We start from the raw sequence: 57,351 nt of genomic DNA, 5'->3' as shown, positions 1-57,351 counted from the left end.
CAATGATAATTCGTTTAAAAAATGATAATTCGTAGACACAAAAAATTATGAGGAACTTAGGTTAACAAGTTCCGGATAATTGATTTTATGGGTACTTGAGGGGAGAAACCCTCAAAATTTAGGGAAAATTATAAGTTAACATAATATAAATTATAGGAATTTATATGAATGTATGTTTCAATACCTAGAAGTCTCATAATAGTGAGACGAAACAAAAAAAACATCCCGCCGGCATGCATGAACGCCATGCTCCGCTGCATACGCATGATAGCGAGTAAATTGGGCTGGCTAAAGAAGGTCATGACGAACATTCACTCGCCCGCATTTATTTGTTGACCAGAAGAGTCATGCCGGAAAATCAAGAGCCACCGATTTGGTTTTTGCACCGTCCGTGGTTCGTGCAAGAACAGTATGTGTTCCGCTGCAACTATTTCCTGTATCCGTCCCTTCTTCCGCGTCGCCTGACAGTCAATGGACTCGTCGCTTCTCCGCTGTCACTTCATTCGTTGAAAGCGATGCCAGCGAAAACGATTACGTGATGCCTGAATGTACAGTCAACCAGCGAGCAAAGTTCTCCCCTACCCCCATTCGCTTTGGAACTGGAAAGCATATGGGTATCATGCTGTTTCACGCGCACGACAAATCACCTAAAATAATAAAAACGCGCAGCCTCTTGATTCCCATTCAAGAAGCTGCGCGTTACCCACTGCGCGTCGGCAGCTGCAGGGACCGCATGATCTCATCCTTTCCCTTTTGGTTTAAGCAATATCCGTTTGACGATAGCGGACGCCTTTATACCGAACGCGAACCGGCACGCCTTTTTCTTGTTTATGCTTCACCAAAAGCAGCCGGGCTTTTGAAAAGGCTTCCATCATCCCAGACGCTGGAATAGCCTCTTCCCACACAATCGTTTCCCCTTGGACTGTGTAGAAGGAAAAGACATACTGTTTCATCACCTTCACCTCCCTATGTACTTATTATAATCAAAGACTGTTTTTCCTAAACACAAAAACTGTTACAATTATGTTAACATTTTCTGCGCCGCGTTGCCGCCAAAAAGCGGTTTCCGGAATGCTTCGGAAAGCGCGAGTCAGCGCTGTGGCCGTTCCACTCCCAATAAGAAAACCGGCATCATGATTCAATGCCGGTTTGTTGCTTGTATTGTTTGACGGCCGCTGTATAGTCGGCTTGAATGGCGTCTTTATCCCGTCCGAGCCGCGCGCTTAAAAAGTCGAGCACGGCTGCGTCATGGGCAAGGCCAGCGGCAAACTGCCGCTTCAGCCAACGTTCGCCGGCGGTTTCCTCGGAGAACGTACGGACCTCTCCACCATCGGCGTACACGGTCCACCCTTGGTCCGTTTGACGACTCAACCACCATTGGCCGTGGTGGTTCGTCCAAAACACCCCTTCTTCCTCGTTTTTTTGGTTCCATTGATTTTGTTCCGCATCGCCGTATACCGGCAAAAGCGGAAACGTCTCGACGACGAAAAGCGGAAACGTCGTGTCGTCGATAAGGCAACCGGACGCTTTCGGATGGCCGCCGCCGCCAAACTGCTTAGCGAACTCAGCGACGTTGACATTATCGTGAATGGTGCGGAAGCCGATATGCTTTGTCCCCATATTGACTAAAGCGATCAAGTCAAGATGAGGATAACGCTTGGATAACGCATTGCCCAATTCCGACAAATGGCGTTCGGCAAACACAACGCCGATGCAATAGTTTCCAAGCCAGCGCTGGACGAGCTGCTTTTGTTTTTGTCGAATGTAGCGTTGAATTTTCTTTTCTTCCATATCCAAAAGCAGCTCTTCCGTTTCCGTCAAAGCGAACGGTTCGCCGGAAGCGAGCCGCTCGCTCATCGTCTCCCAAAAGCCGTCAAGCCCTAAAATCGTCAACAAATCATTCAGCCGCTTCGCTTGCGAATTCCCGTTCTCTTCCCATTCCCATGTGTCGTATTGGCGGACAAGCTCGACGAAGACGTCAATTGTTTCGTTTGGCACAAGCATTCCTTCACGGACCAGATAATCGTAAAAGAGTGAAGTGGCAGACGTTTTTTTGCCATCGTCTCTTGCCGGTACGACCCATCCCCACGGATAGTTATTGAAATGAAGCGCCGTCACGTGGTGGTCGATCACTTGCACATGGCCGCCGCGCGCCGCACGCTCGGCGAGTTGCTGTTCAACTTCCTTGTTGACGGCCAAGTCGGTGATAAACAGCATGGCGCCGTCGGCCTCTTCGCTTTGCAAAAATTGGACGACTCGTTCATCCAAATTGCGATAGGAACAAAACGAAATGTTCACCTCGGCAAACGCCAGCTTCGCGAGCAATCCGCAGCCGATGCCGTCCAAATCGCTGTCGGTGAATAGTTTGATCATCGCTTCCCATCCTTTTTCTCACAAGCTTTTTTGCAGCCACGTTTTCAAGAGCGGAAGCAGCCGATCCGGCAGCTCGCCTGCATGCGGAACAAAGACGCGGAAACGGCCATAGATGTTTTCAATCGTCCGCCGCGTCTGCTCATCGTCGGCCCCGTGGCCTAAAAAGAGATTGACGACCTCAATGCCGCGGCGGCGCGCTTCGGCGACTGCTTCGTGCGTATCGATGATGCCGTTTTGTTCATATCCGTACGCGGCGGGTTCGCCGTCAGAGAAGACGAGCAGCACTTTTTGCGCTTCCGGGCGCTTGAGGAGCTGTTCGGTCATCCAGCGAATAGCCAAGCCGTCGCGGTTGTCTTCATGCGGCTCGAGCTGCAGAATCGCCGGACCGCTCGACGGCTCAAGCGAGCGGCGGAATGAGACCGCCAGCTGCAAATAGTTCGGCTGACGCGAAGCGGTTGCTTCGTTCGCATCTTCCCAAAATCCGACAATTTGGTGCGGCACGCGCAACGTTTTCAGCACTTCATGGCAAAGAACGAGCCCGGTTTTCGTCTCCTCCATTTTGTCGTGCATCGAAGCCGAGCAGTCGACCAGCAGGCCGAATACCGCATCAAACCGCCGCGTCGGCTCACTTTTTTTGTAAAATAAACGCGGGCGCTCGTCGGTGAAAAATGGCACCAATTGCTTGCGCAGCCGCCCGGCGGGCAAGTTCGTGCGCCAAGCGGAGCGCTTGTGTTCAAGCCATTGTTCCATGATGCGTACAAGCCGTTTTCGGTACGGCGCCACCGCCGCCTGTTTAGCGCGGTATTGCTCAAGATGCGCAAAGCTTGGCGGCGGAGAAGGAAGCAGCACGATCTCGGCATGGCGGTTGGTTTGGCCGTGCGGAGCGCCGCTTCCGGCCGGCGGAGCGTCGCTGGAAGCCGTCTGTGCCTCAAGGCCATACTCGTTTCGCGCCGTCGGCCGGGATGTGCCTTGCACAACGGCCAATGCCTGATCGCCGTCTTCACCCGGCCTCGCCTCATCGCTGATGATCTCGGTGCGGCTGCCTCGTTCGAGCTCAAATCGGAGAAAGCTTCCGCCCGCCCGGCTCGTTTCCCGATGCCACGTTGGCAGCACTTGCCGCTTGGCCTCTCCATCCGCCTCTTGAAGGGCATCGCGGTTTTCCAATGGATTGGTCCGTTTGAGATCTTGAAGCGTCATCGTTTTCTCGTCCGCATCATCCTCAACGATTGGCAGCGATGTATAGGCATTGACCATATCATGAGGCAACACGTCCTCCATCAGTTCCACAACGGCAAACGCCCAGTCCGCCACCTCGGCTGTCGAGGAAGCGTCAAAAAATTGCGGCCATAACGTTTCGAGGCGCGCCTGCACCGCTTCATCCGCCATTGGAGCCAGCGGCGCATCATCAAGCGGCGAATCGGCCGTGAGCCGCAAATACATGGCCGCCAAAAACTGATCAGCCCAAGCGCCGCGCGTTCGATTCGCTTGCCATTGCTGAGTGAAGTAGCGGCGGTACAAGCGGCGGCGCGTGCGGAACCATCGCTTCATCCCGGGACGTTCCCGCTCGCAGACGGCTTCCAAGCGAAGATCTTCAGCGAATGTAAACAGCTGTTTGGAAAGCTTGGAGAGCGGTCTGGATTCCACCGCATGTCGGAAGGCGCGGACCGCCGATAGGTCGGTATGCCGCCGCGTGCCGATGATGCGCAAGCCGACATCGGTTTTCATTGCCGTTTCCCGCTCCAATGGCGGATACCCATACCAAAAATGGCTGACGTAAACGACCGGCTTGGCAGAATGCACGCCGGAATGGGCGGCGAACTGGATGGCAACGTCGCGGCGGCGCATGAGCGTTTGGGCGAGGTCAGAAAGCTGCATGACCAAACTCGAATCGACCGTTCGGTCATTGAACATCATAAACCGTTCCATATGCAGCCTCCTATTCGTCAAACCACGTTTCAGCGATGTTGCGCACCGCGGCCCGTTCACGTTCATCGTCGAGCTTATCGACGATGCTTCGTTCAATGGCCCGCAATGGCGGCATGTACGCTGCCAAATCGCACGCATCCAACAAAGCGCGCACCGAAGCCGCTTCCTCGGCGATTTGTCCGTTTCGCACTTGCGCAAGCAGATCAGCCGACAAGGCGACGAAACGATCGATCAACGTTTCATCCGTTAATGTAGTTTGCGCCAACAATACCGATTTTAATGTTTCTCCTTGCACATACGGCACATTGATGACGACAAACCGGTTTTTGAGCGCCTCATTGAGCGGTACGGTGCCAATATAGCCTTCATTGATCGCGGCGATGACGCCAAATGTTGGTTTCGCCTGCACGACATCGCCGGTGAGCGGATTCGTGAGCCGCCGCCGGTAGTCAAGGACGCTGTTTAAAATCGGCAGCGTCTCTGGTTTCGCCATATTAATTTCGTCAATGTATAGCAAATGCCCTTTTGTCATCGCCTGGATGACTGGTCCGGGCACGTACTCGATCACCGCCTGGCCGTTTTTGTGCACGATCGTCTTAAAACCGAGCAATGCTTCGGCGTCCAAGTCCACGGAACAGTTGATGCTGTGCATCGGTTGACCAAACAAAGCGGACAACGTTTCAGCAAGCCGCGTTTTTCCCGATCCGGTCGGGCCTTTTAAGAGCACGTTTTTCCCAAGTGCGAGCGCAATGGCGGCATCGTGCACGATCGCCTCATCTGCCGCCTTGTACCCGCCCGCTCCAATCAACGCGCGATCCGGATCGCGGCGGAACAGTTCTTTTCGCTTTTCCATTTCTTTCGTGACCGTCAACGGCCATGTTCCCATCTGCTGCCTTCCTCTCTGTGGCGATCTTCCCCTCTCATTCTACTAGATCGCCCGGCGGGACGCAAAACAAAAGAATTAGACCATAAATATATTATGTAAATATAACAAAGAAAAAACGAGGCGCTCTCAACCGAAGTTGTCCTCAATTGCCTTGCGAATGAGCGCCGCGCACCGGTCCAGTTCCGCCTTCAGCTGGCGTTTGTACAATTTCGCCTTTTCTTCCCCGCCCTCGGCAAACCGATAGTAGACGACTTCTTGGTACTTCATCCCTTCTTTTTTTCGCTTCACTTGTTGCAAAATGCCGTCTTCGATCAAATCATGCAGCGCCTTATACACTTCGGAGTGGTTCGGCCGGTAGCCGAACGGCTTGAACTCTTGGCGCAATACATCAAGCAGCTTTAGCCCGTACAATCGCTCTTGCTCGGTGAGCGTAATCAAATACAATTTTAAAAACGCACGTTGTTTTAACAGAAAACCGCTGGGCGTCCGTTTCTCCCCCATGGGTTGCTCCCTCCTTCCTTATGGATTGAATTTCGCTCTTTTGGCCGCGAACTCCTGCTTGTTTTCATTATATCATGCGGGAAAGAAAAAATCCTTCCCCGCTCGTTTTCAATAAAACACGATCGTTTTATTGCCGTGGATGATGACCCGGTCTTCCAAATGCCACCGAAGCGCCCGGGCGAGCACCGTTTTTTCGATCAAGCGACCGATTCGCTTCAAGTCGTCCGGATGATGGCGATGGTCGACGCGGGCGACGTCCTGCTCAATGATCGGCCCTTCATCCAAATCATCGGTGACATAGTGCGATGTCGCGCCGATCAATTTGACGCCGCGCTCATACGCCCGCTCGTACGGACGAGCGCCAATAAAGGCGGGTAAAAACGAGTGATGGATGTTGATGATCCGCCCCGGAAATTCAGCGACAAACGCCGGCGACAAAATTTGCATGTAGCGGGCGAGCACGATCGTGTCGATCCGATAGTCGCGAAGCAAGCGGATCTGTTCGGCTTCGGCCTGCGCTTTCGTTTCCTTCGTCACGGGGATATGTACGTACGGAATGCCAAACGGCTCGACCGTCTCGCGCAAATCCGGGTGATTGCTTACGACAAGGGCGATGTCGGCGATCAACTCCCCCGCTTGCCATTGCCAAAGCAGCTCAAGCAGACAATGCTCGGCTTTGGAGACAAAAATGGCGATCCGTCGGATGTCGTTGTGCAGCCGAAGTTTCCAATCCATGCGAAACTCCTCGGCGATCGGTGCAAACGCTGCTTCGATCGCCTCTTTTCGCTTAGCGATGTCCGGACAATCAAATTCGAGGCGGAGGAAAAACGTTCCCCCTTCAGGATCGGTCGAGTATTGGCTCGATTCGACGATGTTCGCTCCTTGTTCATAAAGAAACGATGTCACTGCCGCGACGATGCCCGGACGATCCGGGCAGGAAATGAGGAGCCGCGCGCGCTGCTCGTAACCTTGCAAAAATGATTGCCAGCGATGTTGGCGAAATGTCGTCATGCGTTGTCTCTCCCTTTTCTTGCTTTTCTTGCAATTCATCATACAAAAAATTAATGAACTTGCCAACAGGGAAGATAACAAAAGAGGGTGTCCCAAAAGGATCGGGACACCCTTTCTTATTCCGTATATAGGTATAAAGCAATCATTAAAAAACAATATGTTGTGTTTTGTTTAAGGAAAATTACCCTTTTGGGTCAGCCCCCTGGCAAGCGAAAAACCTCTCTCAGTCTTTCGTCAAATCGCCGGCCGGGCCGAAAAATTCGTAATGGATGTGCTCCTCTGGCACACCCCATTGTTTTAGGGCACGATAGACGGTTTTCATAAACGGCACCGGGCCGCAGAAATAAAAGTCTGCGTCTTTCGTCGGGATCACGGATTGCATCCATGCAAGGTCGATCCGCCCTTCTTTGTCAAAATGCGGATGGCGGCGGTCCTCATCGGATGGCGACTCGTAACAAATACGGTAAGAAAATGACGGGCGTTCCGCCAACATCCGAAGCTCTTCATCAAACGCGTGCACGCGGCCATTCAAAGCAGCATGCAAAAACGTCGCTGGGCGGGTCGGTTGGCGAATGGCCAACGTATGCGCCATGCTCAAAAGCGGAGTGATGCCGACGCCGCCGCTGATGAACACAACCGGCGTCGCTTTGGACAAATCAAGCGTAAAATCGCCGGCTGGAGCGCTAAGCTCAAGCACATCGCCCTCTTGGGCATGATCATGCAAATAGTTGGAAACGATGCCGGCCGGCTTGTCCGCTGTGGCTGCTTCCCGTTTGACGCTGATGCGGTAATACCCTTTTCCAGGAGCATCCGATAAGCTGTATTGGCGAATATGCGTATACGTCTCGCCCGGAATCGACAGTTTGACGCTGACGTATTGGCCCGGCAAATAATCACTGATGGCCTTGCCGTCTTCCGGCTCCAAATAAAACGAAGTGATGACGCCGCTTTCTTTCACCTTTTTCACGACGACAAATCGGCGAAAGTCACGCCAGCCGCCGTGTTTGGCCGCTGCCTCATCGTAGAGCTCTTTTTCCACTTGAATGAAAACGGACGCAATGGCTTCATATGCTTCCGCCCAAGCCGTGATCACTTCGTCGGTGGCGGCGTCGCCGAGCACGTCTTTGATCGCCAGCAACAAATGCTTTCCGACGATCGGGTATTGTTCTGGTTTGATTCCTAAGCTGCGGTGTTTATGGCCGATTTGCCGCACAACCGGCAAAATAGCATCAAGCTGGTCGATATAGCGCGCTGCCGCATACACGGCTGCGGCCAAGGCGCGTTGCTGCCGCCCTTGCTTTTGGTTGGCGTGGTTGAAAATATTGAGCAGTTCCGGATGATTGGAAAACATGAGTTCATAAAACCGCTTCGTAATTTGTTCGCCATGTGTTTCCAAGACAGGCGCCGTTGATTTCACAATTTCAATCGTTTTTGGATGCAATTTCGTTGTCGTTGTCATGATTTCATCCCCTTGTAAAACATGTATTTTTAATACACCTTTTATTCAACCATGGGCACTGCGAAAAAGCAATATTTCAAATACATCTTTAATAAATTGTTCACAATTCTCCGTTCGAATCAGGTGTGGTACAATGGGATCAAGAATGTCGCTTAAAGGTTGTGAATCACGATGCAGTTGACGAACTATACGGAATACGCCTTGCGCGTCCTCTTGTTTTTAGGCGCGCTTGATGAAGAAGAAAAAACGAACATCAAAGACATTGCCGCTGCCTTTTCCATTTCAGAGCATCATTTAAGCAAAATCGTCCATGAGCTTGGCAAACTCGGCTACATTGAAACGATCCGTGGGCGCAACGGCGGAATCCGCCTTGCGAAACGCCCCGAGGAGATTGTCATCGGCGCGGTTGTTCGCGAAACGGAGGAAAACTTGTCGCTTGTCGAGTGTTTTGCCGCCCACGGCAATGAGTGCGTCTTAACGCCGGTATGTCGGCTTCGCTTCGCACTTCACGAGGCGTTAGAGGCGTTTTTGCGTGTGCTGGATGCGTATACGCTCGCCGATTTGCTTGAAGACCGAGCGTCGCTTCGTTCTTTATTGAAAGAGCGGCGCGGTTGAGAAAAAACTCTCTGGCTATAAGCTGGAGAGTTTTTTGGCGTTTGGCAGGCACACGATCACTAAGCATCGCTCTACGGAAGGAAGACGCGGGATGATGCGAAACCGATGGCGGCCTTTGCGCGGGATGTGGCGGCAAGACCGATAATCAGTTGGAAAAACGAAACCAGTCGTCAACCATGGGCGGCGGGATGAATACGTCCGGCACCGGCCGATCACATCCCCTTTGTTTGCCACAAGACGAAGAATATATTAAGATTAGAAAGGTGTGAAAACATCTGCATGACTAAAGGAGGTCACAATGAAACACGAAGGAAACGCTTTGCCACCTTACTTGCATATGGACAATGGAGAGCTTTGGCTCACCGAAGATGATCGCGACAACTTAAAAATCAGCTATCGAATCAAAGAGGTGATTTTTGCCGAGCCGTCCGAGTACCAGCATGTGATGATTTTGGATTCGTACGATTTCGGCCGCATGCTCGTACTCGACGGCGTCGTGCAAACGACCTCGATTGACGGCCATATTTATAACGAAATGATTTCGCACGTGCCGCTGCAGTTTCATCCGGAAGCGAAACGGGTGCTCATCATCGGCGGCGGCGACTGCGGCGCAGCTCGTGAGACGGCGAAATACGCTCATCTTGAAGCCATCGACATGGTGGAAATCGACGAAAAAGTCGTCCGGGCGTGCAAAGAACATTTGCCAGCCGTCTCCGGCAACTTATCGGATCCACGCGTGCGGTTTGTTTATGATGATGGCGTCGTGTTTGTGCAAGGGAAAGAAAACGTCTACGACGTCATTATGATCGACTCGTCCGACCCAGTCGGCCCAGCGGAAGCCTTGTTTTCACCGGAGTTTTACGCCAACGTCCATCGCGCGTTGAAAGCAGACGGGCTGATGGTCTGCCAAAGCCAGTCGCCGATTTTCCACTTGGATATTTTGAAACGGACGTACCGCAACATTCGCGAACTGTTCCAGCATGTGCTCGTGTACACAGCAGTGGTGCCGACGTATCCAGGCGGGCTGTGGAGCTTTACGATCGGCTCGAAACGGCCGCTGGTGTTTCCGGCGCAAACAACTATTCCAAACGACACGAAATACGTCAATGATGCGGTCTTCCGTCAATGTTTCGCCTTGCCCGAGTTTTTGCGCTCGGCGCTTGAGGTGGAATAACGGCTTGGCATGGAAAAAGCTGTCCCTGCTTTGGGGGGACAGCTTTTTTGTGTCATTTGAGTGATCCTCTTTACGCTTTCTATTATTCCACCCGCTTTCTTGTTTCATTGCGCCGGCGGGTTGTGGGCCAGTGCCCGCTTGGCAAGCCATTGAAACGTCAAGTCATCCGCCGGCGGGTTGTGCAATCCAGCGCGGACGTCACGGTAATGCCGCTGGAGCGGGTTGTCAGCAAACAAGCTTTGTCCGCCGACAATGCGCATCGCCCAATCGACGACTTCAAGCGCGGTATTGGTGGCGACCAATTTGGCTGTTGCCAACTCCTCTTTCATCGCCATCCGTTTTTCCGGATAGCGATCCCATAAGTCGGCGACCGCGTACAGGAAATGGCGTGCATGAGTGAGGCGCCATTCCATTTCAGCGATTTTCCGTTGCACTTCTGGCGTTGAGGCGATCGGATGAGACAACGTGTTCGGCTGGTACATTTGTGCAAAGCGGAGAGCCTCGTTGCGCGCTGCAATGGCGATGCCTAAGTAACAAGCCGGAACGTGCAGCAGCCATCCTTGCGCCGGTGCGGCTTCGTTCGATTCCCCGAGCGTCTCGACGAGCGCCTCTTCGTCGACCTTCACTTCCTCAAGAATAATATCATCGCTGCGCGTCGCCCGCATGCCAAGCGTGTTCCACGTCGGCTCGATGCGGATGCCTGGCGCAGTCATCGGTACGAAAAATTCACCGACTCGACCATCTTCCATCGTGGCGGAAATCAATACGTAATCGAGCGCAGGGGCTAACGACGCAAATGCCTTTCGCCCGCGAATCACCCAACGTCCATCGCGAAAGACGGCTGTCGTTTCTGGCTTACCGCCGCGCGCCGGGCTGCCTGTCGCCCGTTCGGAATGAGCGCTGTTGATGAGCGAGTGGCGGCAAACGACTTCTTTCGCCAGGCGGGCGAGCACCGGCTCCGGCCAGCGGCGAAGCAAAAATAAACGCATGAGAATGCTGGCATGCCAGCCAAATGACAAAGCTGTTGCCCCAGAGCCTTGGGCGATCGTCTCTTGCACGAGCACGAGCTCATACAGCGACGCCCCTTGGCCGCCGTATTCAGCGGGGATGGTCAACGAAAGGAATCCCGCCTCTTTCAAATCGGCAAAATCGGCAAATGGAAACTCAGCCCGTTCGTCATCGTGAGCCGCCCTTTTGGCAAACCGCTCGGCAAGGCGCCGCGCTTGGTCGTATAATTGCTGCTCCCGATCGGTCCGCACAAGCAAGTGATACAACTCGTTCATCGTTCTCCCCTTCTTTTTTGATCGAGATGCTTTCATTGTACTGCTTTTGACCAAAGGTGAAAACAAAAATGCGCAAAAAAGCCGTCCGTGGAACACGGACGATCCTCATGATGAAAACGCTTCGTTGTGATCGCAAGGCGGAACATATCTTTCTGCCTGAATTCCCCCTTGGCTATATGTCAGAGTTTAAGCATTGCTGCAGCAACCGCTCAAAAAAGGAAGAAATGCCGGATGTACCGATCATCGCCGCGGTGGACGAACTCGTTTTTCGTAGCGTCGTATTCATATTCTTCCTGCCAACGGCGGCCATAGCGGGCGATTTGGCGGACGGCGCGGATGATTGCATACACTTCTTCATTCGTCATCGTCGGGTGGAGCGACAGACGCACCCAACCTGGTTTTGCGAGGGCGTTGCCGCTTTTGACTTCTTGAAGTAATGCGGCTGATTGCTCCTTGTCGATGCCAAGCAAATAGTGGCCATACGGTCCAGCGCAGGAACAGCCGCCGCGCGCTTGAATACCGAAGCGGTCGTTGAGCAGCTTGACAACGAGGTTGTAATGCAATCCGTCAATGACAAATGAGATGATGCCCAGACGGTCGCCCCGATGCCCTTCGAGCACGCGGACGCCAGGAATGTTTTGCAATGACGGCAAAACGAGCGAGACGAGCTCTTTTTCGCGGGCGCGCATCCGTTGGGCGTTCATCTGTTCTTTCAACTGCATGGCAAGCGCCGCCTTGATCGTTTGCCAAAACGGCGGCGTTCCGCCATCTTCGCGTTCTTCAATGGCTTCTACGTATTCATAATGCCCCCACGGGTCGGTCCAATACACCGTCCCGCCGCCGGGGTGGTCCGGAGCGTGCTGATGATAAAGACGGCTGTTAAAGATAAGCACGCCGGCGCTGCCTGGCCCGCCGAGAAACTTATGGGGTGAGAAATAAATGGCGTCAAGCTGCTCCATTGGGTCGTCCGGATGCATATCGATGCGGACGTACGGAGCGGAAGCGGCAAAATCAACAAAGCAAAGGCCGCCATGCTCGTGCATGATTTTCGCCAGCTTATGATATGGGGTTTCCAACCCCGTGACGTTCGAGCAAGCAGTAAATGCACCGATTTTTTGCGGCCGATCTCGGTAGCGCTCCAGCAGCTCGCGCAAATGGTCAAGATCGACATCCCCGTTCTCTGTCGGCCGGACCGCCACGACTTCCGCGATGGTTTCCACCCATGGCAATAAATTCGAATGGTGCTCCATATGGGTGACAAAGACGACTGGCCGCTCCTCATCATGAAGGGACAAGCGGTGCTTCCACCGTTCCGGTATGCGCAAGCCAAGCAGACGCTGCAGCTTGTTGACGGCGCTTGTGGTCCCGGCGCCTTGCATGATCAAGACGTCGTTTTTCCCGGCATGAACGTGCTGTTTAATGATTTCTTTTGCATAGCGATAGGCAAGCGTCGTTTTTGTCCCAGTTACATTGGATTCTGTATGCGTATTGCCGACAAACGGGCCAAGCTCGTGCGTCAGTTTCTCTTCAATCGGTCGGTACAGCCGTCCGCTGGCCGTCCAGTCGGCGTAAATAAGCCGCTGTTCGCCAAACGGGGTGGAAAACGGTTGAAGGCGGCCGATCGTTCCGTCGCGAAACGGTTGAAAATACGTCTCAAGCTCCCCGCCGCACGTATACGTTGCACTGCCGATTGTTGCGTGAATCGTCATTCTCGCTCCTCCTTTCCGCAATCCGCCTATTTACTACAGTATGTAACCGCCGGCGGCTCGGTACGGAAAAAAACTGAAGAAAAGCCAAAAAAAAAATCCGCCATGTAGGCGAATGAAAGGCAAGTATGTTCACTTTTTCTTACACGATGGCGGCGAAGCCGTTTCCTCGGCAGACGGAACAAGATACTCAGCGAGCATGGCCCGCAAATCATCAGGCAGCGGTTCGCTCGTTTGCGTTTGGAAATTGAAATGGACGACCGCCGCCTCCCCAATGGCGATGAGTTTGTCGGTTTCTTCCTCAATAATGCGATGGATGCATTGAAAGCTTTTATTGCCAATGCGGGAGATGTTGGTCTCAACGCGCAGCCGCCGGCCGAAAAATCCTTGATTGACAAAATCACATTTCGTGGATGCTAAAATAAAGTGCCAGTCGTCTGTCCGACCGCCATAGCGCAATTCGTCGAACAGGCGAGTGCGTGCTTCTTCCAAATAAATAAAATAACTGATGTTGCTCAAATGTCCGAGCGCATCGGTTTCGCAAAAGCGTGGATTGATGGTAATCGTATGCGTTTTCATTTCTTCCTCTCCCCTTCTTTTCTTCATCCACCGTGGTGGATGCTAGGTGTTCCTTTTTTATTTTACCAACTAGTCGGTATGTTGTTTTTATCATACTCTGATTTGTTTAAGCTTGCAATGTTTTTTTTTAGATTGTTGGTTATTTAGAACATTGTTTATGATATAGACTCCCGTGACGAAAAAAAGTTTGTTGTTATAAGAAAGACGGGAATCTCCTCTATTGAGGGATGGATTTGTATTTTGACGTTTGAAAGAAAAAGACCGGCGATGGCAGGCTGCGCATCTACAGTCACCCCATCCAAAGCGGCAAAAGAACGTATCCAACGAGCGACACGCCGGCGCAAATGAGAGAGATGCGCAGCTTGTATTTCGCATAGCTCATTAAATCCATATCCATAATCGCTGCGGTTGTGATGGTCGTATCGCCAAGCGGCGAAGCGAATGCGCCGAATGTTCCGCTCGCAAACACAGCGCCGACTGTCACCTCAAGCGGCGCCCCGGTCGCATGGGAAAGCGTGACGCCAAGCGGCATGAAAATGCCCCACGTCCCCCATGACGAGCCGATGAAATAGGACAAAAACGAACCGGCCAAAAAAACAGCCGCCGGCACGAACGGGCCTGGCAGCCACGTGCCGAACGTCGACGAGATGTAATCCGCAAATCCAAGCTCCCCCGCCACCGCCGAGACTGCCCAGACGAGAACGAGCATGCCGATCGGCGCCATCATTTCGTTTCCCCCGGCGAAAAAGTGATACGTCAACTCTGAAAGCGACTGCCTGCGCCACAAATAAAACACAATCGTTAGCAAAATGGTGACAAACAGCGCCAACAGCATCGCCCATGTCGCATCAGCTGCGGAAAACGCCTCGATCCATCCGCTCGCTCCGCGCTGCCGGCCGTCATAGACAAAAAAGGCAAATGTCAGTACAAGCAATAGCGCCAACGGAACGAATAAATGAAGCGGCTCTCCTTTGATCAGCGCCAACTCCTTTCGCAATCCGAGCCCATGCAGTTCGTTCGTTTCTCCCTCTCCTTTTTTTGTCCGCGGTTTGCCGATCCGAATGTTCAACACCGTTGTCAACAGCCCGATGACCAGAGCGACAATGGCGAACAAGTTGTACGGCAGGCTTTGCAAAAACACGTTATACGGCGACGCGTGAATGTGATTTTGCGCTAGCGCTCCAGCTACAACCGAGGTCATAAAGCCGACAAACGCTGTCGCCGCCGGCAAAAGCACGATGATCGGTTCGGTCGAGACGTCGATCATATACGCCATGCGGCGGCGGTCGACGCGAAATTGACGAAGGACCGCTTTCATCACCGGTCCAAGAAGCATGATGCGAAACATCGGCATGAAAAACGTCACCGGCACCGTCAGCCAAACAAACAACAGCAGCCCCCGCTTTGTGCGGATGCGGCCGGACAACATGTCGACAAACCCTTTGATCCCGCCGGTAATTTGCATCATGCCGACAAGCGAACCGAACAAATACAAAAACGCGACCACCTTCATATGCTCCGAATCGGTGAGGGCGTGAAGAACAGCGGAAACGGCGCGCTCTACTGCGCCAACCATCGACCATTCCAGGCAAAACGCTCCGACAAGCAAACCAGCCAGGAGGCCGGGCAAAATTTCTTTCAGCCATACCGCCAGCGGAATGATAAGAAGAAAAGGCAACAGCGACCACCATGTTCCTTCCACGTCGTCTCCCCCTTGACAATGCCGTTGTTATCAAGAAGGATAGCCATAATGAAGTGGTTTTATGATTTTCATTGAGGATTTAGAATATAGTTCTACTAATTTGGATTGTTTTCCTAACGATCAGCTTCAAAAAAAAAGCCGCGCCGCAAACTGCAGCGTGGCTTCTCTTCCCCGGGATTTTTGCCCAAAAGAGCAGATGGTGTTGTCATTTCCGGCGGGCAAAATCAACAAATCGGAATTTATCAAGTCGGTGGCGCGATTCCGTATATTGAAACAGCGTAGCGTCGCTTAAATACACATAGTTTTTGACGACAACGACGCGGTCATCGCCGTTTAGGTCCAAATAACGGCGGTCTTCGTCCGTCGCCTCATCAACCGACATTTCCTTTTTCGCAAAGCTGATCGGCAAATGCAGCTTCGTTTCCAAATATTCATAAATCGAGTCTTCACAAATCTCTTTTGTCAATAGCGGCACATGCTTTTTTAGGAAAAAGTCTTTATCTAAAATAATCCGCTCTCCGCCGATTTGGCGGACGCGCACAACTTTCCACACTTCATCTTTGCTTGATGCGCGCAGCTGCTGCCGGAGTTCGCCGTCCGGCTTGATGACCGCCAGTTCATGGACGATCGTCCGCACCGGCTGTTTCATCGTTTGCGCCAATTCTTTAAAGCTGACCAGCCCAGATACGGGAAAGTCATATTTGCCGACATCAAGGACGATCGATCCTTTCCCTTTCATTTTTTGGATATAACCGTGCTCGGACAACAACTGAAGCGCTTTGCGGATCGTCTCACGCGATGTCTCATACCGGGCGGCGAGCTCGTGTTCTGACGGCAGCTTGTCGTACGCCTTCCATTCTCCGCGGCGGATGCGGGAAATGAGATCATGGTAAATGGTTAAATATTTGTTTTCATGCATGAGAATCACCGCTTGTATTGTATCACGGCCGGCGCAAAAGATAAACAACCGATTCGTATGGGCGCAGTCGGATGCGGTGGAAATCGTCCGGCGAATCCGGATAGTTGGACAGCAGCCGCTCGCTTGTATAGCCATCCACCTCTGCTTCTTCGGGCAGCACAAACGTCGTTTCGATCGGGTAAAAATTGTTGACGACAAGCAACTTTTCTCCATCGCCATGGCGCATATAGGCGAAAATGTGCGGATCGTCCTCAAGGAGCAGCTCGTAACGCCCGGTCGTGATGATGTCATACTGCTTGCGCAATTCAATCAGCCGCTTATAGTGGTAAAAAATTGAATCGCGGTCGGCAAGCGCCTGCTTCACGTTAATGCGCCGGTAGTTGTCGGCGACGCGAATCCACGGCGTCCCAGACGTGAAACCGGCATGCGGGCCGTCATCCCATTGCATCGGGGTGCGCGAATTGTCGCGCGATTTCCGCTGCAAAATCTCAAGCACTTCTTGTTCACTTTTGCCTTGTTCCCGCAAAATCCGGTACATGTTGAGCGACTCGACATCGCGGTAATCGCGAATGTCGGTGAACTTCGGATCGGTCATGCCGATTTCTTCTCCTTGGTAAATATACGGCGTCCCTTGCATGAGATGGATCGTCGTCGCCAGCATTTTCGCCGATTCTTTCCAATACGTCCCGTCATCGCCGTAGCGCGACACGATGCGCGGCTGGTCGTGGTTGCACCAAAAGAGCGCGTTCCATCCCCCGCCTTCATACATCCGCACTTGCCACTCGGACAAAATGCGCTTTAAGTCGAGAAAGTCAAACGGTGCGACCGCCCATTTTTCCCCGTTCGGGTAATCGACTTTCAAATGGTGGAAGTTAAACGTCATATTCAGCTCGCGACGTTCCGGATTCGTATAGCGAATGCAATGATCGATCGTCGTCGACGACATTTCCCCGACCGTCATGACGTCGTATTTTGAGAACACTTCCCGGTTCATTTCTTGCAAAAACTCATGAATGCGCGGCCCATCCGTATAAAAACGGCGCCCATCCCCCGGCGGCACCAAACCGTCGTCATCCGGGAAGCGCTGGTCTTTGGACAACAAGTTGATGACGTCAAGCCGAAAGCCGTCCACTCCTTTTTTCAGCCAAAAATGCATCATCTCATAAATTCGGCGGCGCAGCTCTTCATTTTCCCAATTCAAATCAGCTTGCGTCACATCGAACAAATGCAAATAATATTGCCCGGTTCGTTCATCGTATTCCCATGCCGAGCCGCCGAATTTCGACTGCCAGTTGTTCGGCGCTCCGCCGTCCGGCTTCGGGTCGCGCCAAATGTAAAACGAGCGGTACGGGTTCGTTTTCGAGGAGCGCGCCTCTTTAAACCATTCATGGTCGGTTGATGTATGGTTGACGACCATGTCCATAACCAGCTTCATGCCGCGCGCATGCACTTCGTGAAGCAGACGGTCGAAATCGTCCATCGTTCCGTATTCGTGATGAATGCGGAAATAATCGCTGATGTCATAGCCGTTGTCGCGCTGCGGCGAAGCGTAGATCGGCGTCAGCCAAATGACGTCGACGCCCAGCTCTTTTAAATAATCAAGCTTCTCGATCACGCCCGGCAAATCGCCGATGCCGTCCCCGTTCGTATCATAGAAGCTTTTCGGATAAATTTGATAAACGACTGCTTTTTTCCACCATGGGGTTGTTGACATCTTTCTTCACCTCGTTCGTCGGAATGAAAAACATACCATTGGCGTCGGCGGCCAATGGTATGTTGGCAAATTGATTATTTAGCACATACTTCCCTTACTCCAACAGACCGCAGTCGTTAGCGGGCGGCTTTACGCACTTTGCCAAAGACAAACGTCAGCGCAAACGGCACCACAATCGCGATCGCCATGCCGATAAAGAACGGCGTCCACTTTTGCGGCACGATCGACAAGAAGCCCGGCAGGCCGCCGACGCCGATCGACGGAGCGATCACTTTATTGATCGTGATGAACATGCCGGCGATCGCCGCCCCTGTCATCGCCGCGATAAACGGGAAGCGGAAGCGCAAGTTGACTCCGAACATCGCCGGCTCGGTAATGCCCAAGTACGCAGAAACCGCTGACGTAAACGATAAGCCGCGCAACTTTTCATCTTTCGCGACAAACATCATCGCCAACGCCGCCGAGCCTTGGGCGATGTTTGACATGACCAAAATCGGCCATAAGAACGTGCCGCCTGTATTGGCAATCAGCTGCAAATCAACCGGCAAGAACGTATGATGCATCCCGGTGACGACAAGCGGCGCGTACAATGCTCCATATAACAATCCTCCAAGAGCCGGAACCGTGTCAAAAATCGTGACAAACAAGTGGGTAATGGCATTGCCGATCGCAAATGTGACCGGCCCAATCGCAATAAAGGCCAAAAACCCGGTGATCAAAAGCGCCAATGGAGCCACAAGCAGCAGTTGAAACGCATCGGGAATGCGTTTGCGCAAAAACAGCTCCAGCTTCGCCAGCACGTAGGAAGCCGCCAGCACCGGCAGCACTTGCCCTTGGTAGCCGACTTTTTGCACTTCAAAGCCGAACAAGTTCCAAACCGGAATCTCTCCTTTTTCTTTCGCAGCTCCCCACCCCCAAGCGTTCAACAAATCGGGGTGGACGAGCATGAGCCCGAGCACAATCCCGAGCAACGGGTTGCCGCCGAACTTCGTCACCGCCGACCAGCCGATCAATCCCGGCAGGAAGACGAACGCCGTATTGGCGATCAAGTTAATCATCCCGGCCAAATCGGCCCATTCTTTATGAACATCGACAAACGATTTACCTTCGTAAAAAATGCCTGGGCCGGTTAAGACGTTGTTAATCCCCATTAACAAACCGGCCGTGACGATCGCCGGCAAAATCGGAATGAAGATATCAGCAAGCGTCTTAATGGCGCGCTGAAGCGGATTGAGCTTCGCTTCCGCCGCATCCTTGATCTCCTGCTTCGTCGCCCGGCTGAGGCCCGTCAGCTCGACGAGGTCATCATACACTTTATCGACAAGCCCTTGGCCGATGACGACTTGAAATTGGCCGTTGGCCGAAAACGAGCCTTTCACGACATCGATGCGTTCAAGCGCCTCTTTATCGATCTTTCCTTCATCCTTGAGCGCAAACCGGAGCCGTGTCACGCAATGCGTGGCGGCGATGATGTTGTCTTTGCCGCCGATCGCCTCGACGATTTGCGCCGCTGATTGTACATATGCCCCCATGATGCATGCCTCCTTTTTTTCTCGCTGTCTTCCTTGTTCATTAAATCGCTTTCAGCAACCGGTTGCAAAAAACTTGTATATACAACTCAACGTTATTTTATGCTGTATATACAAGTTTGTCAACGACTTTCGATAAAAGTCGTGATATTTCGACAATCATTGTTTGTTTTTTTCTAACTTCCACTTCTTTTGTTATGTTTTGTCAAGCGGCAGGAAAATCAACGACCGAGTAGGAAAATAAAACATAACACAAATCAATGCTAAACGACGAGAAAGGATGAGGGGATGCGATGAAAACATATACGCTCCGCGAAGCAGCGAAAAAAATCGGGGTCACCGCCCGCGACTTGAAACAATGGGAAAAACAGTTTGCCGGATCGATCGCCGTCCCGCGCACAACCGAGGGGGCACGCATTTACACCGACGAGCTGATCGATCGGTTCCGCCATATCCGCACTTGGCTGGAAAGCGGCCGCCATCCGCGCGAAGTGGCCGAAATGATCAAGCAAATGGGCAGTCAGCCGGCAGAGCGGGTCAATGAGCCAGCCGCTCAAGTAGAAACCGCCGTCATGGAAGGGGAAATCATCGATGTGCCCCGCCTGCTGCATCAAGGGATGCCATACATAGCCGAGCAGTTGGCGGCCTGCTTAAAAGACGATATCGTCGACGCCTTGAAACAAGAAACCACAGCCACGGTCCGGCAAGCGATGGATGAGGTGAAAGGCCGCCTCGACTACATCGAGGAGCAAACGACGGCAGCTGCCGAAACGGTGCGCCGCTCGCTCCGCGATTACGAGGAGGCGTGGCAGCAAAAAACGGAACAGCTGCATGAACATTTGGAAACGGTCGTCGCGTTCTACCAGGAAGAAAAAGCAAGACAGGAAGAAGAGCGAAAACAGCTCGAGCAGCGCATTTTGGAGCGGGAAAAAGCGTTTCGCGAGCTCGTGTTGTCGTTTCGGCAAACCGCTGCCAGCATCAGCGACGCCCGAACACGGGCAAATAAATGGTGGAAGTTTTGGTGAAGACGATCTTTGCAGCAACATGACAAGGACACCCGTTTTTGATGCACCATACCACCTTGTTAAAAAAGGGCCCCGCCAAAACGCGGGCCCCCTTTTGCGTCATATCCGGCGGCTCTCGGCCGCATGCCGTTTGATGGCTTCGATCAAGTGCGCTTCTTCTTGTTTGGTTACATGGAGGCGGACGCCGTAATAGTAGGCGTGTACAAACGGTCTTTCCCAGACGAGCTGCCCCCGCAGCGTAAAGGAGGCAGCGGGCAGCGAAAACGAGATGTCAACGGGCGTTCCCCCTGCTGAAAAGGGAAGGCGGCCTTCCGTTTCGATTTTCATCCCATGCGGGCTTAGATCGTGAATGTAGACGCTGCGCTCGCCATCGGCTATGCGCAGCCCGGCCGGGAGCGGCCGGCCAAACTGATACCGGAACGGTTCTTGACGTTTAAACCTCATCCTTCTTCCCCTTTTCCAAGCATTTTCTCGGGCTCTTTCCAGACGTCAATCACCAGCCCTGCTTCGTCAGTGTCAACGACAAACGAACCGGTGCTGTAACGGTCAGACGGACGGAGCGAAGAAGCTTGAATCGTCTCGATGACTCCTTTTTCCGTCCGCAGCCCAACCGTTTCTTCATCGCTACCGACAAAGACAGCGCCAACAATGCGATGCGGGTTGGACTTCACTTCACGTATGATCACAACGCCGCGCTTCGCCCGTGAAGACGGCTCAAACTCACCAAGCGCCACTTTTTTCACCGCCCCGCGTTGCGTCACGACGACAAACGAGCCACCCTTTTCTAGGCGAACGGGGCACGCTGCGGCGACAAAGTCACCTTCCTTCAATTGAATCCCTTTCACTCCAGCAGCGCGCACGCCGACTAAGCTGATCTCCTCCTCGGCAAACAAAAGCGCATGCCCGTCATGCGTTGCAAGCCAAAGATGGCCGCGTCCATCCGTCCTGTAGACGGCGACGACGTCATCATCGTCTTTCACATTGACGGCAACAAGCGGGCGCGTGTAGCGCTGCACTTGATATTGCGCCAGTTCGGTCCGCTTCACGAGTCCTTGCCTCGTCACAAACACGAGCTGCTCCCCGGTTTCAAAGGAAGAGACCGAAACCGCGGCGACGAGTTCATCGTCGCGTTCAAGCGGAATGAGATGGGAAATATGCTGTCCGACCTCTTTCCAACGGATGTCAGGGAGCGTATGCACCGGGCAGTATAAATAGTAGCCGCGGCGGGTGAAAAGCAAGAGCACATCGGTCGTATTCATCTCGAGCTGGGCGAGCAGCCGATCCGTTTCCTTCATGCCCATGTCTTGACCGTTTGAGGCGCTGTATGAACGATAGCTCGTCCGCTTCACATATCCTTCTTTTGTCACGGTGACGATCACGTCTTCCGACGGAATGAGCGCCTCCACATTCACTTTCAGCTCTTCAATCTCCTCTTCAATGACCGTCCGCCGCTCGTCGGCGTATTGCTTTTTCATCGCCTTCAACTCTTTTTTGATGACGCCAAGCAGCTTCTTCTCATCGGCGAGAATCGCCGTGAGTTCCGCGATCGTTTTGTCCAGTTCTTCGGCTTCTTGGCGGAGCGCCGTAATGTCGGTGTTCGTCAACCGATACAACTGGAGCGTTACGATCGCCTCGGCCTGCGCCTCGGTGAATTCGTAGTTAGCCATCAACCGGTCTTTCGCGTCGCGCTTGTCGCTTGCAGCGCGAATCGTCGCAATCACCTCATCCAAAATGGAAAGCGCCCGAATCAAGCCGTCGACGATGTGCTTCCGCTCGTTCGCTTTTTTCAGCTCAAAATGCGAGCGGTTGGTGACGACCTCTTTCCGGTGGGCGATGTAGGCATCCAACAGCTCCGGCAAACTCATCAGCTTCGGCCGGCGCTCATGGATCGCCACCATGTTGAAGCTGTACGGCACTTGCAAATCCGTGTTTTTGTACAAGTAGTTGAGAATCGCTTCCGCATCGGCGTCTTTTTTCAACTCGATGACGATCGACAGCCCGTTCCGGTCCGTTTCATCGCGCACATCGGCGATGCCGTCGAGCTTTTTGTCGAGGCGAAGCTCGTCAATTTTTTTCACTAAATTCGCTTTGTTCACTTCATACGGCAGTTCCGTGATGACAATGTGCTTTTTCCCGCCTTTTCCCTGCTCGATGGCGGCTTTGGCGCGGATGATGATTTTCCCGCGTCCCGTTTCATACGCCTTGCGGATGCCGTCTTTCCCTTGGATGATGCCGCCGGTCGGAAAATCGGGGCCGGGAAGAACCGTCATCAGCTCGTCAACGGTGCAATCCGGTCGGTCGATCCGCATCAAGACGGCGTCGATCACCTCGCCAAGCGCATGCGGGGGAATGTCGGTCGCATAGCCGGCCGAAATCCCGGTCGAGCCGTTCACCAACAAATTCGGAAACATCGCCGGCAAGACAGTCGGCTCATCGGTCGTATCGTCAAAGTTGGGGACAAACGCGACCGTTTGTTTGTCGATGTCGCGCAATAATTCAGCGGCAATCGCCGACAAGCGCGCCTCGGTATAACGCATCGCCGCCGGCGGGTCGCCGTCGATGCTGCCGTTGTTGCCGTGCATTTCAATGAGCACGTTGCGCAGCTTCCAATCTTGGCTCATCCGCACCATCGCTTCATACACCGATGAGTCGCCGTGCGGATGGAAGTTGCCGATCACGTTCCCCACCGTTTTCGCCGCTTTGCGAAACGGTTTATCAGCCGTGTTGCCATCAATGTACATCGCATATAAAATACGGCGCTGCACGGGCTTCAACCCGTCGCGCGCATCCGGGAGCGCCCGGTCTTGGATAATGTATTTGCTGTAGCGGCCGAAGCGGTCGCCCAACACATCTTCTAAAGGCAATTCCAACAATCGCTCTGCCATTCTCCCTCTCCTTTCTTACAGGACATGAACGCCAAAAAGGCGGCGCCTCTTCGTGCCGCCATCAGCCGATCCATCCCGGTTCCTCTTCAAGCCCGAAGGCGACGTGCGTTTCGATCCATTTGCGGCGCGGCTCGACTTTGTCGCCCATGAGCGTCGTCACCCTCCGTTCGGCGCGGGCCGCATCTTCAATGCGCACGCGGATCAACGTGCGCGTCTCCGGATTCATCGTCGTTTCCCACAATTGATCGGCGTTCATTTCGCCAAGCCCTTTATAGCGCTGAATCGTATAGCCGCGGCCCATTTTTTTCGTAATTTCTTTTAGCTGCTCGTCCGTCCATGCATATTCGACGATTTCGTTTTTGCCGCTTTTTTTGCTGATTTTGTAAAGCGGCGGCAGGGCGATGTACACTTTTCCCGCTTCAATGAGCGGGCGCATGTAGCGGTAAAAAAACGTCAAAAGCAGCACTTGAATATGGGCGCCGTCCGTGTCGGCATCGGTCATAATGATCACTTTGTCGTAGTTGACATCATCGAGCGAAAAATCAGCCCCGACGCCGCCGCCGATGGCGTGGATGATCGTATTGATTTCCTCGTTTTTCAAAATATCGCCAAGTTTCGCCTTTTCCGTGTTGATGACTTTTCCGCGCAGCGGAAGCACCGCCTGGAATCGACGGTCGCGCCCTTGTTTCGCCGAACCGCCCGCCGAATCGCCTTCAACGAGATAGAGCTCATTTCTTTGCGGATTGCGCCCTTGCGCCGGCGTCAGCTTGCCGCTTAAGAGCGCCTCTTTCCCTTTCCGCTTTTTGCCGCTTCTCGCCTCTTCGCGCGCTTTGCGGGCCGCTTCACGCGCTTGATACGCCCGGATCGCTTTTTTGATGAGCATCGCGCTCACGTCCGGGTTTTCTTGCAAAAAGTACATAAGCTGCTCAGACACCACGGCATCGACAGCCGAACGCGCCTCGCTTGTCCCGAGCTTTCCTTTTGTCTGTCCTTCAAATTGAAGCAAATGCTCCGGGATGCGCACCGAGACAACGGCGGACAGTCCTTCACGAATATCGGTTCCCTCAAGGTTTTTGTCTTTTTCCTTGAGCAGCCCGACGCGGCGAGCGTATTCGTTAAAGACGCGCGTCATCGCCGTTTTCGCCCCCGCCTCATGCGTGCCGCCGTCTTTTGTGCGCACGTTGTTGACAAACGACAGCACGTTTTCCGAATAACCGTCATGAAACTGGAACGCAAACTCGACTTCAATGCCGTTTTGCTCGCCAGCAAAATAAACGACCGGGTGGAGCACATCTTTCTCCTCATTCAAATAGGCGACAAACGCTTCAATTCCGTTTTCGTAATGGAACACATCATGCATACCCGTCCGTTCGTCGATGAGCTCGATTTTCAGCCCTTTTAACAAAAACGCCGATTCGCGCAGCCGCTCGCTCAACGTTTCATAATCAAACACCGTCGTGCTGAAAATCGTCGGATCAGGCTTAAATTGAATGATCGTTCCGGTTTTGTCGGTCGTTCCGATTTTCTCAAGCGTTGTCACCGGCTTGCCGCCGTGTTCAAACCGCTGTCGGTAAACGAAGCCGTCGCGGTGAATGGTGACAACAAGCCATTCCGACAAGGCGTTCACAACCGACGCCCCGACCCCGTGCAGGCCGCCGCTCGTTTTATAGCCGCCTTGGCCGAACTTGCCGCCGGCATGAAGCACGGTTAAAATCACTTCCGGCGTCGGCTTGCCGAGCTTATGCATCCCGACCGGCATGCCGCGCCCTTCATCCAACACGGTGACGCTGTTGTCTTTATGTATTTGCACCAAAATGTAATTTCCATATCCGGCCAACGCCTCATCGACCGAGTTGTCAACAATTTCGTAGACAAGATGATGCAAGCCGCGGCTGTCGGTGCTGCCGATGTACATCCCCGGCCGCTTCCTGACTGCCTCGAGCCCTTCCAACACTTGAATGGCATCTTCGTTATATTCGTATGTCGCATGCTTTGCCACAAGGCCACCCCTTCCTACAAAAACAAGAACACCTGTTTCTATTGTACCACAAACTTCCCGACTGTCCATTGCCTTTTGACATCCCCCGACAAATTCGGACAAGTGCGACAAAAAAACGAAAGGACCATCTCGAACAAGATGGCCGTTTCATCAATTAGGCGCGTTTGGTGAGCGCATGTTCCACTTTAATGCAGCGGTCCATAATGACCGTGTAGCCTTTCTCCTTTAAAAAGCGGTATGCCTCTTCGTTGACGACGCCAAGCTGCGCCCAAAACACGTCGGCATCGATTTGCACAAACTCGCGGGCCAGCTCGGGCAAATGCTCAGAGCGGCGGAACACATCGACGATGTCGACATGGCCTTCGATGTCAGTCAAGCGGTCAACCGCCGGAATGCCTTCCCACTCATCGATCATCGGATTGACCGGAATGATTTCGTATCCAGCGTCTTTCATCGCTTTCGCCACCATATACGACTCGCGCTCCGGATTGTTGGACAACCCAACGACGGCAATCCGTTTCGCCTTGCGCAAAATTTCGCCGATTTCTTCCCGGCTTGGGTTGACAATGGACATCGAGGTCTCTCCTTCCTTTATTCTCCTTTTTGCTGTACTAGTTTCGCTCCCGCCAAATAAAAATCCTGCCCAGCCAAGAATAATGATGGAGGAAAAATCATCGATCTTTTTTCGCACGGCGCCCACACATCCTAGGCCGGCCACGACAGCTGCAAACTTGAACATCGTATTCATCGCCTACGCATTGACCCGCTTTCTCGTCCGCATCCAGACATTCTGTTTGCTGGCTGTCCGAACGACGGACGGCCTGTTGCTAGTTTATGTTCCACCCGGCATACACTCCAGCTAAAAAAACGGTAGTCATGGCAATCGCGTGGACGATAATCCACCCCCACCGTCCATAGCGGAAGGAGAAGGCGGAGAGAGGAGAGCGCGCTTGGCGGGGAACGATTTTCCCTCCAATCCACTCAAAGAAAAGCAAATACAGCCACCAGGCGGTGTACGAATCCCACACATCCCAGAAGCGAGGGAGAAACAACCAAAAGCAAAAACGTCCGTTTAGCATCATAAAGAAACCGTTGTTGCAACAAGGCGCAACAAACGCTAAAATTTTCCCGACCGGAAAATCGAGTAAAGCAGCCAGCCGAACATAAAAGCGGACGCGCCCAATCCAATTTCAACAGCAGGGATATTCCACAACAGCGTCGACGGCCGTCCGAGCGATGAAGCGATCATAAGGCCGACCAGAACGATGCTCAGCGAAAGAAGAACGATGCTAAACGACAGCCGGTTCGTAATCTGGTCGAGCTTGTGCAGCAGCGCTTCCAAATCAGGAGCCGTGATTTCCAATCGAAGCTTGCCATGCCGCATCATTTTCGTCCATTCTTTTACGCTGTCCGGCAACCGAAGCAGCCATTCGCCATAGTCGAAAATCCGCTTCCACGCTGTTTCCGCCACGCGATCAGGCCGGAGCCGCTCTTTCAGCAGCTTTCTCCCAAACGGCTCGGCGACGTCGATGATGCGAAACTGCGGGTCAAGCGTCTCCACGACCCCTTCAACCGTCAACAGCGCCTTCCCAAGCAATGTCAAATCGCTTGGAATGCGAATGCCATGGCGGAGCGCCACCGAAAGCAAATCCTCGACTGCTTCCCCGAGACTCACCTCACTGAGCGGGACGCGATAATACTTTTCCCGCAACTCGTCGATGTCATCACGCAACTTCCCTTCATCGACCCCGTTTGGGACGATTCCTAAGCCGTAAATCGCGGCCAGCACCCCATCCGTGTTTTGCCGCATCAAGGCGATGATGAGCGAGGAAAGATGATGTTTGACATGAGGGCGAAGGCGGCCCATCAAGCCAAAATCGATGAAAGAAAGCGCTCCGCCAGGAAGAACGAATACATTGCCGGGGTGAGGATCGCCATGAAAAAATCCATGTTCGAACATTTGTTTGAATGTCAATTCGGCCAAACGCTCCGCGATCCTTTTTAAGGAGTAGCCGTTCGCTTTCAGCCGCTCGATTTCCCCGAGTTTGATCCCTTCCACATATTCCATCGTCAACACCGTTTTTGTCGTATAATCCCAAAAAACATCAGGAACATGCACTGACGGATCGCCGTCAAACTGCCGGGCAAACAGTTCCGCATGGCGCGCCTCGACCGTATAATCCAGTTCCTGCCGCAAGGACCGCGCCAGCTCATCAACAATCTCAGACAACTGGTAGGACGCCGCCCAATCGAGACGGCGTTCCGCAAGCATGGCCAAATCTTGCAAAATTTCCAGATCCGTCTCCACCCTCGCGGCAATTTGCGGGCGCTGCACTTTCACCGCTGCCGCTTGCCCGGAAGGAAGAACCGCCCGGTGCACTTGGCCGATCGAAGCGGCAGCCAACGGTGTTTCATCAAATGAACGAAACAGTGTTTCCAGCGGACCGCCAAGTTCTGTTTCCACAATCTGGCGGACGTCGGCAAACGGAAACGGCGGAACTTGGTCTTGCAGCTTTTCCAACTCACAGATGATAGAACGAGGGATCAAATCCGGCCGTGTACTGGCGATTTGCCCGAGCTTCACGAACGTCGGACCGAGTTCCTCGAGCACGAGGCGAAGCCGCTCCCCGACCGTCTTGCTTTCCCGCCTTCCTTGTTCCGTCCGCCCGCGCGGCGGCAAGGAAAGAAAAGACGAAAAACCGAGCTCATCGACGATCATCCCGAATCCGTGCCGAAGCAAGGCGACAGCGATTTCATGATACCTTCCGATATGGCGCATCCGTTTCCCGAACATCCGAACATCTCCCCTAAGGCGGCAAAAAGCGAGCGGGCAGGCCGCATCGGTTTACTGCCCGCTTTGTTCCTTTTCCTCAAGGCGGCGGATCCGCTCCTCGAGCTGCCGCACGTCTTCTTTTGTCGCTAAATCAAGCTTGTCGATCACCTGTTTGATTTGTTCGCGCACAAGCCGTTGCACTTCCGTTTTGCGCGCTTCGGTCTGCTGCTTCCATTGGTCGATCACTTCTTTCGATTCATCAAGCGACAGCTCCCCTTTTTTGACGAGCTCGTCAATGATCTTTTCCACTTGCTCCTTGCTGGCAATCGCCAGTCCGAGACCGAACGCCAATCCTTTTTTCAAAATGCTCATCGGTTTGTTCCTCCTTTGTTCCTTTCTTTTTCCTTATCGTACCATTCTTTGCCGAGCCATGTCGAGTGAAGTGAAAAAGAAATGACACCTTCTTGCCAAGCAAACGGCGGCGCTGTTGCATACACCACCTCTCGATGCGGCATCCTAGCGATGGACGATGATTCATAAAAGAGGGATTTCAGTGGCCGAAGAACAACTGCATTATGGAGAAGATTATCGATTGACGAAACTCGCCCGCGATTTCGACCGCGTCGCTGTTCCGGATTACGGAAAATATATGTGCATTAGGCGGCAGGAACTCCTTCATGTTTTCGATGCAACCCGGTCACAAGCGCACAAAAAAGACGGCAAGAATCACTCTTGCCGTCCATCATGCATAAGAGATGGGCCTAAGTGGACTTGAACCACCGACCTCACGCTTATCAGGCGTGCGCTCTGACCAGCTGAGCTATAGGCCCGCTCATAAAGTGGAGGGGGACGGATTCGAACCGCCGAACCCAAAGGGAGCGGATTTACAGTCCGCCGCGTTTAGCCACTTCGCTACCCCTCCGTAATCGTGATGCCGACTGCAGGACTCGAACCCGCAACCTACTGATTACGATTCAGTTGCTCTACCAATTGAGCTAAGTCGGCATGATATGAATAGACCGTGACTCGTTGGTTTCTGTTGTGTCCCTTCCTCTACCAGCCAATTCGAAGATGAACGATGCGTCGGGACAACTCGCAGAGAATTCGATGATGTTTATGCTCGTCTCTACTAATTGAGCTAAATCAATATTTATGGCGGAGGAGGAGGGATTCGAACCCCCGCGGGCTGTGACACCCCTATCGGTTTTCGAAACCGACCCCTTCAGCCAGACTTGGGTACTCCTCCGTAGCTGTTTGGAGCGATGCGGTCGAGAGGACTTGAACCTCCACGGGGTCGCCCCCACTAGGCCCTCAACCTAGCGCGTCTGCCATTCCGCCACGACCGCATACAATGGAGCGTAGGGGATTTGAACCCCTGACCTCTTCGCTGCCAGCGAAGCGTTCTCCCCCTGAACTAACGCCCCATGATGGTGGAGTATACTGGGATCGAACCAGTGACCCCCACGCTGTCAACGTGGTGCTCTCCCGCTGAGCTAATACTCCACGTCGTTTGCCTAGCAGCGACCTACTCTTGCAGGGGCGCTGGCCCCAACTACCATCGGCGCTGGAGGGCTTAACTTCCGTGTTCGGGATGGGAACGGGTGTTTCCCCTCCGCTATCACCACTAGGCAATGGCGACGATATTTATTATAAAACAATCAAAAAGTTTGTCAAGGGTTTTTTATTTTTTATTTCAGTTCCTTCAGAATCGGAACGACAATGTAAAATCTACTATAAAAAAATGAAAGAGTCAACCCTCTTTTTCATTTTTTCGATCTTCACTGTCCCTTTCTCTTAAAGTTCTTGTCATCCCCTTCCTTATGCGCGTATAATAAAAGAAGCAGGAACGTACAATAAAGCAGGGCATTGGCGGCCACCAATGCCCTGTCCATACACAGCCGCTGCAAGAAGCGCAGTGGCCCAAGCCTCGGGCATCGTAACCTACCCTCGCCTCGGCCTAGCAGGGTGGGTTACTTTTTGTCTTTTGATACGGCGATCACCGCAACGATGAGTGACGCAAACGCAATCATGAGCGTCAGCGCGTCGGCAATCGGCATCATCAGCACCACCCCCTTTCGTTCAGGGAGTGGCCACTGCCCACCCTGCATATGGCTGTGCATGTTTCATTATACCATCAAATCAAGCAAATGCGAATATACATTCGCATCCTCGTTGAAAATTAGGAATGTTTCCCTACCCGAGGGATACAAACGCCACCTTGCGCGTTATTTCGTGCCATCACGTCCACAACCTCCTCCCCCTTCGCTTCCTTGCAGCCGCTGAAACTCCGGCGTTTTCATCAAGCGCTCGAAAAAAAACGATTTGTATAAAATCCGCGTTTTTCCGAATAATGACGATAGACGAATCTCGCTGTTCCAAGGAGGAAAAAATGGTGGAACAAGCAAGGCAAACCCGCATTCATGGGCTGTTGTTGCTGATCGTCGCCGCTGTGTTCGTTTGGTCGGCCATTCGTCCAACCAGCTATGCGGTGTGGGCGCTTGAGGTTGCCCCGGCTCTTGTGGGGCTTGCGATCGTGATGGCCCTGTATCGACGCTTCCGGCTGACAACGATGTCGTATGTCATCATTGCCATGCTGGCGGTCCTCATGTTTATCGGCGGCCATTATATTTACTCCAAAGTTCCTTTTTTTAACTGGATCAAAGATGCGTTCCATTTCGAACGCAACCATTATGACCGGTTTGGCCATTTCCTCAAAGGGACGTTCGCCATCGTCCTAAGGGAGATTGTGCTGCGGAAAACGCCGCTGTCGCGCGGCCCTTGGCTTTTCACGATCGTCACAAGCATGTCGCTCGCCATCGCCGCCCTGTATGAAATCATCGAATGGCTCGTCTCCCTCATCTCCAAAGGGGGAAAGGCATCGAAAGACTTTTTGGGCACGCAAGGCGATATTTGGGACACCCAATGGGATATGGTATGCACATTGATCGGAACGATCGTTGCCTTACTGTTGCTTTCGAGATGGCACAACCGGCAGCTTGCGCGTTTGGATCAGCCCCGCAGCTAGGCTCGTAAAACAGCGGCTTCCCGTTTCAAGAGAAGCCGCTGTCTTCAATTCACCTTATACAAATAAATCGTCCACGCTGACTCAGCGGACGTGAATACGCGATCCAGCACGAGCCTGTTTTCCGCCGCGTTATCGATCGGAACGGCCGAAAAAATGTAGCGGCCGCCCATCTTTTTCAGCTGCTCTGTATTCAACTGCAAGTTCTTCAACCGCTTTTTCGAGTGTTTCGTGAACATATACCGTTTCCCGAGCTCCGCGGTGAAGATGTAGCACCGCCCGCCCCATTCATCAAAATACGTGCGGATCGTTTTGCTTTTTGCCAATTCACGCTCTATGATTTTGCGGAACTCATATTTGTATGACAGCGGGTAAAAGTTGTTGTACGTATCGAGCGTGTAAAACCCGTTGTATTGGGCGATGGCGGGGTGAATGCCGATGCTGACGACGCGGTAATCGGACACCGGAAGCCCGATGTGTTGTTTGATTTCTTGAAACTGTTTTTCCGCGTAAAATTGCTTTACCGTCGGCTCGTAACGAAAGATGATTTCTTCGTTGATCAAAAATACGAAGATGATTTGCGCCGCGAGCAGCCGCTTTGCCCACTTCTTCCCGTTTTCGCTGTACTGCCATATGATTTTCAGCGCCAGCGCAAACTGCACATAAATGATCATCGGTCGCAAAAAATGAAAGCGGGCAAAGTTAAATGTATCCAAAAAATGAAACCGCTCGGTAAGCGGCCGCCATCCTTTATAAAACCAAAATGCATACCACGCCGACAACGCGAAATTCAGCGCAAACAAAAACAGAAACGCCTTTTCCTGCTTCCATCGTTTTTTCACGAAAACGAGATACAATGCCATCAACCAAGCCGACAAAATAAACAACGTATGCTCGGTCATGACGTGATGATGGCCGAGAAGAAAGTTTTTCCACGTCAAACGGACGCAATGCCAAAACGTCAGGCGGGCATGGAAGTACTCATCTCGGCTCGTCGGTTCATCTTCCCATAAAAAGGAGTACACGAGCCGGTACTCGACGAGCAAGTAAAGCAGCGTCATGTAAGCGATCGAAGCGAAAAAACGGATGTTCCACCCCTTCCCACGCAACACATCCGTGAGCCAGAGAACACCCATAGCGGCAAGAAAGAAAAAGAACCCGAGCACAAAACTGGAATAAAACGGGAGAAGCGTGAGTGCGGCGTAATGTTTCCACTTCCCCTCGCCTTTTCGGATGCTTAAAAACGCCCAAAGCGCAAGCGGCATGCCTAACGTACTTAACATCCCTGACGGCCAAAACAGCGTCAGCGCAAACGCAAGCGACACCCCGATGCGGACGGCCATCCAACGCGGCTCGGGCAGGAAATGCGTTTTCAACAACAAATACATGCCGATAAATGCTACCTCTCTCGTGATCGTTTGGCTGAGCGCATACGCGGTCATCGTGGGAAACAAGGCGTGCAGCCAGACGATGCCGGTCAGCTCCGAGCCGAGGGCGTTTCTTGACAGCTGGCCGTTGGCGATTTGCGGAATTTTCGCATCAAGCGGCCCGGTGATTTGCTCGCTTTCGGCGAGCACTTTATACCAGGCGATATTGGAATCCAAATTATCGTGCACGCGAATATGAGCGTTCTCTCCAAGGAGAAACAGCGGGGACGCGTAAAGAGCGATGACACCAAGCGCCAATAGGAAAAACCATCGTCTTTGTTGTTCGGTCATCGGCACCACGCTCCCTTCTCCAAGTTTCTATTGGATACGGTGTGCAATGAGAAGGAAATTATTCCTTTTGCTAACATTTTTGTTTCTAAGGAACTACTCTGATATAGAGCCGATTGGCCGACCTATGCTTCTGCCTTACAGTTGCACAAGCAATGTGAGGTGCCGTATGATGTTATATAAATCAAACATATGTAACACATAAAAGAGAGGTGCCCACCATGCCCAAACAACTCCCTCCCGGCCAATTCGAGACGGAAAAATGGCCGATTTTGCATGAAGGGGATGTGTACGAATTCGATGAAGCGACGTGGAATTTCCGACTGTTCGGCGATGTGAAAGAGGAAGTGTCACTGTCGTATCAAGAAGTGATGCAGCTGCCAAAGACGATTTCGACCATTGATATGCACTGCGTGACGACATGGTCAAAATTCGACACGACGTTTGAAGGCATCGCGTTCCGCGAGTTTTTGCGCTTCGTCGAGCTAGATCCCGATGTGAAATACGTGAAAATTTACGGATATTTAAATGGCGACCGATTCGGCTATTCGGCGAACTTGCCGCTTGAGGCGCTGATGGGCGACGATGCATTATTTGTCTACCGATGGAAAGACAAGCAGCACGACTGGCAGGACATCTCGCCGAAGCACGGCTATCCGCTCCGTTTCATTCCGCCGGCGACGTTTTACTTATGGAAAGGAGCGAAATGGGCGTCCGGCATCCGCTTTATGAAGGAAGATGAGCCGGGCTATTGGGAAGAGCGCGGCTATTCGATGACCGCCAATCCGTTTAAAGAGGAGCGGTTTGCCGAGTGGGTGCCGCGGATTCGGTTTTGACGAGGCGAAAGCAGGCGTACAAACAAAAAAAGCGAGGGGCGAGAAACCTCTCGCTTTTTGATCAAGCGGCTTGGCGGGATGCGGCTTGTTTCTCAAGCCAAACCCCAAGGCGCAAAAAGAGAAGCTGGAACACGACGGCAACGATCGCCCCTTTTGTGATGTTAAACGGCAAAATCGCCGAGATGACCAGTGCTTTTGTTTCCGGCGCGCTCATCGCTGGCGCTCCGAGGAAAAGCGTGCATGCCGGCAAAAAAACATAGTAGTTGAGCACGCTCATGATGAGGGCCATCGTCGCTGTTCCCGCCGCCAGTCCAAGCACCATGCCTTTTTTCGATGCAGCTTTTCGATAAATATAGGAAACGGGCAAAATGAACGCCACCCCAGCGTTTTTATCTCTCCAACTTGTTAATTCTCCTTCGGAAACTGATCCCCCGGCTCGAGCACCGGCGGATTGACGTTCACTGTGTCGGCGTATTTCAGTCCTGTTCCGGTATTTAATACGACGACTGTCTCTCCATCGCGAATCCAGCCGCTCTCGCGCAGCTGGCGGGCCGCCGCAAACGCCGCCGCTCCTTCCGGGCAAATGAACGCCCCTTCGAGTTCGGCGACCGTCCGCTGTTCGGCCAAAATCGCTTCATCGTTGACGGCAATGGCGCAACCATCCGTTTCATACACCGCCTCGAGCACAAGGAAGTCGCCGAGCGCTTTCGGCACATTGATGCCAAACGCCACCGTATGGGCGTTCGGCCAAAACTTCGACTCACGTTTTTTCTCATTCCACGCCTTGACGATCGGGGCACAATGCTCGGCCTGCACGGCGACAAGCCGCGGCATGCGGCCATCCACCCAGCCGAGCGCCTGCAGTTCTTTGATCGCCTTGTAAATGCCGATCAACCCGACGCCGCCCCCGGTCGGATACAACATGACATCCGGCAGCCGCCAAGAAAACTGTTCGGCGATTTCCAGCCCCATCGTTTTCTTGCCTTCGATCCGGTACGGTTCTTTCAACGTCGACGCATCGTACCATCCATATTCGCGGATCGCTTTCGCCACGATTTGCCCGGCATCGTTGATGAGGCCATCGACTAAGTACAGTTCCGCCCCGGCGATGGCGCATTCCTTGCGCATCAGTTCCGGCGCATCGACCGGCATAACCACCGTCGCCTGGATGCCAGCCCGAGCCGCATACAGCGACCACGCCGCGCCGGCGTTGCCGTTTGTCGGCATCGCGAGCTGTTTGACGCCCAATTCCTTTGCTTTGGAAACCCCGACCGCCGCCCCGCGGGCTTTGAACGTTCCGGTCGGGATGACTCCCTCGTCTTTCATATAGAGCGAGTTAATGCCGATGTTTCGACCAAGGCGCGGCATCGGCACAAGCGGCGTCATCCCTTCGCCGAGCGACACGATATGTTCAGGATGCTTTACCGGCAGCAACTCATGATAACGCCATAAATTCGCTTCTCGTTCCTTCAGCACATCCCTCTTGACTTCTTGGCGCATCGACTCCAAGTCGTAAGCGACAAGAAGCGGCGCACCGCATTCGCAAAGTTGATGGATTTGGTCGACATCGTATGTACGTTCACACTTCGGGCAATATAGGTGGGATACATAGCTGAATCGCAAATGACTTCTCTCCTTTCTTGCTCACTTCATCCGCACCGGACAAACGGTGTCTCTTTCACCGTTTCAGAAAGGCATAACCGGCGGCAGTTGGCTTTTTCATTATAACATAATAGCCATCGTCAGCATCTCCTCCCTTACTTTTATGCATAATCGCGCCAAACCAGCAAACACTATAGTCGAACATTTCATGGTCCCAGCTGAATAGACTGCCAGGAGGTGATCGCAGTGGATCGAAAAACAAAAGAAAACGTGAACAATCTGGAAACGAAAGCGACACCAGGAAATCTTGCTGCGCAAAAACAGGCAGAAAGCGAAAAAAACAAGCAGCGTGCACCGAAGATGTGACCAAGGAAAAGCGGACGATCCAAAACATCGAAGCGGTTTTCCCTAGGCGGTGAACCGCTTTGTTGCGTGAAAGACATCGCGGTGAACCCTCCTTGCCTTTTTTCCTCATGAAGTTGTCCCTCTATTTTTCATTGTTTCGATCCACATATGATAAAATAAAATGGAAAGCGCCGTCTATTTTTTCCTTTCCAGGTTGGAAGAATCATTCATCGATCCAAGCAAATCGATGCATAAAGGAGATGGACCAATGAAACAAGAATTGATCGAACGCTTCATCCGCTACGTGAAAGTCAACACTCAATCCGACCCAAACAGCCATACGTGCCCGTCGACTCAAGGGCAATGGGAGCTGGCGAGAATGCTCGTCGAAGAGCTGAAAGCGATCGGCATGGAAGATGTGACGATCGATGACAACGGCTATGTCATGGCGACGTTGCCGGCCAATACGGACAAAAACGTGCCTGTGATCGGCTTTTTGGCTCATATGGACACCGCTCCGGAGTTTACGGGAGCCAACGTCAACCCGCAAATCATCGAACAGTACGACGGCGGCGACATCGTGTTAAACAAAGAACAAGGCATTATCCTGTCGCCGAACGATTTCCCGGAGCTCGCTCACTACAAAGGGCACACGCTGATTACCACCGACGGGACAACGCTGCTTGGCGCCGATGATAAAGCGGGGATCGCCGAAATTATGACCGCGATGAACTATCTCATTCAACACCCGGAAATCAAGCATGGCAAAGTGCGCGTTGCCTTTACGCCGGATGAAGAAATCGGCCGCGGGCCGCATAAATTTGACGTTGCCAAATTCGGCGCCCAATTCGCCTACACGGTCGACGGCGGGCCGCTTGGCGAATTGGAATACGAAAGCTTTAACGCTGCCGAAGCGAAAATCACGATCAAAGGAAAAAACGTTCATCCGGGCACGGCGAAAGGAAAAATGATCAATTCGATCAAAATCGCCATGGAGTTTCAGCAGCAGCTCCCGGCCCACGAGGCGCCTGAGCATACGGAGGGATATGAAGGGTTTTACCATTTGCTTTCGTTCCAAGGCAGTGTAGAGGAAACGAAGCTTCACTACATTATCCGCGACTTCGACCGTGAACAATTCGAAGCGCGCAAAGCGAAGATGAAAGAGATCGCGGCTTCGCTTGCGCAAAAATATGGAAACGACCGAATCACTCTCGAAATCAACGACCAATATTACAACATGCGCGAAAAAATCGAGCCGGTGCGCCACATTGTTGACATTGCCCACGAAGCGATGACGAACTTGGGCATTGAACCGAAGGTGAAACCGATCCGCGGCGGTACAGACGGGTCGCAGCTCTCATACATGGGGCTGCCGACGCCGAACATTTTCGCCGGCGGCGAAAACTTCCATGGCCGCTATGAATACATTTCCGCCGACAATATGGTGAAAGCGGCCGAAGTGATCGTGGAGATCATCAAGCTGTTCGAGCAAAAAGCATCTTGATCTGCGGCGATGGCCTGACTTGAACGATCGTTTGTCTATCGCCCAAGCAGCAGTTTTGTGCAACCATATGAAAAGGTGTCCCCAACGAGCCGGGACACCTTTTTGACTAAGCGATCTGTCGCCCCAATCCTGTTCCGTTACGGAAGACGGTTGATCCGCCCCTCAATTCGTGCCGAGAACGGTTGCTCAAGACCGCGAATATAGGAGACAAGGGCATCCAAATCGATCGGACCGACCTCGCGATTGGTCCCTTGCGTCAACACCGTGAACCCATCACCGCCGTCGGCGAGGAAGCTGTTGACGGTCACCGTGTATGAGGCGTCCGGTTTCAGCGGTGTGCCATCAGGAAGCTGAATGTCAATGACTTTTTCTCCGACCGGCTTGCTGGCGCTCCATGTATAGCGGAGGCCGGAGATTTGCAGCATGCGCGTTTGGGTCGGCTGCCATTGTTGATTCAAAAGCTGGCGGATTTGCGCGCCGGTGAGCGTCATTTTCACGAGCTGGTTGTTGAACGGCTGAACGTTGTACAATTCGCCCCACGTCACTTCGCCTTGTTCAATATCGGCGCGAATGCCGCCCGGGTTCATAAAGGCAAAATCGGTTTTCATCGCCGCCCGCTGGGCATCAGCGATCAAATTGCCCAAGGCGGATTCGCCGCTTTCGTTTTGCTCATCGGTGATCGTTTCGGCCGCTGTGCCAATGACTTGGTTGACGAGCGGCGCCACTTTCGCTTCATATTTTTCAATGAGCGTCCGAATTTCCGGGTCCGGAGCAATGCCGTCATGATACGTCGTCACGATCTCCGCTTTTTTTGCGACGACGTCTTTCGTGCGTGGGTCGATTTTCAAATCGACATCAGAAAACGCCGTGCCGTACGAATACGACTGAACGAGCAGCTTGCCGTCCACAACCGCATTTAAATAGGCATGGTTATGACCGGCGAAAATCACATCGACTTCATCATCGATATTTTTGGCGATATCGACAATTTCCCCGCTTGCGTTTGCCCCATCCGGATTGGATACGCCTGGGTTATGGGCGAGAACGACGATCGTTTGCACTCCTTTTTTCTTCAGTTTCCGGACCGCTTTGTTAATCGCTGTTGCTTCATCGATGAACTTGACTCCCGCGACGCCGCTTGGCGTCACAATCGTTGGCGTTTCCGTGAGCGTGACGCCGATCAATCCGATCGGCATGCCATTGACCCGCTTAATGACATACGGCGGGAGAATCGGTTTTCCCGTTTGCGCATCAACGACGTTGGCGCTCACATACGGAAAATCCGCTCCGGCGAAATCGCCGGTCGCCGGGTGGTATCCGCCATGGATCAAGCGGAGCATTTCCGCTACTCCTTCATCAAACTCATGGTTGCCAAGGGTGCCGACATCAAAGCCGAGCTTATTCAACACTTCAATCGTCGGCTCGTCCTGCAACAGCGCCGATACCGGCGGACTCGCGCCGACCGCATCACCGGCATGGACGAGCAGCGTATTTTTGTTTTCCGCCTCCCGCTGTTTCAAATAAGCGGCCAAATAATCAGCCCGTCCGACTTCCCGCCCGCCGACTTTTCTTGTCACATTGAGCTGGCCGTGGAAGTCGTTAATGCCCAACAGCTGCACCTCAATATAACGGTGCGAGGAAGCAGGCGGTTTTCCCTTGCTTTTCCCGTTCCCTGCCGCCCCAACTGGAGTCGCGGCCAGCAACGCTGCAACGGCCAATGCCGACAGCACCCGTCTTCCCCATCGTTTGGAATTCTTCATTCCCTGTTCCCCTTTCTCTCGCCTTCTCGTTCACTCCCATTATATCCTTGCGAATCAATAGAATGATAGAGCAGAAAGGATGATTTTTTGTAAATATTCCGTAAATCACGAGTGTTGATTATCCATTATTTTACTAAAAAACACAGAATCATATGGCTGAACACAAACCTTTCTGCCTCTTCCCTCGAACAAGAACGCCGGCGGGCAAATACAGTTTGCCCGCAAAGCGTTCATTGTTCGAGGAGGTCATGCTGTCATATGCCCAGTCGGCAAGCGAGCCGCTGCCGACTACGGCAGAAAAGCTGGGAACAGAGCCTTCTTATCTTATTTGTTAATCAACACGCCTGTTCGTAAATTGCTAACTAACTAGAGAGAACCATGGAAACAAAAAAGCCGCCCGCTAGAGTCTGTTGAACAGACCTCTTCGGACAGCCTTTCCCCTTTATCCGACCGCGTTTTTCTTGTTTAACGGAGCAACGCGAATGCCGGTCGTCTCCTCAAAATCGTACAAACCGCCCGGGAGATCGGCAAACCGCTCGAGTTCGTTATAAGCCGGAATGCCGTGGTACGCCATATCAAGCCCTTCTTCCTCTTCGCGTTCCGTCGCCCGGAGCCCGACCGTGTTGGCGCACACATGGGCGATGAGCGCACCGCTCACGAAGCCCCAAACGATGACTGTCAACGCCCCAAGCAGCTGGGTCATGAACAACGACAGATGGCCAGTCGTCAGCAGCCCTTGCGCCGAGTCGAACAGGCCGACAGCGAGCGTGCCAAATACCCCATTAAACCCGTGAACCGCCACCGCACCGACCGGATCGTCAATTTTCAACGCATCGACCAGCAGCGTCGCATAGACGACGATGACGCCGCTCACAAGGCCGATCAGTACCGCGCTCCATTGTGAAACGAAGGCGCAACCGGCCGTAATGGCCACCAGACCGGACAACACACCGTTGATGACCATGCTTGGATCGGCTTTTCCGTACTTTTTCATCGTCACGAAGAGCGCCGACGCGCCCCCGGCCGCCCCTGACAGCATCGTGTTGAGAGCGATCGACGCCAACGCTTTATTGGATGCATCGAGCGTACTGCCCGCATTAAACGCAAACCAGCCAAACCATAAAATGAACGCCCCGGCCGAAGCAAGCGGAATATTGCTCGGCGCAAACACATTCACACTGCCATCCGAGTTGAACCGCCCTTTTCGCGGCCCAAGCCGCTTGGCGATCGCCAACGCCGCAAATCCGCCGAGCGCATGAATCGCTGCTGATCCTGCGAAATCTTTCATCCCGAGTTTCGCCAACCAACCGTCGCTATGCCAAATCCAATGACCGGATAACGGATAAACAATGGCACAAACGAGAAGCACCGTCACGATATACGCTTTAAAATTCATCCGCTCGGCCACCGCGCCGGAAATGATGGACACACACGCCACCGCAAACCCGATTTGGAACAAAACGAACGCCGCGCTAGGCAACGGAACGGACAACGAAATGCGTTCCGGCGTTCCAAACAACGTCGTGCCGACCCATCCAAACGCATCATCGCCAAACATCAGCCCGAAGCCGACAGCCCAAAAGGCAAGCGCTCCAACGGTCAAATCAACGAAAATTTTCATTGTCACATTGACGGCATTTTTCGTCCGCACCAGCCCCGCTTCCAGCAAGCTGAATCCACCTTCCATAAACAGCACCATCGCCGCAGCGATGACGATCCACACGGCATTGACTTGTTCGATCATGACCTTCCCCCCTGTTTCTCTGCCAACTCGTCAATGTCAAAATCCAACGTGCCTGTGCGAATGTTGTACGCTTCCAGCACCGGATAGACAAAAATTTTCCCGTCCCCGTCTTCCCCGGTTTGCGCAGCGGCGACAATCGTTCGAATCGTCCGCTCGACCATATAATCGGAAAGAACGATTTCCAGCTTCACTTTCGGGTGAAGCGTCACTTTGTAGTTTTTTCCTCGGTAAACTCCTTGCGTGTCCTTCTGTTTTCCTCGCCCAACGACTTGCGAAACGGTAAACCCGGTGATGCCGATCTGTTTCAGCCCTTTAATCGTATCGGTCAATTTTTCCGGCCGGATGATCGCTTCAATTTTTTTCATGTTTCCCGCCGCCCCCCTCAACCGTTTTTGTGTAATAAAAATTAACGTATTTATGTTAAAAATTATAACAATTAAAAGAGCGGTGTCAAGTATGAGGACAAAGTTTTTTTGACGCGCGCCTATCGGGCATAGCTCGAAGAAAAGCGGATCGGCAGGGTGTCCATCCAAACGACTGATCGCCGTTATCTGTTCTAACACAAAAAAGGTGTTCCGCAAACGATCGGAACACCTTTTTCATCGTATTGTCATTCGGCGCTATGCCACACGAAACGGCCATAAACGCCGAGCCCTTCTCCTTGTTAGATCGTCTCCTTCCCGCGCACGCCGTTGATCGAATAGCTCGCCGTAATGGCAGCGTTTAACGAATGGGAAACGGAACAATATTTTTCTTTTGACAACCGAATGGCGCGGACGACTTTGTCTTCCGGCAAATCGCCTTCGAGCGCGTAATGAATATGAATCTCTGTAAACCGCTTTGGGTGGTCATCGGCGCGCGTTCCTTCGACTTCCATCGAAAACGCGCGGACATCAAGCCGCATTTTTCGCAAAATCAGAATGATGTCGATGCCGGTGCAGCCGGCTAAGGCGTGAAGCAAAAGCTCCATCGGCCGGGCGCCTGAATCGTTGCCGCCGACGTCTTTCGCGGCGTCGATCGGAATCACCACACCGGAAGCGCTTTGGCCGCTGAATGACATGTTTCCGTTCCATATGACCGTCGTTTTCATCATGGTCGCTCCTTTCTCATCTGTCCGGGGTCGGACGGACTTTCCGACAGCCCGTTTCTTCTTTTCAGTTTAGCGGCTATGTCCTTGAAATGCAAAATTCCTGTCTACCGTTTTCGCTCATGCATGTTAAAATAGAAACATGCACAAACTTGTTGAGTAAAGGGTGTTTGACTTCATGACTGCACTTATTTTGCTTCTTGCTTATCTTCTCGGTTCGATTCCGTTTGGCCTTCTTGTCGGAAAAATCGGCTACGGGATCGACATCCGCGAACATGGAAGCGGCAATCTCGGGGGAACGAACACGTTCCGCGTGCTTGGGGCGAAAGCGGGAACGATCGTTATTGTCGGTGACATGCTAAAAGGAACGCTGGCGGCGAGCTTGCCGATGCTTTTTTCCGTCCCCGTTCATCCGCTTTTGGCCGGGGCGGTCGCTGTCGTCGGCCATATGTATCCGGTGTTCGCCAAGTTCCGCGGCGGCAAGGCGGTGGCGACATCGGGCGGGGTGATGCTGTTTTATTCGCCGTTGTTCTTTTTGTCGCTCATCGCCGTGTTTCTTGTTGTCTTGGCTGTTTCGCGCTACGTCTCGCTGTCATCGATGGCCGCCGCGTTGTATGCGGTCGTGTACACCGTCTTTTTCACGGACGACATTCCGTTGACGGTGGCGGTGTTGTTGCTCGCCTCGTTTATCTTTTACCGTCATCGCGCCAACATTCAACGCATCTTGAACAAAACGGAGCCGAAAGTGAAATGGCCAGGCAAACGCTCATGATGACAGACGAAGAAAGGAGTTTGCTGCGTTGAGACTGCCGGAAGCATTTGTCGCGAAGATGAAGAAGCTGCTTCAGGAAGAAGCGGACGAGTTTTTCACCGTCTATGAAAACGAAAAAGCCAGCGGCTTGCGCGTCAATCCGTTGAAAACCGACCCGGGCGCATGGACGAAAACCGCGCCCTTTTCCCTTGCCCCGGTTCCGTTTTGCCCGACCGGGTTTTATTATGAGCCGAATGAACAACCAGGAAAACATCCATACCATGCTGCCGGGCTGTATTACATTCAAGAGCCGAGCGCCATGGCGGTCGCCGAAGCGCTGCGCCCCGCCCCTGGGGAGACAGTGCTTGACTTATGCGCCGCCCCTGGCGGAAAAACGACTCAACTTGGCGCGATGATGGAAAACAAAGGGCTGCTTGTCGCCAATGAAATCCATCCGAAGCGGGTCAAAGCGCTCGCGGAGAACGTCGAACGGTTCGGCTTGACGAACACCGTTGTCGTCAATGAAACTCCTGAGGCGCTTGCCGAGCGGCTTCCAGGCTTTTTTGACAAAATTTTGGTCGACGCCCCGTGTTCCGGCGAAGGCATGTTTCGCAAAGATGAAGAGGCCGCTTCGTTTTGGAGCCCAGCTTACGTCGAAGAGTGCGCGGCCAGACAGCGGCGCATTTTGGAAAGCGCCTATGCGATGCTGAAAGAAGGCGGCATTCTCGTCTATTCAACGTGCACGTTCTCTCCGGAGGAAAACGAGCAAACGGTCGAATGGCTGCTCGAGACATACGATGATTTGCGGTTGCTGCCGATCGCGAAAATCGGCGGCATCGAGCCGGGGCGGCCGGAGTGGACGAAAACGAACCGGGCTGAACTTGAATATGCTGCCCGCCTTTGGCCGCACCGCCTAAAAGGGGAAGGGCATTTTGTCGCCAAACTGCAAAAACAGCGGCCAACCTCGCCTTGGCGGGGGCGGTGGGCGAAATCGAGCGCGCCAAAAGCCGCTATCCGCCTGTATCGACAGTTTGAACAAGAGGCATTGCGGACAAAGCGAGACGGCACGTTCGTGTCATTTGGCGCCCATTTGACTGTGTTGCCCGAGCGTTGCCCGGATTTGTCCGGTTTGAAAATCGTCCGCGCCGGGTTGCACTTAGGGGATGTGAAAAAAGAGCGGTTTGAGCCGAACCATGCCCTTGCCTTGGCGCTGCAGACAGAGGAAGCGAAACATGTGCTTGACCTATCGAGCGCGAGCCGCGAAATTGTCCAATATTGGCGCGGCGAGACGCTTTCAACCGGCAGCGACCGCGGCTGGCTGCTTGTGGCCATTGACGGCCATCCGTTCGCCTGGGGGAAAGAAGTAAAAGGAACCGTGAAAAACTTTTATCCAAAAGGGCTGCGTCTCATCTGAAGCATCGGAAAAGCGGGTGGCAAAGGAGCTCCTAACCGCAAAAAAGACTGTCCTGCAAACGCGGACAGTCTTTTTTACTGGTGCTGCTTGGTCGGAATCGTTAAGGTAAACACGATCTCATCGGCGGCCAAATCCATTTTTTTCGCCGCCACTTGATAGCCGTTGCCAAAGCGGATGTCAGTGAGCGCGACGTAGACGCGGGCGTGCTCTGGGTCAATCGCCACTTCATCCGGCAGCGGGGCGTGCTTTTGCAAGTAGCGAAGCACATACGTCACCGGCAGCTTCCAATCGCCAAGCGAAATCGTCGGTTCCGTGAGCTCGACATTCCCTCCTTTGACTACTTTTGGCACAAACGAGACGACGAGTTCGACCGGACGGCCTAAAATAGGGATTTCGCTTGAAACATAGACGCGGTCGGCAAGCCAAACGCGGTATTGCAGCGGATGGTGCTTTGTCTTTTCCGCCAAATAATCGTTAATGACGGCGTTCAAATGCGCTTTTTTCGAGTACACCGTAAACGTCGCCCCTTTGACGTCCAAACGCGCCGGCTGTTTCACCGGCGGAGATGGCTGAAACAGCCAAACGGCAATCGCCATGAGGACAGCGGCATTGACAGCCGCCAACATCCAAAATGCCCGTTTCCAATTCATTGTCCTAAGCTCCCCAACCAGACCTCTTTTTGTTCGATTAATGCATCATGCACCCGGATCGCGATTTGCGCGTATCCTGCGGCGTTCGGGTGAAATTCATCGCGGTAGAGCAAGTCATCGCGGTCGGCAAATACATCTTGCACATCCACAAACATCGTCCGGTCATAGCGCAAAAGCACCCCCCGGCTGCCCTCGTTCCATTCGGCGATGACGTCATCAATTTCCGGGATGTTCGGCAAGGTGCTAGAAAACGGATTGTACAAGCCGACAAGCACAATGAACGCATCCGGGTTCACCGTGCGCAGCGATAGAACGAGACGATCCAATCGAGCGGCAAATGCCTTCGCCTCGTTCGCAAACCGCTCGCGCGACAAATCAAAAAAATGTGAACGGACGACATTCATCACATCATTGCCGCCGATCGTGACAAGGACGAGATCCGCCTGGCTGATTTCCCTTTCATGCGCCTTGATGACCGACTCAAGCTCCACAATGCGCCGACCGCGCTTCCCTAAATTCGTCACGGTGACCGTCCGCACCCCGTCTTCCACCGAAAGGAGCGGGACAAGGCGACCAACATAGCCGCCTTTCCCTTCGCCGTCCCCCACTCCTTCCGTCAACGAATCGCCTAAAGCGACCAAATGAATATCTTTCGGCAGCGGCTTCGCTTCCGTCTGCTTGACGGCGGCTTCATGCGGACGCTCGGGCTTTCCACCCGTCGAAAGCGACACGCATCCGGCGAGCAGCCAGCAGAACAACAACCATCCCCACTGTTTCATTGTTTGACACCTGCCTTTTGCCGCAAACAGGGGAAAAGACGAAAAGAAGGCAAAAAGGCGGTAGCCGTTTTTGCCTCATTGCGACGACTGCACGATTTTGATATGCTCTAAAATCGTTTCGTACGGCACATCTTGCACGCCGCTGTACGTCTGAACCACTTTTCCGTCCGGCCCGACTAAATAAAAGCTTGTGCCGTGGATGACTTGGTCGTCATTGGCCGGTTTTTGCACAATCGTTTTAAAACTTTTTTGCGCGAAATCGGCGATTTCCGCTTGGCTGTATCCGGTAAGCAAATGCCAGTTTGATAGGTCGTCCGTAAATTGTTTCGCATACGCCGCCAGTTTTTCGGGCGTATCGACTTCCGGATCAACGCTGAAGGAGACAAACTCGACATCCAGTCCTTCTTTCTTTGCCATTTGCTTTAATTTCGCCATATGGGCCGTCATCGGCGGACAAACGGTCTCGCAGTTTGTAAAAATAAAATCAGCGACCCACACTTTTCCTTTTAAGTCGCGAAGCCCAAACGGCTTGCCCGTCTGATCGACAAACGTAAAGTCCTCAACGGGCCAGTTTTTGGCGTCCGGAATCGTTTTTCCGCACGCCGCCAGCAAAAGAACAACGAGAAAAAGCACGATTCGTTTCCACATCGATGGGTCCTTCCTTTTCGACAAAAATGTGTTGATGCCACACAAGTGATCTCGTTTCCATTATATAACGAAACGAGCCAAAATCCCACCAAAAAAAAGTTGTTTTGCCGCCAAGGGCAAAACAACAGTCATGCATTATGCTTTAACACCGTTTCTTTAAAGATCTGTTCATATACAGGCCATTTCAGCACTTTCTTCAAATGTTCGCGGAACGAGTAAACGGAACGGTTCGTTCTCGACCGATACACCTTTGCAATAAACGCCTCCAAGCGCAGTTGGATCATGAATCGGTATGCGTTCTCTTCCTCCAATACAGGAATTTCGATAATCTTGACCTTCTGCCCATATGCGTTTTTGAACTCGAGGCTTTTGAATAGCAAAATATCAATCCTCTTTTTCACCGATTTACTTCTATTATACACCAATCCGGTGAAAAAGTATGTCGGAATGCGGCGAATTTGTTCCGACTTTTTTCGTCAAATCAATAGATGGAACAAATTCGGGTCTTTGTTCACCTCTTGGAACGGGAAGCCTTTTTTCTTCATCCGCTCGATGAGCGGCGCGTAGTCTTCGCGCCGTTTCAGCTCGATGCCGACGAGCGCCGGTCCGCTTTCTTTGTTGTTTTTCTTCGTGTACTCAAACCGGGTGATGTCATCTGTTGGACCAAGCACTTCATCCAAAAACTCGCGCAGCGCCCCAGCCCGCTGCGGGAAGTTGACGATGAAATAGTGTTGCAGTCCTTCGTAAATCATCGAGCGCTCTTTAATTTCCTGCATCCGGTCGATGTCGTTGTTGCCGCCGCTGACGACGCAGACGACTGTTTTACCTCTGATTTGTTCCTTGTAAAAATCAAGCGCGGCGATTGGCAGCGCCCCGGCCGGTTCGGCGACAATGGCGTTTTCGTTGTACAGCTCCAAAATCGTCGTGCACACTTTCCCTTCCGGAACGACGACGATGTCATCAAGCACCCCGCGGCATAAGGCGAACGTCTTTTCCCCGACCGTCTTGACGGCAGCCCCGTCAACAAACTTGTCGATTTCTTCAAGCGTCACGACCTGTCCGCGCTCGAGCGCTGCTTTCATCGACGGGGCGCCGGCCGGCTCGACGCCAATCACTTTCGTAGATGGGGAAATGCTTTTCACATACGTGCCAAGCCCAGCCATCAGCCCTCCCCCGCCGATGCTGGCGAACAAAAAGTCGATCGGCTCGTCGCAGTCGTTTAACACCTCGACGCCAATCGTCCCTTGCCCGGCAATGACGTATTCATCGTCAAATGGATGAATGAACGCCCGCCCCTCCGCTTCCGCACATTTCATCGCCTCGTTAAACGAGTCGTCAAACGTGTCGCCGACAAGGACGATCTCGACCATGTCCTTGCCGAACAACTGCACTTGCGACACTTTTTGCCGTGGTGTTGTCGCCGGCATGTAAATTTTTCCGTGCACACCAAGCGCCCGACACGAGTAAGCAACCCCTTGCGCATGGTTGCCGGCGCTGGCGCATACAATCCCGTTGCGCCGCTCCTCATCCGTTAAATGCTTCATCCGGTTGTACGCCCCGCGCAGCTTAAACGAGCGCACGACTTGCAAATCCTCGCGCTTTAAGTAGACGTTGCACTCATAGCGCTCGGACAAAAGAGGATTTTTTTGCAGCGGCGTATGGAACACCACGTCTTTGAGCGTATGATACGCGATCAAAATGTCCTCGACGTATACCGCCCCTTGCTTCCGTTTCAGTTGTTGTTCCATGCTCTCGTTCCCTTTCTTTTCTAAGTTGTCTTTGATTTGTAGATTATATCACAAATCCGCAAAAAGAAAAGGGAATTTTCGAAAAGTTTTATGAGGATGAAGGGAAGCGGGCTCGTGAGCATCGCGATTGTCCCGCTTTCCCAGGCGCTTTCGCCGGCCGGATTCGCGCTTTTTGCCTGACGCCATCCGATGAGCGCCGTCCTTCCTGCTAGAAACCTCTCCCTAGCCACTCTGCCAGACGGCAACGCGGCGAATGTGCAACACATGTACGGCGAACTGCTTCTTAATGCGCAAGCGGACACAAAAAACGACCGGCGCTACCCCCGGTCGTCTTCTTTTTTGAACTCTTCTTCCTCGGCAAATTCGGTTGCCCATCTGCCCTCGTCATACCAGCGGTGCGCTTCTTCCCGTCTTGCTTCTTCGAGCACATGGTTTTCCATATACAAATGGAAAAACGCTTCTACCGCCCCGATCGCCAAGGCGCTGAAAAACGCGCCGTACGCCATGTTGACGGACGGGGCAATGAGGGCAAAGCTGACCGGCCAAATAAGCAAAAAGGAAAGCGGTACATCAAGGGCAGCGGCAACAAAGTTGCCGACGCGCGGCAACACGAACAGATCGCCGATAATATAAGAAACAAGCGCCGTCACGATCGTTATGAGCGAAATCAAGGAAAGCGGGGCGTTAAAAATCGTAAACATGGAAAACAAGACGACGCTCCAAGCGGCGAGCTTGACGACAAACGGAACGATATGTTTCATCGTCTTCCTCCATTTCCATCGTTGTTCTATTTGTTATCGTTCCTTTTTCGCCCCGCTTCTATGCAGAAAAGACGCACTTGATCGTCGGCGGCTTCAACACATTGGTGTCCCGACGAAAAAAAGACGTCCCACCCGTTGCAGGACGTCTTCCGAAACTTCAATACACAAGCAGCGAATGCACGTTCACGCCCGTGTCCCAATCATCTATTTCGCCTTTTTTCGCTCGTAAATGAGAAAGGCGTATTCATATGGATTTTTTTCGTTTTTCACTCCCGGCGTATAGGAAACCAATTCCCATTCATTTTCGGAAATGGGCGGATAAAACGTATCTCCGGGGAAAGAAGCCAAAATTTTCGTCACATACAGCCGATCCGCCATGGGCATCGTCGCTTCAAACAACTCAGCTCCGCCGATGATAAACACTTCGTCAGTGCGCGCGGCGATAAACTGCCTCACCTCATCGAGCGAATGAAGCACGAGGCAGCCTTCCGGGCGAAACGAGCGATTGCGCGTGACAACGACGTTGTCGCGGCCGGGAAGCGGCCGGCCGATCGCTTCAAACGTTTTTCGCCCCATCACGATGGCATGGCCCATCGTCACCCGTTTAAAATACGCCAAATCGGCCGGCAAATGCCAAGGCAAACGGTTGTCTTTGCCGATTACCTGGTTTTCATCCATTGCCACAATATGCGAAATCATCGCTTCCTCCCCTTACACGGCCACCGGCGCCTTAATCGCCGGATGCGGATCGTAGCCGACAATTTCAAAATCGTCGTATTCGTAATCGAAAATGGACGGCGGCTTCCGTTTGATGATGAGTTTTGGCAATGGGCGCGGTTCACGCGTCAGCTGCAGCTTCGCTTGCTCAAGATGGTTTTTATACAAATGAACGTCGCCGCCGGTGAAAATGAGCTCGCCGACATCGAGGCCGCACTGCTGGGCGATCATATGCGTCAAGAGCGCATAGCTGGCAATATTAAACGGCAATCCTAAAAACGTGTCGACAGAGCGTTGCTGCCACATGCACGACAACCGACCGTTTGCGACATAAAACTGGAAGGCATAATGGCACGGCGGCAGCTTCATCTCGTCCAATTCCGCCACGTTCCAAGCGCTCACAAGCAACCGGCGTGAATTCGGATTTCGTTTGATCTCTTCAACGACCCACGCGATCTGGTCGACCGTTTTCCCGTCCGCTCCTTTCCATGACCGCCATTGCGCACCGTAGATCGGGCCGAGGTCGCCGTTTTCATCCGCCCACTCGTCCCAAATCGTCACGCCGTTTTCTTGCAAATAACGGACGTTCGTGTCGCCTTTTAAAAACCAGAGCAGTTCGTAAATGATGGAGCGGATATGCAATTTCTTCGTCGTCACGAGCGGGAATCCGTCTTGCAAGTTGAAGCGGAGCTGGCGGCCAAACACCGACAGCGTGCCGACGCCCGTGCGGTCCTCTTTTTCGATTCCGTTTTCCAAAATATCCTCCAATAACTGCAAATATTGCCGCAATGTTCTCACCTCACGCTCTATCATACCATAAAGCAACCGGTGATGAACCACTTGTCCATAAAAAAACGAGCCTTTTATGAGGCCCGTTCCGCCAGTCCGCGGATGAACGCATATGTTCTCGGCGCTGCCGTCCGCATCGTTTCTCGCGTCTTTTCGCTTGCGTAATAATAGGCAAACGCCTCGGCAAAATACTCTTCCGGATAGGTCAAAAAATAAGATTCACCCCGAAAGAGCCGCGGCGCCTCCTCCCGCCAAATCGCTTGAAATTTGTCCGTTTCATGGATACGGCCAAAGACGATGTAATCGAGCGAATGGGCGAACTCGTGCAATTCTAAATTGACCGAACCGTGCCCTTTTCCTTTTTCGCTATGGCCGAGGCGGACAAGCACTAAATGCGTCCCGCCGATGCCCGGCACATCATCCCACGTTTTCGAGCCCGGCGCATAACCGCGCGGCGTTTTTCCGCGCAAATGGCGGGCCGTCGGCTCATCGGTGATCGGGCCGGTCAACAGCTGGATGTAAATATGGTGATCCGCCGCCCGCTCCAAAATGGTTCGATCAATGCGGGCGAGCGTTCGAATCGTTTTCCTCGCTTCAGCGGCCGAAAACGTTGTCTCCGGCACGATGATGATGCGGCTGAGCACGTCACGGGACGGAACATCGTCGAGGCGAAGACCGCTTTCTTCAAGCAGCACGCCGTGAGCGGCCGGATACGGCGAAAGCGACAGAAGCGGGACGGCACAGAGCGCCGCTAGCAAACTAGTGAGCCATCGTTTCATTGTGTTCCCCCGCTTCTTTGATTCTATGAACATCATATCACAGAACGAAGCGGGGAAAAACGCTCAAAATCAGGAAAGAACCGCAGGCGGTTACGTCCGCCAGTTCGGCGGCGTATTTTTAGACCAATAGATTTTTCCTAACTCGTAATGTGTTTGAAACCCGTCATCGCGCGTATGATAATGAAACTGAAACCAATAGCCATCTTGCGGCGGATGCTCGCGGCGGACGTGAAAACGGATCAGATCCTCTCCAGTATCGACACGATAAAGATGGAATATGCGCTCCCCTTGCCCGCCGGACGGATTTTCCGACACAGCCAGATAACGGAGCTCCTCTTCTGGATAGCGTTCGGCCAGCTCAGCGATCACTTCTTCGATGCGCGGCAAAATGACGGTGCGAAACTCGTCTTCAATGACTGGAGCGATCTTGCGGCCGAACTTTTCATACGACTGCATAACGACTTTTTCCATCGTCTGGTCAATGAATTGCGTGCGCGTCAACGAACTGGCTTCCGCCGCACAACTTGTGGGGCGATGCTGCCAGTCAGAAGACGATGCATCATCTGACGGCGGCTCCTTAGCCGCCAGCAGCGAAGGAGGCGGCGTCACAAGCCCAAATGTGCAGACCGTAATCGCGGCAACAAGCGTTTTTCGAAGCCATATCGGCAACTTCATCGTATGCCACCTCCGTTACCGTTGATCAGTGACAATCCGCTCAAACAAACCGCTCGTCCGCAACTTCTCGACCGCCCGGCGCAACACTTCTTCCGGCTGGACGAGAGCGATGCGCACGTAGCCTTCGCCGCTTGGCCCAAACGCATGTCCAGGCGTCACGACGACGCCGGCTTGGTCGATCAGCGCCTTCGTGAACGAAAGCGAGGTAAATCCATCCGGGATCTTCGCCCATACAAACATGCCGGCCGGCGGGCAGTCGACTACCCAGCCGATGTCAGCCAGCCCACCCACGAGCGCATCGCGGCGCGCTTGATAAATCGCGCGGCTCTGGGCGCAAAAGCCGGCGCCATGGCGCAACACTTCCGCGGCCGCTTTTTGCAGCGGCAAAAAAATGCCGTAGTCCAAATTCGACTTAAACTCGGCGAACGCACGAATCACCTCGGCGTTGCCGCACAAGTAGCCGACCCGGCAGCCGGCCATGTTGTAGCTTTTTGACAACGAATTGATCTCCACGCCAACGTCCTTCGCGCCCGGGACGGAGAGAAAGCTCACCGGTTTGTTTCCATCGTAATACAGCTCGCCGTAAGCAAAATCGGAAACAACGAGGATATCGTACCGCTTCGCAAACTCGACCACTTCGCGATAAAATGATTCCGTTGCCAACGCTGGCACGGGGTTGCCGGGAAAGTTTAAAAAGAGGATGGCTGCCCGTTTCGCGACACTTTCCGGAATGGCGGCAAGATCAGGCAAAAAGCCGTTTTCTTTCCGGAGCGGCATGAAATATGGCTCCGCTTCCGCCATCGCTACGCCGGCCGCATACGCCGGATACCCGGGATCCGGCAATAGAATGACATCCTCCGGATCGGCGAACACCATCGGCAAATGAACGAGCCCGTCTTGTGACCCCATCACGTACGTCACTTCCGTCTCTGGATCGAGCACGACGCCATGTGCCGTCCGATAATAATCGGCGACCGCTTCATGAAACTCGCGAATGCCTTTTAATGTGTAGCCGTACGCATTCGGCTCGTTGGCGTAGCGGGCGATCGCCTCGCGCACAAACGGCGCCGGGGGCAAATCCGGGCTGCCGACGCTTAAGTCGATCCACTCGTCATGAAGATGGCGCCGCTCTCGCCGATACGCCGCCAATTCAGCGAAAATCGACGCCGAAAACGCGTTCATTCGTTTCGCTTTTTTCATTTCGGCTTCCTCTCCCTTGCCAAGACAAAAACTGCATTTTCTTTTTGTTTTTGTTGGTATATACTATGGTTATATGAATAGTGTATCATATGTTCTCGGGGAAAATATAGACAGAAAGGCGGGAAAACGGAACGTGAACACGATCTTTTTTGCGGCCAGCCTGATTACGTTGCTTTATTTCATTTATAGCTGCATCGCCAATGCCTAAACGCCCTTGGCGAACAATCCAGCTCCCTTAGCAATTCTGTTGGATGCTAAGGGAGTGTGCGCGTGAAAATGACAAAAGGAGCTCCCCGTCGGGAGCTCCTTTTCAATCGATTTTTGTTTTTTTGCGGGCGGAGTCAAGCTCGAATGCGCCTGTCTCCGTCTCCGTCGTGCCTTGCCCCCGAACATCTGGGGCGCTGACGCCCGTTTTCGAACGATCTTTTTTCCGCTTCGGCATGCCGATCACCTCCGCCCTTATCGTTCCCCCCAGCGCGCCGTTGTATGCCGGGCTAAACCGAATGTCCGGACGGCGGGCGATTCGCTTTCTATTCGCACCGCATCAGCTGCAATATTTTTCAAACGCGGCTAAAATATTTTCCATGACCTCCTCCATCGAGTGAAACTCGATGTCTTCGCGCGGAATGAAGTGTACGACTTCCTTTCCCTTTAAGAGCGCCATCGATGGCGAAGACGGCGGATAGCCGACAAAGTATTCGCGCATTTTCGCCGTCGCTTCTTTATCTTGGCCGGCAAATACGGTCACTAAATGATCCGGCTTTTTCTCGCTCCTAAGCACCGCCTGCGTGGCTGCTGGGCGCGCCAGGCCAGCGGCGCAGCCGCACACCGAATTGACGAAGACAAACGTCGTTCCTTCCGCTTGTTCCATAAACTGTTCAACTTCTTCACTTGTGCGCAATTCACGGAAGCCAGCGCGCACGAGTTCATCGCGCATCGGCTGCACGAGCTGGCGCATATACTCTTCATAAGCCATGGACATAACCGCAATCCCTCCCAACGTTATTCGCTGCCACCAGCATACTATTTTATTTTTGAAAAATCAATCAAAATCAGCATATTTACGTTGTAAACCGGTAAAAAGCAGCAACCGCCCGGTCTTTGCCATCAGCAAAAGCGCTTCGTTCATAAAAAATCAAACCTTGATTGTAATAAATTGAAGAACGATGGGAGCTCCTTTAGTTGGAACGTCAGCAGTCTTTAAAGTCAGTCTTCCTTCTTGAACCTCATATAATGTTTCAGGCTGCAAAACCCCGTTGATAAACAAGTTAATAAACGACACTTGTTTTGGGTCCAAAATCCCCCGGTTCCCGTATTCTTTTAATTCATCTTCATTCGTATAAACCGTTTTGACGCCATCGGATATGGCGTTATATTGATAAGTATCCACTTGTAAAACCCGGGACGGGATATTAAAAGTCACGCGAAACTGAATGGTTGATATATTGTTAATCCAATCATACACTTTTGGAACGGCAATAACATGTTTTTGATATTTGGAAATGCGCTTCATAGCTGATACCACCCAATCAAAAATTTCGATAAACCATCAACTTCATCCATATAACGGTTCAGCATCATCATATTCAACATCCACCAATAAAGTGAGTTTAAGAATGTTGGGTCGCTGCCACTTATGGCACTCGCCCTATATTTTGTTGTGACAACTGCCAAATCAACCGTCGCAAATAAAACATATAATGAATTGCAAATATTGCTGGTAATCAATAAAACGTGCCGCATCAGCGCATGCGCCTTACTCGGATCTCGCTTCCGCTTTCATGAGCGCAACCATTGCAAACTTCTGGTGTGGCGCTATATGGATTGCCTTACCACTATGAAAAGAAAGGGGATCTATAATATGGCTCTTCAATTAATCAAGCTCTTTGTTTCTGCTTCCACTTCCACCGATGCAGTGCCAACGGATACAAGATTTTTCTATATTACAACAGCAGAAACAGCCGCGGGCGCGACGTTGACCATTGATGCCGCAAGCTTTTTGCAAGACGATGGAAACCCGGCTACGGAATTGCCGGCATTAGCGGCAAACAACAGTTACTACAATGTTTATATTAACGGCGTTTTGCAAATGGAGGGCATCGCCACATATACACCGGGTGCCACAGGCGTCGGATCACTTGCCATTAACGTGCCTGCCGGCGGAGATCCTATCCCGGCAAATACTCCGATTGTGCTAGAAATTGTTCAATTTGCTCCGTCATCGACAACGACGGTGACAACATAATAGAAACAAGCTAAGGAACTTTCCATAACATGAATAGAAAAGGCGCGACAGGTTTTGTCGCGCTTTTTTCTGCGGCATATCGCATGCAGGCATACCGTCAGATGAAATCCGCTTGACATTTTTGCAATGAAGCATAAGCATTCGCTTCCTTTCTTTGCTCGATGGCTGCCCATGACAAAACAATATATTTGTTAACAAAAACGAAAAATGTCCTGATTCGCATTTCTTTTTTCATTTCGGGACAAGAGTCTTTTTTCGGAAACATATGGTTATTTTTCTTTTTTCCGACTCTCCGTCATCTGCTTCCAAACCGAGCCTTTGGCCTCTTCGCCGCCTTCGATCCGCTCGATCGCCATTTTCACTTGCAAGCTTACTTCAAATTCCGGATCGTTTTCCGCCGCTTTTAACGCTGGCAATGCCGATTCGTCGCCGACTTCGTACAAAAACATGGCCGCGCGCCAACGGACGAGCTTGCTTTCGTCCTTTAGCGCTTCGATCATTGCCGGAATGGCCTCCGGATCGCCGATGTCGGACAAACAGTCGCCGGCGGTGCGGCGGACAGCGACAGCAGGATCTTTTAACGCTTCATACAAATACGGAAGCACCTTTTTACCGCCGATCATGCCGAGATACGCCGTCGCCAGGCGGCGAATCGCCATTTTTTCATCCTTGAGCGCCTTTGCCAACACCGGGATGTCGTCTTCAGTCGGCTCGGCCATTTGTTCGAGCGCCGCATACCGTTTGCGCCAGTCCGGGTCATCGAGCATCTCGCTCGTCACTTTGAGGCTTGGACGCTTTTGCACCGTTTTTTCCTGCTCACCGCGGCGGAACATGTTGACGATCCGCTCCAGCCGCTCGGGCGGATAGGCTGCCGACAGCTCATCGACAATTTCGCGGCCGATTTCCTCAAACGTGCCGTAGCGCACTCCTTTTTCGACCCATTTGCGCTCAAGCACAACATTTCCTGCGTATTTTTGCGCCTCAATGACCGCGTCCATAAACGGTTTCGGCAGCCCGACGCGGTGTTCGCGCTCCCCATCGACAAGCTTCACTTGCATCGGCAGACCGTACAGCATTTGCACGAACACTTTCACTTCGCCGAAATGTTCGTTTCCTTTCGGCTTTGCCTCGGCGCCGTCATCCGCTTCCTCGCCGAACGCTTCGCGCACTTTCGCCAAAATGTCGCGCCAGTCGTATTTCGGATGGCGTTCAATAGCCAAAAAATCAGCGACATGATAAATGCCTTTCACCCCGTCAATGCGCATCAATGCTTGAATGAGCGGCGGCGCTTGGTCGACGTTGTCCGGTTTGTAGTTATGGCGCGTGCCAGAAGGCAATTCTTCATCAAGCAATATTTTCATCGTGTTCGGGCTCGGCGTCGGTTCAATCGCTTGAAGGCGCAAGCGTTACCCCTCCTTGTCTTACAGCAGCTTTTCAATTTCCTTTCTCAGCTCGCTCGGCTTTGTTTGCGGCGCAAAACGGGCCACAACCTCGCCGTTGCGGTCGACCAAAAACTTCGTGAAATTCCATTTGATTGCTTCTGTGCCGAGCACGCCTGGCGCTTGTTCTTTCAAATATTGAAACAGCGGATGGGCGTTGTCGCCATTCACATCCACTTTCGCAAACAGCGGGAATGTCACGCCGTAATTCAGTTGGCAAAACTGCTCGATTTCCTCTTCCGTCCCCGGCTCTTGGCCGCCGAACTGGTTGCACGGAAAGCCGAGCACAACAAACCCGCGATCGCGATATTCGTCATACAGCTCCTGCAGTTCTTTATACTGCGGGGTAAAGCCGCAACGACTCGCCGTGTTGACAATCAACAGCACGTTGCCTCGATAGACGGAAAGCGGTTGTTCCTCTCCGCGAATTGTTTTGGCGCTGAATTCATATACACTCATGATTTTTCACCTCATCCCCATCATAGCGGATTTCACGGTTTGTTTCCACTTTTTGCATCGTTACTGCCCGGCAAACGGCTGCAACTGCTCAAGCGACGAAATCATATATGGCACCATCTCCGGCAAATCAGTAGCATTGTCCTCATAAATGAGACGGGCAAATTCGACCACGGCTTCATTTTCATACGGGCCGCGTTCATGCGGAAACGCCCAGCGGAGCGTTTGCCGAATGATTCGCTCCTCCCCCCAAATCGTCCGCAGCGTTCCTTCAATGAGCGCACAAACGGACGAGCGGCGAACCGGAAGGGTAAACAGAAGAGCGAGCCGGCAGCCGGCCCGGCCGTGATAGAGCCGTTCATTGACCAGCTCAGCAAAATCAAGCGAAAGCCGCGCGGTGCAGACAACGAGCGGATCGGGCGCATCATTCAGCCGAAATGAAATGGCGTACTCCCGGAACAAACGGGCCAAATCGACAAGATCGCGGCGGTCGACGACGGCAATCTTTCCTTGCAAGTCAGCATCATACACCGCCCCTTCCAACACTGTTTTCAAGTTGTCAAACGCCGTCGGATCCATCGGTTGTTCCTCCTTTGTAGATTTGTGAACGCCTTTCGACAGAAAAG

General features: G+C 52.8%; 54 protein-coding genes, 7 tRNA genes, 1 rRNA gene and 1 pseudogene. 10 read left to right on the top strand and 53 right to left on the bottom strand.

Annotation, left to right across the window (positions count from 1 at the left end; translation table 11 throughout):
• The first annotated feature begins 347 nt into the window (after positions 1 to 347).
• Positions 348 to 539: a hypothetical protein gene (locus tag GJ1_RS07845; protein WP_066230818.1), complete on the top strand. Its 192-nt coding sequence runs from the start codon at positions 348 to 350 to the stop codon at positions 537 to 539.
• 219 nt (positions 540 to 758) lie between these two features.
• Here GJ1_RS07845 and GJ1_RS07840 read toward each other — a convergent pair whose 3' ends face one another.
• The 7 genes from GJ1_RS07840 to hmpA all read right to left on the bottom strand — a co-directional run bounded on the left by GJ1_RS07840 (position 759) and on the right by hmpA (position 8,156).
• Positions 759 to 953 carry a hypothetical protein gene (locus GJ1_RS07840; RefSeq protein ID WP_066230815.1) on the bottom strand — a complete coding sequence of 65 codons (195 nt, stop codon included), beginning with the start codon at positions 951 to 953 and terminating at the stop codon, positions 759 to 761.
• 178 nt (positions 954 to 1,131) lie between these two features.
• Positions 1,132 to 2,373 carry a DHH family phosphoesterase gene (locus GJ1_RS07835; protein WP_066230812.1) on the bottom strand — a complete coding sequence of 414 codons (1,242 nt, stop codon included), beginning with the start codon at positions 2,371 to 2,373 and terminating at the stop codon, positions 1,132 to 1,134.
• A gap of 18 nt (positions 2,374 to 2,391) precedes the next feature.
• A complete protein-coding gene (locus tag GJ1_RS07830) occupies positions 2,392 to 4,299 on the bottom strand; it encodes a nitric oxide reductase activation protein NorD (RefSeq protein ID WP_066230809.1) in 1,908 nt (635 codons plus the stop codon).
• Positions 4,300 to 4,309: 10 nt separating this feature from the next.
• Positions 4,310 to 5,185: an ATP-binding protein gene (locus tag GJ1_RS07825; RefSeq protein WP_044736315.1), complete on the bottom strand. Its 876-nt coding sequence runs from the start codon at positions 5,183 to 5,185 to the stop codon at positions 4,310 to 4,312.
• Positions 5,186 to 5,311: 126 nt separating this feature from the next.
• Positions 5,312 to 5,686, bottom strand: a complete 375-nt coding sequence (locus GJ1_RS07820; RefSeq protein ID WP_066230806.1) for a replication termination protein — start codon at positions 5,684 to 5,686, stop codon at positions 5,312 to 5,314.
• Between the two features lie 108 nt (positions 5,687 to 5,794).
• Positions 5,795 to 6,697 (bottom strand): formyltetrahydrofolate deformylase, encoded by a 903-nt coding sequence (purU, locus tag GJ1_RS07815; RefSeq protein WP_044736316.1) that lies wholly within the window; start codon positions 6,695 to 6,697, stop codon positions 5,795 to 5,797.
• 223 nt (positions 6,698 to 6,920) lie between these two features.
• The gene (gene hmpA / locus GJ1_RS07810; RefSeq protein ID WP_066230803.1) at positions 6,921 to 8,156 is read right to left on the bottom strand and encodes an NO-inducible flavohemoprotein; all 1,236 of its coding nucleotides are present in this window, start codon (positions 8,154 to 8,156) and stop codon (positions 6,921 to 6,923) included.
• Positions 8,157 to 8,327: 171 nt separating this feature from the next.
• On the opposite strand from hmpA, the gene nsrR reads away from it, so the two are divergent.
• On the top strand, positions 8,328 to 8,771 hold the full coding sequence (nsrR, locus tag GJ1_RS07805; RefSeq protein WP_044731355.1) for a nitric oxide-sensing transcriptional repressor NsrR: 444 nt from the start codon (positions 8,328 to 8,330) through the stop codon (positions 8,769 to 8,771).
• A gap of 298 nt (positions 8,772 to 9,069) precedes the next feature.
• On the top strand, positions 9,070 to 9,945 hold the full coding sequence (gene speE / locus GJ1_RS07800) for a polyamine aminopropyltransferase (protein WP_066230800.1): 876 nt from the start codon (positions 9,070 to 9,072) through the stop codon (positions 9,943 to 9,945).
• A 104-nt stretch (positions 9,946 to 10,049) separates the two neighbouring features.
• Here the strand turns inward: speE and GJ1_RS07795 are convergent, their stop codons facing one another.
• From GJ1_RS07795 to treP, 7 genes are all read right to left on the bottom strand, one after another.
• The gene (locus GJ1_RS07795; RefSeq protein WP_066230795.1) at positions 10,050 to 11,228 is read right to left on the bottom strand and encodes an acyl-CoA dehydrogenase family protein; all 1,179 of its coding nucleotides are present in this window, start codon (positions 11,226 to 11,228) and stop codon (positions 10,050 to 10,052) included.
• Between the two features lie 209 nt (positions 11,229 to 11,437).
• Positions 11,438 to 12,937, bottom strand: a complete 1,500-nt coding sequence (locus GJ1_RS07790; RefSeq protein WP_066230792.1) for an aminotransferase class V-fold PLP-dependent enzyme — start codon at positions 12,935 to 12,937, stop codon at positions 11,438 to 11,440.
• Positions 12,938 to 13,066: 129 nt separating this feature from the next.
• Positions 13,067 to 13,513: an acyl-CoA thioesterase gene (locus tag GJ1_RS07785; RefSeq protein ID WP_066230789.1), complete on the bottom strand. Its 447-nt coding sequence runs from the start codon at positions 13,511 to 13,513 to the stop codon at positions 13,067 to 13,069.
• A gap of 289 nt (positions 13,514 to 13,802) precedes the next feature.
• A complete protein-coding gene (locus GJ1_RS07780) occupies positions 13,803 to 15,215 on the bottom strand; it encodes a Na+/H+ antiporter NhaC family protein (RefSeq protein ID WP_066230787.1) in 1,413 nt (470 codons plus the stop codon).
• Between the two features lie 205 nt (positions 15,216 to 15,420).
• The gene (gene treR / locus GJ1_RS07775; protein ID WP_066230783.1) at positions 15,421 to 16,134 is read right to left on the bottom strand and encodes a trehalose operon repressor; all 714 of its coding nucleotides are present in this window, start codon (positions 16,132 to 16,134) and stop codon (positions 15,421 to 15,423) included.
• 22 nt (positions 16,135 to 16,156) lie between these two features.
• Positions 16,157 to 17,848, bottom strand: a complete 1,692-nt coding sequence (treC, locus tag GJ1_RS07770) for an alpha,alpha-phosphotrehalase (RefSeq protein ID WP_066230781.1) — start codon at positions 17,846 to 17,848, stop codon at positions 16,157 to 16,159.
• A 116-nt stretch (positions 17,849 to 17,964) separates the two neighbouring features.
• Positions 17,965 to 19,380 carry a PTS system trehalose-specific EIIBC component gene (gene treP, locus GJ1_RS07765; protein WP_066230779.1) on the bottom strand — a complete coding sequence of 472 codons (1,416 nt, stop codon included), beginning with the start codon at positions 19,378 to 19,380 and terminating at the stop codon, positions 17,965 to 17,967.
• A gap of 290 nt (positions 19,381 to 19,670) precedes the next feature.
• Between treP and GJ1_RS07760 the strand changes: the two genes are divergently transcribed.
• Positions 19,671 to 20,402 carry a MerR family transcriptional regulator gene (locus GJ1_RS07760; protein ID WP_066230775.1) on the top strand — a complete coding sequence of 244 codons (732 nt, stop codon included), beginning with the start codon at positions 19,671 to 19,673 and terminating at the stop codon, positions 20,400 to 20,402.
• Positions 20,403 to 20,501: 99 nt separating this feature from the next.
• On the opposite strand, the gene GJ1_RS07755 is transcribed toward GJ1_RS07760, so the two are convergent.
• The 15 genes from GJ1_RS07755 to GJ1_RS19035 all read right to left on the bottom strand — a co-directional run bounded on the left by GJ1_RS07755 (position 20,502) and on the right by GJ1_RS19035 (position 30,119).
• Positions 20,502 to 20,846, bottom strand: coding sequence for a PilZ domain-containing protein (locus GJ1_RS07755; RefSeq protein ID WP_066230773.1), 345 nt, complete (start codon positions 20,844 to 20,846; stop codon positions 20,502 to 20,504).
• Positions 20,843 to 23,287: a DNA topoisomerase IV subunit A gene (gene parC, locus GJ1_RS07750; RefSeq protein WP_066230770.1), complete on the bottom strand. Its 2,445-nt coding sequence runs from the start codon at positions 23,285 to 23,287 to the stop codon at positions 20,843 to 20,845. Before parC ends, GJ1_RS07755 begins: the two co-directional genes overlap by 4 nt.
• 61 nt (positions 23,288 to 23,348) lie before the next feature.
• Entirely contained in the window at positions 23,349 to 25,286 is a 1,938-nt protein-coding gene (parE, locus tag GJ1_RS07745; RefSeq protein ID WP_066230767.1) for a DNA topoisomerase IV subunit B, read from the bottom strand.
• Positions 25,287 to 25,440: 154 nt separating this feature from the next.
• A complete protein-coding gene (locus tag GJ1_RS07740; RefSeq protein ID WP_066230765.1) occupies positions 25,441 to 25,860 on the bottom strand; it encodes a CoA-binding protein in 420 nt (139 codons plus the stop codon).
• A gap of 543 nt (positions 25,861 to 26,403) precedes the next feature.
• Positions 26,404 to 28,080: an ABC1 kinase family protein gene (locus GJ1_RS07735; protein ID WP_066230759.1), complete on the bottom strand. Its 1,677-nt coding sequence runs from the start codon at positions 28,078 to 28,080 to the stop codon at positions 26,404 to 26,406.
• A gap of 51 nt (positions 28,081 to 28,131) precedes the next feature.
• Positions 28,132 to 28,431 (bottom strand): phasin family protein, encoded by a 300-nt coding sequence (locus GJ1_RS07730; protein WP_011231247.1) that lies wholly within the window; start codon positions 28,429 to 28,431, stop codon positions 28,132 to 28,134.
• Positions 28,432 to 28,815: 384 nt separating this feature from the next.
• Positions 28,816 to 28,889: transfer RNA gene (locus GJ1_RS07725), tRNA-Ile, on the bottom strand.
• 10 nt (positions 28,890 to 28,899) lie between these two features.
• Positions 28,900 to 28,981, bottom strand: a tRNA-Tyr gene (locus GJ1_RS07720).
• Positions 28,982 to 28,991: 10 nt separating this feature from the next.
• Positions 28,992 to 29,064: transfer RNA gene (locus GJ1_RS07715), tRNA-Thr, on the bottom strand.
• A 148-nt stretch (positions 29,065 to 29,212) separates the two neighbouring features.
• Positions 29,213 to 29,305, bottom strand: a tRNA-Ser gene (locus GJ1_RS07710).
• 17 nt (positions 29,306 to 29,322) lie between these two features.
• Positions 29,323 to 29,405 (bottom strand) — tRNA-Leu (locus tag GJ1_RS07705).
• Positions 29,406 to 29,411: 6 nt separating this feature from the next.
• A tRNA-Ala gene (locus tag GJ1_RS07700) sits at positions 29,412 to 29,483 on the bottom strand.
• Between the two features lie 4 nt (positions 29,484 to 29,487).
• Positions 29,488 to 29,562: transfer RNA gene (locus tag GJ1_RS07695), tRNA-Val, on the bottom strand.
• Between the two features lie 9 nt (positions 29,563 to 29,571).
• Positions 29,572 to 29,688: ribosomal RNA gene (rrf, locus tag GJ1_RS07690) — 5S ribosomal RNA — on the bottom strand.
• 341 nt (positions 29,689 to 30,029) lie between these two features.
• Positions 30,030 to 30,119, bottom strand: coding sequence for a putative holin-like toxin (locus GJ1_RS19035; protein WP_236567188.1), 90 nt, complete (start codon positions 30,117 to 30,119; stop codon positions 30,030 to 30,032).
• 332 nt (positions 30,120 to 30,451) lie between these two features.
• Here GJ1_RS19035 and GJ1_RS07685 point away from each other — a divergent pair, with 332 nt between their 5' ends.
• On the top strand, positions 30,452 to 31,084 hold the full coding sequence (locus GJ1_RS07685) for a DUF2238 domain-containing protein (protein ID WP_066230824.1): 633 nt from the start codon (positions 30,452 to 30,454) through the stop codon (positions 31,082 to 31,084).
• A 44-nt stretch (positions 31,085 to 31,128) separates the two neighbouring features.
• On the opposite strand, the gene GJ1_RS07680 is transcribed toward GJ1_RS07685, so the two are convergent.
• The gene (locus tag GJ1_RS07680; protein ID WP_066230755.1) at positions 31,129 to 32,799 is read right to left on the bottom strand and encodes a DUF6044 family protein; all 1,671 of its coding nucleotides are present in this window, start codon (positions 32,797 to 32,799) and stop codon (positions 31,129 to 31,131) included.
• A 218-nt stretch (positions 32,800 to 33,017) separates the two neighbouring features.
• Here GJ1_RS07680 and GJ1_RS07675 point away from each other — a divergent pair, with 218 nt between their 5' ends.
• A complete protein-coding gene (locus tag GJ1_RS07675; RefSeq protein WP_066230752.1) occupies positions 33,018 to 33,632 on the top strand; it encodes a sulfite oxidase-like oxidoreductase in 615 nt (204 codons plus the stop codon).
• Between the two features lie 61 nt (positions 33,633 to 33,693).
• Here GJ1_RS07675 and GJ1_RS07670 read toward each other — a convergent pair.
• A pseudogene (locus GJ1_RS07670) lies at positions 33,694 to 34,017 on the bottom strand (ECF transporter S component); the annotation flags it as partial.
• A 20-nt stretch (positions 34,018 to 34,037) separates the two neighbouring features.
• Entirely contained in the window at positions 34,038 to 35,255 is a 1,218-nt protein-coding gene (locus GJ1_RS07665) for a threonine synthase (RefSeq protein ID WP_066230751.1), read from the bottom strand.
• Between the two features lie 592 nt (positions 35,256 to 35,847).
• Between GJ1_RS07665 and pepT the strand changes: the two genes are divergently transcribed.
• On the top strand, positions 35,848 to 37,083 hold the full coding sequence (pepT, locus tag GJ1_RS07660; RefSeq protein WP_066230748.1) for a peptidase T: 1,236 nt from the start codon (positions 35,848 to 35,850) through the stop codon (positions 37,081 to 37,083).
• A gap of 137 nt (positions 37,084 to 37,220) precedes the next feature.
• Here the strand turns inward: pepT and GJ1_RS07655 are convergent, their stop codons facing one another.
• The 4 genes from GJ1_RS07655 to GJ1_RS07640 all read right to left on the bottom strand — a co-directional run bounded on the left by GJ1_RS07655 (position 37,221) and on the right by GJ1_RS07640 (position 41,677).
• Entirely contained in the window at positions 37,221 to 38,843 is a 1,623-nt protein-coding gene (locus GJ1_RS07655) for a bifunctional metallophosphatase/5'-nucleotidase (protein WP_066230745.1), read from the bottom strand.
• Between the two features lie 442 nt (positions 38,844 to 39,285).
• Positions 39,286 to 40,587: an ammonium transporter gene (locus tag GJ1_RS07650; protein WP_066230743.1), complete on the bottom strand. Its 1,302-nt coding sequence runs from the start codon at positions 40,585 to 40,587 to the stop codon at positions 39,286 to 39,288.
• Entirely contained in the window at positions 40,584 to 40,952 is a 369-nt protein-coding gene (locus GJ1_RS07645; protein WP_066230739.1) for a P-II family nitrogen regulator, read from the bottom strand. The genes GJ1_RS07650 and GJ1_RS07645 overlap by 4 nt, the downstream gene beginning before the upstream one ends.
• Before the next feature lie 299 nt (positions 40,953 to 41,251).
• Positions 41,252 to 41,677 (bottom strand): OsmC family protein, encoded by a 426-nt coding sequence (locus GJ1_RS07640; RefSeq protein WP_066230737.1) that lies wholly within the window; start codon positions 41,675 to 41,677, stop codon positions 41,252 to 41,254.
• A gap of 175 nt (positions 41,678 to 41,852) precedes the next feature.
• Here GJ1_RS07640 and plsY point away from each other — a divergent pair, with 175 nt between their 5' ends.
• Entirely contained in the window at positions 41,853 to 42,446 is a 594-nt protein-coding gene (plsY, locus tag GJ1_RS07635; RefSeq protein WP_044737044.1) for a glycerol-3-phosphate 1-O-acyltransferase PlsY, read from the top strand.
• A gap of 28 nt (positions 42,447 to 42,474) precedes the next feature.
• A complete protein-coding gene (locus GJ1_RS07630) occupies positions 42,475 to 43,839 on the top strand; it encodes an RsmF rRNA methyltransferase first C-terminal domain-containing protein (RefSeq protein ID WP_066230734.1) in 1,365 nt (454 codons plus the stop codon).
• A 74-nt stretch (positions 43,840 to 43,913) separates the two neighbouring features.
• Here the strand turns inward: GJ1_RS07630 and GJ1_RS07625 are convergent, their stop codons facing one another.
• The 14 genes from GJ1_RS07625 to GJ1_RS07565 all read right to left on the bottom strand — a co-directional run bounded on the left by GJ1_RS07625 (position 43,914) and on the right by GJ1_RS07565 (position 54,098).
• Positions 43,914 to 44,489 (bottom strand): YpmS family protein, encoded by a 576-nt coding sequence (locus GJ1_RS07625; RefSeq protein ID WP_066230730.1) that lies wholly within the window; start codon positions 44,487 to 44,489, stop codon positions 43,914 to 43,916.
• Entirely contained in the window at positions 44,486 to 45,268 is a 783-nt protein-coding gene (locus tag GJ1_RS07620; RefSeq protein WP_066230727.1) for an SGNH/GDSL hydrolase family protein, read from the bottom strand. The genes GJ1_RS07625 and GJ1_RS07620 overlap by 4 nt, the downstream gene beginning before the upstream one ends.
• 75 nt (positions 45,269 to 45,343) lie before the next feature.
• Positions 45,344 to 45,916: an SCO family protein gene (locus GJ1_RS07615; protein ID WP_066230724.1), complete on the bottom strand. Its 573-nt coding sequence runs from the start codon at positions 45,914 to 45,916 to the stop codon at positions 45,344 to 45,346.
• Between the two features lie 128 nt (positions 45,917 to 46,044).
• A complete protein-coding gene (locus tag GJ1_RS07610) occupies positions 46,045 to 46,296 on the bottom strand; it encodes a YpmP family protein (RefSeq protein ID WP_044737039.1) in 252 nt (83 codons plus the stop codon).
• Between the two features lie 96 nt (positions 46,297 to 46,392).
• Positions 46,393 to 47,664 carry a threonine ammonia-lyase IlvA gene (gene ilvA, locus GJ1_RS07605; RefSeq protein ID WP_066230722.1) on the bottom strand — a complete coding sequence of 424 codons (1,272 nt, stop codon included), beginning with the start codon at positions 47,662 to 47,664 and terminating at the stop codon, positions 46,393 to 46,395.
• Between the two features lie 317 nt (positions 47,665 to 47,981).
• Positions 47,982 to 48,425, bottom strand: a complete 444-nt coding sequence (locus tag GJ1_RS07600) for a YndM family protein (protein ID WP_066230720.1) — start codon at positions 48,423 to 48,425, stop codon at positions 47,982 to 47,984.
• 204 nt (positions 48,426 to 48,629) lie between these two features.
• Complete coding sequence (locus GJ1_RS07595) at positions 48,630 to 49,124, bottom strand: dihydrofolate reductase (protein ID WP_066230712.1); 495 nt, start codon at positions 49,122 to 49,124, stop codon at positions 48,630 to 48,632.
• A 12-nt stretch (positions 49,125 to 49,136) separates the two neighbouring features.
• Complete coding sequence (gene thyA / locus GJ1_RS07590) at positions 49,137 to 49,931, bottom strand: thymidylate synthase (RefSeq protein ID WP_044737035.1); 795 nt, start codon at positions 49,929 to 49,931, stop codon at positions 49,137 to 49,139.
• 74 nt (positions 49,932 to 50,005) lie between these two features.
• A complete protein-coding gene (locus tag GJ1_RS07585; RefSeq protein WP_066230709.1) occupies positions 50,006 to 50,710 on the bottom strand; it encodes an anthrax toxin lethal factor-related metalloendopeptidase in 705 nt (234 codons plus the stop codon).
• 90 nt (positions 50,711 to 50,800) lie between these two features.
• Positions 50,801 to 51,379 (bottom strand): YpjP family protein, encoded by a 579-nt coding sequence (locus tag GJ1_RS07580; RefSeq protein ID WP_373278037.1) that lies wholly within the window; start codon positions 51,377 to 51,379, stop codon positions 50,801 to 50,803.
• Between the two features lie 21 nt (positions 51,380 to 51,400).
• Positions 51,401 to 52,585, bottom strand: coding sequence for an LL-diaminopimelate aminotransferase (locus GJ1_RS07575; RefSeq protein WP_066230703.1), 1,185 nt, complete (start codon positions 52,583 to 52,585; stop codon positions 51,401 to 51,403).
• Between the two features lie 310 nt (positions 52,586 to 52,895).
• The gene (locus GJ1_RS17765; protein ID WP_011231272.1) at positions 52,896 to 53,027 is read right to left on the bottom strand and encodes a YuzL family protein; all 132 of its coding nucleotides are present in this window, start codon (positions 53,025 to 53,027) and stop codon (positions 52,896 to 52,898) included.
• 102 nt (positions 53,028 to 53,129) lie between these two features.
• Positions 53,130 to 53,567, bottom strand: a complete 438-nt coding sequence (locus GJ1_RS07570) for a BrxA/BrxB family bacilliredoxin (RefSeq protein WP_066230698.1) — start codon at positions 53,565 to 53,567, stop codon at positions 53,130 to 53,132.
• Positions 53,568 to 53,720: 153 nt separating this feature from the next.
• Entirely contained in the window at positions 53,721 to 54,098 is a 378-nt protein-coding gene (locus GJ1_RS07565) for a DUF4183 domain-containing protein (protein WP_013400927.1), read from the bottom strand.
• Positions 54,099 to 54,446: 348 nt separating this feature from the next.
• On the opposite strand from GJ1_RS07565, the gene GJ1_RS07555 reads away from it, so the two are divergent.
• On the top strand, positions 54,447 to 54,830 hold the full coding sequence (locus tag GJ1_RS07555; RefSeq protein WP_003250757.1) for a DUF4183 domain-containing protein: 384 nt from the start codon (positions 54,447 to 54,449) through the stop codon (positions 54,828 to 54,830).
• 269 nt (positions 54,831 to 55,099) lie between these two features.
• On the opposite strand, the gene GJ1_RS07550 is transcribed toward GJ1_RS07555, so the two are convergent.
• The 3 genes from GJ1_RS07550 to GJ1_RS07540 are packed head-to-tail and all read right to left on the bottom strand — an operon-like array spanning position 55,100 to position 57,304.
• Positions 55,100 to 56,233 (bottom strand): conserved virulence factor C family protein, encoded by a 1,134-nt coding sequence (locus GJ1_RS07550; protein WP_066230696.1) that lies wholly within the window; start codon positions 56,231 to 56,233, stop codon positions 55,100 to 55,102.
• 18 nt (positions 56,234 to 56,251) lie between these two features.
• The gene (locus GJ1_RS07545; RefSeq protein WP_066230693.1) at positions 56,252 to 56,728 is read right to left on the bottom strand and encodes a glutathione peroxidase; all 477 of its coding nucleotides are present in this window, start codon (positions 56,726 to 56,728) and stop codon (positions 56,252 to 56,254) included.
• Positions 56,729 to 56,788: 60 nt separating this feature from the next.
• Complete coding sequence (locus GJ1_RS07540; protein ID WP_066230690.1) at positions 56,789 to 57,304, bottom strand: hypothetical protein; 516 nt, start codon at positions 57,302 to 57,304, stop codon at positions 56,789 to 56,791.
• Positions 57,305 to 57,351 lie beyond the last annotated feature (47 nt).

Source organism: Geobacillus jurassicus NBRC 107829 (assembly GCF_001544315.1).
Taxonomy (GTDB): Bacteria; Bacillota; Bacilli; order Bacillales; family Anoxybacillaceae; genus Geobacillus; species Geobacillus jurassicus.
This window is presented reverse-complemented; position numbering and strand designations above follow the sequence as displayed.

Coding starts and splice junctions, on each gene's coding strand:
- GJ1_RS17765 (WP_011231272.1), bottom strand. CDS start 53,027: ATGCCGAAGCGGAAAAAAGATCGTTCGAAAACGGGCGTCAGCGCCCCA.
- GJ1_RS07840 (WP_066230815.1), bottom strand. CDS start 953: ATGAAACAGTATGTCTTTTCCTTCTACACAGTCCAAGGGGAAACGATT.
- GJ1_RS07785 (WP_066230789.1), bottom strand. CDS start 13,513: ATGAAAACGCATACGATTACCATCAATCCACGCTTTTGCGAAACCGAT.
- GJ1_RS07585 (WP_066230709.1), bottom strand. CDS start 50,710: ATGAAACGATGGCTCACTAGTTTGCTAGCGGCGCTCTGTGCCGTCCCG.
- GJ1_RS07540 (WP_066230690.1), bottom strand. CDS start 57,304: ATGGATCCGACGGCGTTTGACAACTTGAAAACAGTGTTGGAAGGGGCG.
- GJ1_RS07595 (WP_066230712.1), bottom strand. CDS start 49,124: ATGATTTCGCATATTGTGGCAATGGATGAAAACCAGGTAATCGGCAAA.
- GJ1_RS07615 (WP_066230724.1), bottom strand. CDS start 45,916: ATGTGGAAACGAATCGTGCTTTTTCTCGTTGTTCTTTTGCTGGCGGCG.
- GJ1_RS07625 (WP_066230730.1), bottom strand. CDS start 44,489: ATGAATTGGAAACGGGCATTTTGGATGTTGGCGGCTGTCAATGCCGCT.
- treC (WP_066230781.1), bottom strand. CDS start 17,848: ATGTCAACAACCCCATGGTGGAAAAAAGCAGTCGTTTATCAAATTTAT.
- GJ1_RS07575 (WP_066230703.1), bottom strand. CDS start 52,585: ATGAAAAAAGCGAAACGAATGAACGCGTTTTCGGCGTCGATTTTCGCT.
- GJ1_RS07620 (WP_066230727.1), bottom strand. CDS start 45,268: ATGAAACAGTGGGGATGGTTGTTGTTCTGCTGGCTGCTCGCCGGATGC.
- GJ1_RS07820 (WP_066230806.1), bottom strand. CDS start 5,686: ATGGGGGAGAAACGGACGCCCAGCGGTTTTCTGTTAAAACAACGTGCG.
- GJ1_RS07600 (WP_066230720.1), bottom strand. CDS start 48,425: ATGAAACATATCGTTCCGTTTGTCGTCAAGCTCGCCGCTTGGAGCGTC.
- GJ1_RS07790 (WP_066230792.1), bottom strand. CDS start 12,937: ATGACGATTCACGCAACAATCGGCAGTGCAACGTATACGTGCGGCGGG.
- GJ1_RS07545 (WP_066230693.1), bottom strand. CDS start 56,728: ATGAGTGTATATGAATTCAGCGCCAAAACAATTCGCGGAGAGGAACAA.
- GJ1_RS07795 (WP_066230795.1), bottom strand. CDS start 11,228: ATGAACGAGTTGTATCACTTGCTTGTGCGGACCGATCGGGAGCAGCAA.
- GJ1_RS07655 (WP_066230745.1), bottom strand. CDS start 38,843: ATGAAGAATTCCAAACGATGGGGAAGACGGGTGCTGTCGGCATTGGCC.
- GJ1_RS07555 (WP_003250757.1), top strand. CDS start 54,447: ATGGCTCTTCAATTAATCAAGCTCTTTGTTTCTGCTTCCACTTCCACC.
- treR (WP_066230783.1), bottom strand. CDS start 16,134: ATGCATGAAAACAAATATTTAACCATTTACCATGATCTCATTTCCCGC.
- plsY (WP_044737044.1), top strand. CDS start 41,853: ATGACTGCACTTATTTTGCTTCTTGCTTATCTTCTCGGTTCGATTCCG.
- GJ1_RS19035 (WP_236567188.1), bottom strand. CDS start 30,119: ATGATGCCGATTGCCGACGCGCTGACGCTCATGATTGCGTTTGCGTCA.
- GJ1_RS07845 (WP_066230818.1), top strand. CDS start 348: ATGCCGGAAAATCAAGAGCCACCGATTTGGTTTTTGCACCGTCCGTGG.
- GJ1_RS07680 (WP_066230755.1), bottom strand. CDS start 32,799: ATGACCGAACAACAAAGACGATGGTTTTTCCTATTGGCGCTTGGTGTC.
- GJ1_RS07650 (WP_066230743.1), bottom strand. CDS start 40,587: ATGATCGAACAAGTCAATGCCGTGTGGATCGTCATCGCTGCGGCGATG.
- GJ1_RS07730 (WP_011231247.1), bottom strand. CDS start 28,431: ATGAGCATTTTGAAAAAAGGATTGGCGTTCGGTCTCGGACTGGCGATT.
- GJ1_RS07740 (WP_066230765.1), bottom strand. CDS start 25,860: ATGTCCATTGTCAACCCAAGCCGGGAAGAAATCGGCGAAATTTTGCGC.
- parC (WP_066230770.1), bottom strand. CDS start 23,287: ATGGCAGAGCGATTGTTGGAATTGCCTTTAGAAGATGTGTTGGGCGAC.
- GJ1_RS07735 (WP_066230759.1), bottom strand. CDS start 28,080: ATGTTCGGGAAACGGATGCGCCATATCGGAAGGTATCATGAAATCGCT.
- GJ1_RS07760 (WP_066230775.1), top strand. CDS start 19,671: ATGAAAACATATACGCTCCGCGAAGCAGCGAAAAAAATCGGGGTCACC.
- treP (WP_066230779.1), bottom strand. CDS start 19,380: ATGGGGGCATATGTACAATCAGCGGCGCAAATCGTCGAGGCGATCGGC.
- GJ1_RS07645 (WP_066230739.1), bottom strand. CDS start 40,952: ATGAAAAAAATTGAAGCGATCATCCGGCCGGAAAAATTGACCGATACG.
- pepT (WP_066230748.1), top strand. CDS start 35,848: ATGAAACAAGAATTGATCGAACGCTTCATCCGCTACGTGAAAGTCAAC.
- GJ1_RS07640 (WP_066230737.1), bottom strand. CDS start 41,677: ATGAAAACGACGGTCATATGGAACGGAAACATGTCATTCAGCGGCCAA.
- GJ1_RS07830 (WP_066230809.1), bottom strand. CDS start 4,299: ATGGAACGGTTTATGATGTTCAATGACCGAACGGTCGATTCGAGTTTG.
- purU (WP_044736316.1), bottom strand. CDS start 6,697: ATGACGACATTTCGCCAACATCGCTGGCAATCATTTTTGCAAGGTTAC.
- GJ1_RS07835 (WP_066230812.1), bottom strand. CDS start 2,373: ATGATCAAACTATTCACCGACAGCGATTTGGACGGCATCGGCTGCGGA.
- GJ1_RS07565 (WP_013400927.1), bottom strand. CDS start 54,098: ATGAAGCGCATTTCCAAATATCAAAAACATGTTATTGCCGTTCCAAAA.
- GJ1_RS07570 (WP_066230698.1), bottom strand. CDS start 53,567: ATGTCCATGGCTTATGAAGAGTATATGCGCCAGCTCGTGCAGCCGATG.
- GJ1_RS07825 (WP_044736315.1), bottom strand. CDS start 5,185: ATGGGAACATGGCCGTTGACGGTCACGAAAGAAATGGAAAAGCGAAAA.
- hmpA (WP_066230803.1), bottom strand. CDS start 8,156: ATGACAACGACAACGAAATTGCATCCAAAAACGATTGAAATTGTGAAA.
- GJ1_RS07675 (WP_066230752.1), top strand. CDS start 33,018: ATGCCCAAACAACTCCCTCCCGGCCAATTCGAGACGGAAAAATGGCCG.
- nsrR (WP_044731355.1), top strand. CDS start 8,328: ATGCAGTTGACGAACTATACGGAATACGCCTTGCGCGTCCTCTTGTTT.
- GJ1_RS07755 (WP_066230773.1), bottom strand. CDS start 20,846: ATGAGGTTTAAACGTCAAGAACCGTTCCGGTATCAGTTTGGCCGGCCG.
- speE (WP_066230800.1), top strand. CDS start 9,070: ATGAAACACGAAGGAAACGCTTTGCCACCTTACTTGCATATGGACAAT.
- ilvA (WP_066230722.1), bottom strand. CDS start 47,664: ATGGAACAACAACTGAAACGGAAGCAAGGGGCGGTATACGTCGAGGAC.